The 55,913-nt window shown below is 70.7% G+C and carries 50 protein-coding genes and 2 pseudogenes; 19 read left to right on the forward strand and 33 right to left on the reverse strand.

All coding sequences use genetic code 11. The annotated features are described in order from the left end of the window. The 3 genes and pseudogenes from RNB18_RS23220 to RNB18_RS23230 form a co-directional block, all read left to right on the forward strand. Positions 1-211 (forward strand): annotated as a pseudogene (locus RNB18_RS23220) (hypothetical protein); the annotation flags it as partial. 21 nt (positions 212-232) lie between these two features. Next, positions 233-997, forward strand: coding sequence for a bestrophin-like domain (locus RNB18_RS23225; RefSeq protein WP_311716034.1), 765 nt, complete (start codon positions 233-235; stop codon positions 995-997). 206 nt (positions 998-1,203) lie between these two features. Then, positions 1,204-1,737 (forward strand): hypothetical protein, encoded by a 534-nt coding sequence (locus RNB18_RS23230; RefSeq protein WP_311716035.1) that lies wholly within the window; start codon positions 1,204-1,206, stop codon positions 1,735-1,737. Positions 1,738-1,840: 103 nt separating this feature from the next. On the opposite strand, the gene RNB18_RS23235 is transcribed toward RNB18_RS23230, so the two are convergent. After that, positions 1,841-2,332 (reverse strand): hypothetical protein, encoded by a 492-nt coding sequence (locus RNB18_RS23235; RefSeq protein ID WP_311716036.1) that lies wholly within the window; start codon positions 2,330-2,332, stop codon positions 1,841-1,843. 333 nt (positions 2,333-2,665) lie between these two features. Here RNB18_RS23235 and RNB18_RS23240 point away from each other — a divergent pair, with 333 nt between their 5' ends. Next, the gene (locus RNB18_RS23240; protein WP_311716037.1) at positions 2,666-3,337 is read left to right on the forward strand and encodes a class F sortase; all 672 of its coding nucleotides are present in this window, start codon (positions 2,666-2,668) and stop codon (positions 3,335-3,337) included. A 30-nt stretch (positions 3,338-3,367) separates the two neighbouring features. On the opposite strand, the gene RNB18_RS23245 is transcribed toward RNB18_RS23240, so the two are convergent. Next, positions 3,368-4,237, reverse strand: a complete 870-nt coding sequence (locus RNB18_RS23245) for a polysaccharide deacetylase family protein (RefSeq protein WP_311716038.1) — start codon at positions 4,235-4,237, stop codon at positions 3,368-3,370. A gap of 317 nt (positions 4,238-4,554) precedes the next feature. Here RNB18_RS23245 and RNB18_RS23250 point away from each other — a divergent pair, with 317 nt between their 5' ends. Next, positions 4,555-5,016, forward strand: coding sequence for a universal stress protein (locus RNB18_RS23250; RefSeq protein ID WP_057617986.1), 462 nt, complete (start codon positions 4,555-4,557; stop codon positions 5,014-5,016). Between the two features lie 12 nt (positions 5,017-5,028). Here the strand turns inward: RNB18_RS23250 and RNB18_RS23255 are convergent, their stop codons facing one another. Further along, entirely contained in the window at positions 5,029-6,084 is a 1,056-nt protein-coding gene (locus RNB18_RS23255) for a 2-oxoglutarate and iron-dependent oxygenase domain-containing protein (protein ID WP_311716039.1), read from the reverse strand. 106 nt (positions 6,085-6,190) lie between these two features. Here RNB18_RS23255 and RNB18_RS23260 point away from each other — a divergent pair. Beyond that, a pseudogene (locus RNB18_RS23260) lies at positions 6,191-6,406 on the forward strand (amino acid permease); the annotation flags it as partial. 45 nt (positions 6,407-6,451) lie between these two features. Here the strand turns inward: RNB18_RS23260 and RNB18_RS23265 are convergent. After that, positions 6,452-7,267, reverse strand: coding sequence for an alpha/beta fold hydrolase (locus RNB18_RS23265; RefSeq protein WP_311716040.1), 816 nt, complete (start codon positions 7,265-7,267; stop codon positions 6,452-6,454). A 72-nt stretch (positions 7,268-7,339) separates the two neighbouring features. On the opposite strand from RNB18_RS23265, the gene RNB18_RS23270 reads away from it, so the two are divergent. Continuing rightward, complete coding sequence (locus RNB18_RS23270) at positions 7,340-7,816, forward strand: MarR family winged helix-turn-helix transcriptional regulator (protein WP_311716041.1); 477 nt, start codon at positions 7,340-7,342, stop codon at positions 7,814-7,816. Between the two features lies 1 nt (position 7,817). Here the strand turns inward: RNB18_RS23270 and RNB18_RS23275 are convergent, their stop codons facing one another. Then, positions 7,818-8,966: a CapA family protein gene (locus RNB18_RS23275; protein WP_311716042.1), complete on the reverse strand. Its 1,149-nt coding sequence runs from the start codon at positions 8,964-8,966 to the stop codon at positions 7,818-7,820. 222 nt (positions 8,967-9,188) lie between these two features. Here RNB18_RS23275 and RNB18_RS23280 point away from each other — a divergent pair, with 222 nt between their 5' ends. The 3 genes from RNB18_RS23280 to RNB18_RS23290 all read left to right on the forward strand — a co-directional run bounded on the left by RNB18_RS23280 (position 9,189) and on the right by RNB18_RS23290 (position 11,191). Beyond that, positions 9,189-9,734 carry a sigma-70 family RNA polymerase sigma factor gene (locus RNB18_RS23280; protein WP_057617982.1) on the forward strand — a complete coding sequence of 182 codons (546 nt, stop codon included), beginning with the start codon at positions 9,189-9,191 and terminating at the stop codon, positions 9,732-9,734. A gap of 136 nt (positions 9,735-9,870) precedes the next feature. After that, positions 9,871-10,386, forward strand: coding sequence for a hypothetical protein (locus tag RNB18_RS23285; RefSeq protein ID WP_057617981.1), 516 nt, complete (start codon positions 9,871-9,873; stop codon positions 10,384-10,386). Between the two features lie 151 nt (positions 10,387-10,537). After that, positions 10,538-11,191: a zf-HC2 domain-containing protein gene (locus RNB18_RS23290; RefSeq protein WP_311716043.1), complete on the forward strand. Its 654-nt coding sequence runs from the start codon at positions 10,538-10,540 to the stop codon at positions 11,189-11,191. A gap of 10 nt (positions 11,192-11,201) precedes the next feature. Here the strand turns inward: RNB18_RS23290 and RNB18_RS23295 are convergent, their stop codons facing one another. From RNB18_RS23295 to RNB18_RS23305, 3 genes are all read right to left on the reverse strand, one after another. Then, complete coding sequence (locus tag RNB18_RS23295; protein ID WP_311716044.1) at positions 11,202-12,065, reverse strand: Fpg/Nei family DNA glycosylase; 864 nt, start codon at positions 12,063-12,065, stop codon at positions 11,202-11,204. 31 nt (positions 12,066-12,096) lie between these two features. After that, positions 12,097-14,184: a SpoIIE family protein phosphatase gene (locus tag RNB18_RS23300; RefSeq protein WP_311716045.1), complete on the reverse strand. Its 2,088-nt coding sequence runs from the start codon at positions 14,182-14,184 to the stop codon at positions 12,097-12,099. Between the two features lie 62 nt (positions 14,185-14,246). Next, on the reverse strand, positions 14,247-15,401 hold the full coding sequence (locus RNB18_RS23305; protein ID WP_311716046.1) for a DUF6777 domain-containing protein: 1,155 nt from the start codon (positions 15,399-15,401) through the stop codon (positions 14,247-14,249). 133 nt (positions 15,402-15,534) lie between these two features. On the opposite strand from RNB18_RS23305, the gene RNB18_RS23310 reads away from it, so the two are divergent. Beyond that, a complete protein-coding gene (locus tag RNB18_RS23310; RefSeq protein WP_311716047.1) occupies positions 15,535-16,953 on the forward strand; it encodes a lipase maturation factor family protein in 1,419 nt (472 codons plus the stop codon). Here RNB18_RS23310 and RNB18_RS23315 read toward each other — a convergent pair. From RNB18_RS23315 to RNB18_RS23350, 8 genes are read right to left on the reverse strand one after another with little or no spacing between them, the layout of a single operon-like run. After that, positions 16,950-17,789 carry an amidohydrolase family protein gene (locus RNB18_RS23315; RefSeq protein ID WP_311716048.1) on the reverse strand — a complete coding sequence of 280 codons (840 nt, stop codon included), beginning with the start codon at positions 17,787-17,789 and terminating at the stop codon, positions 16,950-16,952. The two genes, RNB18_RS23310 and RNB18_RS23315, sit on opposite strands and share 4 nt — an antisense overlap. Beyond that, entirely contained in the window at positions 17,786-18,100 is a 315-nt protein-coding gene (locus RNB18_RS23320) for an L-rhamnose mutarotase (RefSeq protein WP_311716049.1), read from the reverse strand. The genes RNB18_RS23315 and RNB18_RS23320 overlap by 4 nt, the downstream gene beginning before the upstream one ends. Then, positions 18,097-19,065: an aldo/keto reductase gene (locus RNB18_RS23325; protein WP_311716050.1), complete on the reverse strand. Its 969-nt coding sequence runs from the start codon at positions 19,063-19,065 to the stop codon at positions 18,097-18,099. The genes RNB18_RS23320 and RNB18_RS23325 overlap by 4 nt, the downstream gene beginning before the upstream one ends. Then, entirely contained in the window at positions 19,062-19,817 is a 756-nt protein-coding gene (locus RNB18_RS23330; protein ID WP_311716051.1) for an SDR family NAD(P)-dependent oxidoreductase, read from the reverse strand. The genes RNB18_RS23325 and RNB18_RS23330 overlap by 4 nt, the downstream gene beginning before the upstream one ends. After that, entirely contained in the window at positions 19,814-21,163 is a 1,350-nt protein-coding gene (locus RNB18_RS23335) for an L-fuconate dehydratase (protein WP_311716052.1), read from the reverse strand. The genes RNB18_RS23330 and RNB18_RS23335 overlap by 4 nt, the downstream gene beginning before the upstream one ends. A gap of 35 nt (positions 21,164-21,198) precedes the next feature. Continuing rightward, complete coding sequence (locus RNB18_RS23340) at positions 21,199-22,224, reverse strand: ABC transporter permease (RefSeq protein ID WP_057617970.1); 1,026 nt, start codon at positions 22,222-22,224, stop codon at positions 21,199-21,201. Further along, positions 22,217-23,710 (reverse strand): sugar ABC transporter ATP-binding protein, encoded by a 1,494-nt coding sequence (locus RNB18_RS23345; protein ID WP_311716053.1) that lies wholly within the window; start codon positions 23,708-23,710, stop codon positions 22,217-22,219. The genes RNB18_RS23340 and RNB18_RS23345 overlap by 8 nt, the downstream gene beginning before the upstream one ends. Then, a complete protein-coding gene (locus RNB18_RS23350) occupies positions 23,707-24,780 on the reverse strand; it encodes a sugar ABC transporter substrate-binding protein (RefSeq protein ID WP_311716054.1) in 1,074 nt (357 codons plus the stop codon). Before RNB18_RS23350 ends, RNB18_RS23345 begins: the two co-directional genes overlap by 4 nt. 190 nt (positions 24,781-24,970) lie before the next feature. On the opposite strand from RNB18_RS23350, the gene RNB18_RS23355 reads away from it, so the two are divergent. After that, on the forward strand, positions 24,971-25,672 hold the full coding sequence (locus RNB18_RS23355; RefSeq protein ID WP_057617967.1) for a FadR/GntR family transcriptional regulator: 702 nt from the start codon (positions 24,971-24,973) through the stop codon (positions 25,670-25,672). Between the two features lie 59 nt (positions 25,673-25,731). On the opposite strand, the gene RNB18_RS23360 is transcribed toward RNB18_RS23355, so the two are convergent. The 6 genes from RNB18_RS23360 to RNB18_RS23385 all read right to left on the reverse strand — a co-directional run bounded on the left by RNB18_RS23360 (position 25,732) and on the right by RNB18_RS23385 (position 35,420). Beyond that, complete coding sequence (locus RNB18_RS23360; RefSeq protein ID WP_311716055.1) at positions 25,732-28,746, reverse strand: alpha-mannosidase; 3,015 nt, start codon at positions 28,744-28,746, stop codon at positions 25,732-25,734. Positions 28,747-28,773: 27 nt separating this feature from the next. Further along, on the reverse strand, positions 28,774-30,765 hold the full coding sequence (locus RNB18_RS23365) for an endo-beta-N-acetylglucosaminidase (RefSeq protein ID WP_311716056.1): 1,992 nt from the start codon (positions 30,763-30,765) through the stop codon (positions 28,774-28,776). 361 nt (positions 30,766-31,126) lie between these two features. Next, on the reverse strand, positions 31,127-32,383 hold the full coding sequence (locus RNB18_RS23370; protein WP_311716057.1) for a glycoside hydrolase 5 family protein: 1,257 nt from the start codon (positions 32,381-32,383) through the stop codon (positions 31,127-31,129). Between the two features lie 27 nt (positions 32,384-32,410). Next, positions 32,411-33,241, reverse strand: coding sequence for a carbohydrate ABC transporter permease (locus RNB18_RS23375; protein WP_311716058.1), 831 nt, complete (start codon positions 33,239-33,241; stop codon positions 32,411-32,413). Next, on the reverse strand, positions 33,238-34,131 hold the full coding sequence (locus tag RNB18_RS23380) for a carbohydrate ABC transporter permease (protein ID WP_311716059.1): 894 nt from the start codon (positions 34,129-34,131) through the stop codon (positions 33,238-33,240). Before RNB18_RS23380 ends, RNB18_RS23375 begins: the two co-directional genes overlap by 4 nt. Before the next feature lie 2 nt (positions 34,132-34,133). Next, on the reverse strand, positions 34,134-35,420 hold the full coding sequence (locus RNB18_RS23385; RefSeq protein ID WP_311716060.1) for an ABC transporter substrate-binding protein: 1,287 nt from the start codon (positions 35,418-35,420) through the stop codon (positions 34,134-34,136). 220 nt (positions 35,421-35,640) lie between these two features. On the opposite strand from RNB18_RS23385, the gene RNB18_RS23390 reads away from it, so the two are divergent. From RNB18_RS23390 to RNB18_RS23400, 3 genes are read left to right on the forward strand one after another with little or no spacing between them, the layout of a single operon-like run. Continuing rightward, the gene (locus RNB18_RS23390) at positions 35,641-36,651 is read left to right on the forward strand and encodes a LacI family DNA-binding transcriptional regulator (RefSeq protein WP_311716389.1); all 1,011 of its coding nucleotides are present in this window, start codon (positions 35,641-35,643) and stop codon (positions 36,649-36,651) included. A 41-nt stretch (positions 36,652-36,692) separates the two neighbouring features. Continuing rightward, positions 36,693-37,718: an alpha/beta hydrolase family protein gene (locus RNB18_RS23395; protein ID WP_311716061.1), complete on the forward strand. Its 1,026-nt coding sequence runs from the start codon at positions 36,693-36,695 to the stop codon at positions 37,716-37,718. 22 nt (positions 37,719-37,740) lie between these two features. Further along, on the forward strand, positions 37,741-38,535 hold the full coding sequence (locus tag RNB18_RS23400; protein WP_311716062.1) for a hypothetical protein: 795 nt from the start codon (positions 37,741-37,743) through the stop codon (positions 38,533-38,535). A gap of 45 nt (positions 38,536-38,580) precedes the next feature. Here RNB18_RS23400 and RNB18_RS23405 read toward each other — a convergent pair whose 3' ends face one another. Together RNB18_RS23405 and RNB18_RS23410 are read right to left on the reverse strand one after the other, a co-directional pair. Further along, positions 38,581-40,113 carry an alpha-L-fucosidase gene (locus RNB18_RS23405; RefSeq protein WP_311716063.1) on the reverse strand — a complete coding sequence of 511 codons (1,533 nt, stop codon included), beginning with the start codon at positions 40,111-40,113 and terminating at the stop codon, positions 38,581-38,583. A 9-nt stretch (positions 40,114-40,122) separates the two neighbouring features. Next, entirely contained in the window at positions 40,123-41,943 is a 1,821-nt protein-coding gene (locus RNB18_RS23410; RefSeq protein ID WP_311716064.1) for a family 20 glycosylhydrolase, read from the reverse strand. A 249-nt stretch (positions 41,944-42,192) separates the two neighbouring features. Here RNB18_RS23410 and RNB18_RS23415 point away from each other — a divergent pair, with 249 nt between their 5' ends. Next, positions 42,193-43,536, forward strand: coding sequence for an amidase (locus tag RNB18_RS23415; RefSeq protein ID WP_311716065.1), 1,344 nt, complete (start codon positions 42,193-42,195; stop codon positions 43,534-43,536). A gap of 10 nt (positions 43,537-43,546) precedes the next feature. On the opposite strand, the gene RNB18_RS23420 is transcribed toward RNB18_RS23415, so the two are convergent. After that, positions 43,547-44,029, reverse strand: a complete 483-nt coding sequence (locus RNB18_RS23420) for a GNAT family N-acetyltransferase (protein WP_311716066.1) — start codon at positions 44,027-44,029, stop codon at positions 43,547-43,549. A 51-nt stretch (positions 44,030-44,080) separates the two neighbouring features. Beyond that, positions 44,081-44,254 (reverse strand): hypothetical protein, encoded by a 174-nt coding sequence (locus RNB18_RS23425; protein ID WP_107105044.1) that lies wholly within the window; start codon positions 44,252-44,254, stop codon positions 44,081-44,083. Between the two features lie 479 nt (positions 44,255-44,733). Here RNB18_RS23425 and RNB18_RS23430 point away from each other — a divergent pair, with 479 nt between their 5' ends. Both RNB18_RS23430 and RNB18_RS23435 read left to right on the forward strand, forming a co-directional pair. After that, positions 44,734-45,129 carry a hypothetical protein gene (locus RNB18_RS23430; RefSeq protein ID WP_311716067.1) on the forward strand — a complete coding sequence of 132 codons (396 nt, stop codon included), beginning with the start codon at positions 44,734-44,736 and terminating at the stop codon, positions 45,127-45,129. Positions 45,130-45,154: 25 nt separating this feature from the next. After that, the gene (locus RNB18_RS23435) at positions 45,155-45,943 is read left to right on the forward strand and encodes an SDR family oxidoreductase (protein WP_311716068.1); all 789 of its coding nucleotides are present in this window, start codon (positions 45,155-45,157) and stop codon (positions 45,941-45,943) included. A gap of 5 nt (positions 45,944-45,948) precedes the next feature. Here RNB18_RS23435 and RNB18_RS23440 read toward each other — a convergent pair whose 3' ends face one another. The 4 genes from RNB18_RS23440 to RNB18_RS23455 all read right to left on the reverse strand — a co-directional run bounded on the left by RNB18_RS23440 (position 45,949) and on the right by RNB18_RS23455 (position 51,988). Continuing rightward, positions 45,949-46,179: a hypothetical protein gene (locus tag RNB18_RS23440; RefSeq protein ID WP_311716069.1), complete on the reverse strand. Its 231-nt coding sequence runs from the start codon at positions 46,177-46,179 to the stop codon at positions 45,949-45,951. Between the two features lie 94 nt (positions 46,180-46,273). Beyond that, positions 46,274-47,791, reverse strand: coding sequence for an SDR family NAD(P)-dependent oxidoreductase (locus tag RNB18_RS23445; RefSeq protein WP_311716070.1), 1,518 nt, complete (start codon positions 47,789-47,791; stop codon positions 46,274-46,276). A 103-nt stretch (positions 47,792-47,894) separates the two neighbouring features. Further along, on the reverse strand, positions 47,895-49,223 hold the full coding sequence (locus RNB18_RS23450) for a wax ester/triacylglycerol synthase family O-acyltransferase (protein WP_311716071.1): 1,329 nt from the start codon (positions 49,221-49,223) through the stop codon (positions 47,895-47,897). Positions 49,224-49,369: 146 nt separating this feature from the next. Next, positions 49,370-51,988: a PA14 domain-containing protein gene (locus RNB18_RS23455; protein ID WP_311716072.1), complete on the reverse strand. Its 2,619-nt coding sequence runs from the start codon at positions 51,986-51,988 to the stop codon at positions 49,370-49,372. A gap of 74 nt (positions 51,989-52,062) precedes the next feature. Here RNB18_RS23455 and RNB18_RS23460 point away from each other — a divergent pair, with 74 nt between their 5' ends. Beyond that, complete coding sequence (locus RNB18_RS23460) at positions 52,063-52,533, forward strand: cupin domain-containing protein (RefSeq protein WP_311716073.1); 471 nt, start codon at positions 52,063-52,065, stop codon at positions 52,531-52,533. Positions 52,534-52,545: 12 nt separating this feature from the next. On the opposite strand, the gene glgC is transcribed toward RNB18_RS23460, so the two are convergent. The 3 genes from glgC to RNB18_RS23475 are packed head-to-tail and all read right to left on the reverse strand — an operon-like array spanning position 52,546 to position 55,753. Next, entirely contained in the window at positions 52,546-53,766 is a 1,221-nt protein-coding gene (gene glgC / locus RNB18_RS23465; protein WP_311716074.1) for a glucose-1-phosphate adenylyltransferase, read from the reverse strand. Positions 53,767-53,815: 49 nt separating this feature from the next. Further along, positions 53,816-54,982 (reverse strand): glycogen synthase, encoded by a 1,167-nt coding sequence (gene glgA, locus RNB18_RS23470; protein WP_311716075.1) that lies wholly within the window; start codon positions 54,980-54,982, stop codon positions 53,816-53,818. 39 nt (positions 54,983-55,021) lie between these two features. After that, the gene (locus tag RNB18_RS23475) at positions 55,022-55,753 is read right to left on the reverse strand and encodes an IucA/IucC family C-terminal-domain containing protein (protein ID WP_311716076.1); all 732 of its coding nucleotides are present in this window, start codon (positions 55,751-55,753) and stop codon (positions 55,022-55,024) included. Positions 55,754-55,913 lie beyond the last annotated feature (160 nt).

Here is a 55,913-nt window from a genome sequence, read left to right on the forward strand (position 1 = left end):
CACCCCGACACCGGCTCCCACCCCGGCCCCGACGCGGAAGCCACCGCCCAGGCCGGCCCCGGGCCCCACCGCCGCCCCGGTGACCTACCCGGCCTACCACCACGCGAAGGCGCCCGAACGGCCCACGCACAGCACGACCTCGCCCGTGATCTACGTCCTGCTCATCACCGCGCCCGCGGTGGTCGCCGTGGCCGCCCTGCGGCCCCGCTAGTGCCGATCCTGGAGGCATCCCTTGCCGGAATGGCTTGTTCTCATCCTCGCGATGCTGGCCGCATGCGCCGTGGTGGTCGCCATCACGCTCATCCGCCACAAGGCGGCACCCGTGGACGAGGATCCCAGCGAGACCCCGGACGTCATCGAGTACATGACGATGTGGATCGGGGTGGTGTACGCCATTGTCCTGGGTCTGGCCATCGCGGGCGTCTGGGAGGCCCGCAGCTCCGCACAGGACCACGTCCAGGCGGAGGCCCAGGCGCTGCACGAGATCTCGGAGCGGGTCCAGGTCTATCCGGCCGACGCCCGTGACCGCATTCGGGACGATGTCAACGCCTATGTCGGACACGTCGTCACGACCGAGTGGAAGGAGATGGCCGACCACCGCCGCATGACCGGGCGCGGCACCGAACTCCTCGACCGGCTCCGCACGGACGTCACCTCCTACCAGCCGAAGAGCGACTTCGAGGCCCAGGCCTACCAGCCGCTCGTCGACCAGGTGGCGGCCGTGGACCAGGCCCGCAACGCCCGCGCGGACTCGGTCGAGCCCACCATGCCGGGGGTGGTCTGGTTCGGTCTGCTGGGCGGCGGCGTCGTCACCATCGGCATGGTCTTCGCGCTGCAGATCCGGCGTACGCCACGCGAGCTGATCCTGGCCGGCCTGTTCTCCGCGCTGATCGCCTTCCTGCTCTTCCTGATCTGGGACTTCGACGCCCCCTACAGCCGGGGCATCACGGCGTCGGCGGAGCCGTTCTTCGCCCTCTTCCCGGACATCAAGCACTGACGGCGTCCCACCGCGGGCACATCCGGGGGACGTCCGGCGTCCGACACACCGCCGGCGTCCCCCGAGCGGCCCACACGCGTGCCCCATTCGGAGCGACAGCGATCGCGCAGACGTACACCTGTTCCTAGCGTTTCGGTCATCGAGGTGCATTTCCGACGAAGGCGGAAAAGGTCCGCAGCTGCTCCTCGGGGACCGGAGGAACCACCATGCGCGCGATACGCGTCGCCTCGGCCGCACTGCTGGGCGTGACCGCCCTGACCTTCACCGCACCGGCCGCCGTGGCGAAGGAAACCGACATCACGCCCTTCGGTTTCAGCGTCCTGCCCTCGACCATCGCCGCGGGCGGACAGGTGGCACTCCTGCTGGAACGGAACCACGGCGGCTGCAGGGGCTCGGCGACCGTGACGTCGGCGGTCCTCGACACCGTCATCATCCCGCCGCACAAGAGTTATGCGACGGCCGTCGTCGACTGGGACGCCAGACCCGGTGCGGTGTACCGGGTGACGTTCACCTGCGACGGCGTGAGCGGGTCCACGAGTGTGACCATCGCCGGCGGCCGCCCGGACGGTCCCACACCGGTGCCGCTCCACCCCGACCGGGGTGTGCACGCCGGTGAGGGCGGCACCAGCATCGCCGGGTTCGACCTCAAGGAGCTCGGCATGGGCGCCGCGCTGATCACGGGGTCGATCGGGGCGGCGTACTACTTCTCCCGTCGTCGCCCGGGCGAGGACGACGCGTGACGGCTCTGCCCGGCGCGCAGACCTCCGCCCCGGTGGTTCCTCTCGGAATCCGGGGCGAAGGCCTGTGCCACGTGCGGTCGGAAGTCTCCGAAGGGGGTGGAGATCAGATGTGCTTCTCGGTCCGCCGGCGCATCCAGAACACCCCGCCGCCGATGACGGCCAGGGCCACGAGACCGCCACCGATGGCCACGTCGGTCGGGGTGGCCCCGGCGGAGCTGCTGCCACCGAGGCCGCCGCGGACTCCGCCGATGACGGTGAAGGCCGTGGGGTTGATCACGGTGCCGTTGCCGCAGACGACGCTGATGCTGTGCGATCCCGTGGCCGCGTTCCGGTTGACCGTGGCGCGTCCCGTCGCCAGGTTGTTGGCGCCGGTCCTCAGCCTGATCGTCCGGAACGCGTCCGAGCTCGCGGTGGCGTTGCCGGTGCAGTTGTTGACGGTGATGGTCAGTTGTCCGCCACGGGCGATGACGTTGGGCAGGGCGACGACATTGCTGGGGCTCAGGTTCATGCCGTCCCGCGCGACGGCCGCCGGGGCGGCGAGTCCGAGCACGGCGACCGCGGCTCCGGCGGCCGCCAGGGCACGATGAGTACGCATGTGAATCCTCCGCAGGAGACGCCCCGGGAACGGTCCCCGGTGTATCGGCGAGAAAACGCCTCCCAGATAGACCCTCAGATGCCGTGTGCAAGCCCGCATTTCGGCACTGGTCCGTACTGGTGAAAGGACACGCCGAACGAAAAGCGCACAATCGGATATCTCCGCAGGTCACGGACCGTCAGAAAATTCCTGCTCACGGCAACTCGGATGGCGCACCACCCGCGTCCGGGTGCCACCCGTTCGCCGCCGCCCCGTCGCCGGTTTCGCGCGCGGGACTTAGCGTTCTCGTATGCGCGAATGACGTGGCGACGGCCGCGTCGAGAGGGGAAGTCAATGTCTGCGTCCGAGCTGGCCGGGCTGGCCGAAGAGGAGGAGCAGCGGAAGAAGCGCGCTCCCTGGGGCGTGATAGCGCTTGTTCTGCTGACCGGTCTCGCCCTCATTCGGAACGGTTCGGGGGAGTTCGACGTCGGCCCCCCGCAGCCCGCGTCGGCGGCCGCGGCGGACAGCCGGGTGCACGGCTCCGCCTTCGGCAACGCCCCCGCTCCCCTGCCGTACGCCGCGCCCGACCGGGTCTCCATCCCGGCGATCCGGGTCGACGCGCCGATGCTGCCGGTCGGCCTGGACTCGGACGGCTGGGTCGGCGCGCCGCCGCCGGAGGACCCGAATCTGGCCGGCTGGTTCACCGGCGCGGTCTCCCCCGGCGAGAAGGGCACCGCGGTCGTCGTCGGCCATGTCGACAACAAGCAGGGTCCCGCCGTGTTCTACGCACTCGGGGCCCTGAAGAAGGGAAATCGCGTCGAGATCAGGCGCAAGGACGGAAAGACGGCCGTCTTCGAGATCTACGGCATCGAGGTCTTCGAGAAGAACAATTTCCCCGGAGACCGTGTCTACGGCTCCAAGGGGACCCCCGAATTGCGGGTCATCACCTGCGGGGGCGGATTTTCCAAGAACAACGGCTACGACGGAAACGTCGTCGCCTTCGCCCGCCTGGTCGAGGTTCGCTGAGCGTTCCCCGACCCGGCGGGCGCGTTCCGGCTATACGTACTGCCGTCGCGGGACGGTGATGTGATAGCCGGAATCGATGAGCTGCGGCAGATAGTCGCGCAGCGCCCGGACACTCTGGGAGCGGTCGCCCCCGGCGTCGTGCGAGAGCACCACGACGCCGGGGGCGGCGCCGTGCTCCACCGTGCCGACGATGCGGCGGGTGCCCGGGGTGGTCCAGTCGAGGGTGTCGACGGTCCAGGCAAGGGGTTCCATGCCGAGCTCGGCGCCGAGCTGGAAAGCGGCGCGGTTCCAGGCGCCGTAGGGAGCACGGAACCATTCGGGCCGCTCGCCGTAGGCGTCCTCGATCACATCGCAGGTGCGTTCCATCTCGGAGCGGATGCGGGAGCGGGTGAGCCGGGTGAGCAGGGGGTGGGACCAGGTGTGGTTGCCGACGACATGTCCCTCGTCGGACATCCGGGCCAGCAGATCCTGGTTGTCGACCGCCATCTCCCCGCACACGAAGAACATCGCCCGTACGTCGTACTCGGCCAGTGTGTCCAGGATGTGCGGGGTGTAGCGGGGGTCGGGTCCGTCGTCGAAGGTCAGCACCATGGTCCTGCCGCGTCCGGAAACCTTCAGCAACGGCTCGTGGCGCACCAGCGTCTTGCGGCGGGTGGCGTGCGGCGGGCCGTATCCGGTCAAGGGCTGGAGGCGGTAGGCCGAGGACTTGAGCGCGCGGTGGGCCGGTGCGCCCGCGGCGGGGAGCGCCGGCCCGACCGGCTTCTCGCCGGTGACCGCCGCGAGCACTCCGGCCGTGCCGGCCGCCCCGACCGCGGCGGCGCCGGCCAGCAGGGCCCGACGCCGGGTGAGCACCGCCGCGGCCGTCGACGACAGCCGTGTGAGCAACTGATCCTTCGTCATGACTCATCAGTCGCCCGGCGGAGCTCCGACGCACCTCAGCAACACCGGTGTGGCGGCACGAATACACCCGCCCGGCCCAGTGCAGACGTGCCCGAGCGGCATGACGAGGCGTCAGGCCGATGTCGTGCGAGGGCAATCGGCTTCGGCCCCGGCCTCGTCCCCTCCGTCGAGGCCGGGAGCCGAGGGCGGCGGCGGGCTTCGGTGCCGGCCCGCTCGCGGGCCCCCCTCCGGGTGCCCTTTTTCCGCGAAACTTGCGCACCGATGTCGACGGGCCCCGTATGCCGCCCGGACCTGCGGCTTCCGATAGCCTCACAGCCGTGACGGAACAGCATGCGCACCAGTTCGAGCGGGGCACGGACGGGCCCAAGGTCATCGTCGTCGGCGTGGACGGCTCCGACTCCTCGCTCCGCGCCGCGGCATACGCCGGCGGTCTGGCCCGGCGGCAGCACGCGCTGCTCGCCGTCGTGTACGTCCAGCCGGTGATCGCCTCGGGCGCCGCGCTCGGCGCGCCGGTGGCCGAGACGACCGACGAGATCGCCGAGGACCTGGTCGCCCAGATCCGGCACGCGACCGAGCAGAACAAGGGGATATTCGATGTGCGCTGGGAGTTCCACACCTTCCGCGGCGACCCCTACAGCGGGCTGACGAAGGCGGCGGACGAGCTGAAGGCCGACGCGGTCGTCGTCGGAGCCTCGGAGCAGGCCGGCCACCGGATTGTCGGTTCCGTCGCGGTGCGGCTGGTCAAGGCGGGGCGGTGGCCGGTGACCGTGGTGCCGTAAGGCCGTTCGAGGTCAGGCGAGCGCCTCCTCGCGCAGCCGGTCCAGTACCTTCAGCCGGCCCTCCGCCTCGATACGGGCCGTGGTCACGCGCTCGGGATAGCAGCGCATGAACATCCGGGTGAAGTGGGTGCCGTAGTGGATGTACTCGGCGGAGTCCGGAGCGTCGAGCGGGCGGGCCACCGCGTCGAAGGCCGGTTCGTGGAAATAGGCGAGGGTGTGGCGCTCGCGGGCGGCGAGGCGGACCTTGTGCGGGGTCGACAGAAGGGCACCGCCGGTCATGAACTGCATGATGTCGCCGGGGAAGACGGTGAACACGGCCGCGACCGGGGTGACGTAGGTCCAGGGCTCCTCGTGTTCGTAGCGGCCGGCCATGGACTCGCCGGGCAGCCAGTTGCGGCCGCGTGCCTCTCCCGGGACGGGCGGCCGGACGTGGAGGCCGCCGACGTCGTCCTGGGCGGCGATGACGAGCAGGCCGTAGTCGGTGTGGGCGCCGATGCCGCGTTCCGAGGCGGCGTCGGCGGGCGGGAAGCGCAGGACGCGCATGTGGTGCCAGCCGTCCGTGGTGAGCCGGGTGAGGCGGTCGGGGTCGTCGAGGCCGAGCCCCAGTGCCGTCAGCCGGAGCAGGCGCCCGCCGATCCCGCCGACGACCCTCATGTAGTCCTTCATGGCGCGGGCGTAGTTGGGTGAGGGCCAGGGCACGGGTCCGTGGCAGGGCCACCGGTCGATGACGCGGGGGTCGTCCGCCGGGATGTCGGGGCACACCGTGAAGATCTCCGAGCCGTCCCTCTCCCCGGCCGTCTCCTCCTCGCCGGAGGCCACGTAACCGCTGTAGCTCAGGTCCGAGACATGGAGGGCCTTCTCGTTCAGCGGTCTGCGGCAGAACGCCCTGGACGCGGCCAACGCCCTTTCCATCGCCTCCTGTTGGGTGCGGGTGGCGCGGATCTGGAAGATGCCGTCGGACTGCCAGGCGGCGACCAGTGCCCGGCCGAGTGCGCGGTCGCTGTGCGTGCCGCGCACGGCGGCGGGCAACCGGAAGGTCTGAAGGGGGCTGTGTGGCTCACTGGTCATTTCGGATACTCCGAGACCGCTGCGCTGTGGTTGCGCGGCAAACTACTCCGGCCCCCTCCTCCTGAACAGCCGTTCAGTCCACGTGCCCCCAGCACGTATCGCCGCCATGATCAGCCGTCAGCCGTTTGCCGTACGCGAAGAGGTGAGGCGCACGGCCCGGCTCCGTATGGGCGAGGGGATTCTCCGCCGCAAACCGTTCGAGTGCATCGAGGAGACGGAGGCCGACGCGGGCCCGGACCTGGAGCGGTCGCCCGGACTGTGGCAGCCGACCGCAATCGGCGTAGGCGGCATCATCGGCGCGGGCACCGCGGGCCTGGGGGGTGTCCCCCAGGAGGCGCAGCACGCTGCGGTCGGCGCCGGCGGGGCGTCAGAGCGAGCGCAGGAAGTCCAGCACGATGGCGTTGAACTCCTCGGGCTTCTCCAGGTTCGGGAAGTGCGAGGTGCCCTCCACCAGCACCGAGCGGCCGTTCCGAGCGGTGTCGGCGAAGCGTTCCGCGTCGGCGAGCAGGTCCGGTGAGTCGAGCGTGCCGTTGACGGTGAGGACCGGGACGTCGATCTTCGGGACTCGGGCCCAGGTGTCGGTCATGGGGACGTGCCAGTTCCGTTCGCCCGGCGTGTGCTTGGAGATGGTGTGCAGGGCCATCTCGCGCAGGTGGTCCAGGATGCGCGGGTCGGTCTCGTCGGCCTCGCGGAAGGGGCCCGCGACGGACTTGAGGAACACCTTCAGCCAGCCGTCGATGTCGCCCGAGTGCAGGGTCCGCTGGGACTCGGCCACGATCTGCCGGGTCGTCTCGTGGGTGTACTGGAAGTCGCTGACCGAGGCCCCGCTCATCACGATCCCCCGGACCAGTTCCGGATACTCGATCGCCGTGTCCCCGGCGACGGCCCCGCCCATCGAGACGCCGACCAGGACCGCGGGGCCCGCGTCGAGGTGGCGCAGCAGGTCGGCGAGGTCGTCGGCCCAACGGAAGGCCTTGGTGGCGTTGGCGGTCCAGCCGTGGCCGCGGATGTCGACGGCGATGACGCGGTGGCCGGCGGCGAGGACCGGCACCTGGGCCTCGAAGAGGCGGTGGTCGATGTAGCCGGCGTGCAGCAGGACCACGGGGTCCCCGGTTCCGGTGTCGAGGTAGGCGATGTCCCCGTCGGTGGACGCGAAGAAGCTCAGCTCCGAAGCAACTGTCATGACAACCAAGGTGTCATCCTCCCGCGACTTTGACAACCCGGTTGTCATGATGAACCGGTGCATGATGAGCGGGTGAACGACATCGACGAACCACTGCCCCCCGACGATCTCGGCCACCGGGTCAGCGAGGTGTTCGACCTCGTCGGCGCGCTCTACCGACGCGGCCTGCGCAAACTGGAGCAGGACGAGGCGGCCGGGGGGGTGTCCGTGGGTGTGCGTTCCGTCCTCGTACTGCTGCACAGGTACGGGCCCATGACGGTTCCCCAGATGGGTCGGCTCATGGCGCTGACCCGGCAGTTCGTGCAGCGCATGGCCAATGACGCGATGGACCGGGGCTGGGCGGAGGCCACGCCCAACCCCGCCCACCAGCGGTCCTCGCTGATCCGGATCACTGACGAGGGCGTGGCCGTCATCACCGCGATCCTCGCCCGCGAGCACGCCCTGAACCAGCAGGTCGGCGACGGCGAGCTGACCGATGCCGAACTCCGGGCGTGCGTACGTGTGTTGAAGGAGATGCTGCGGACCTTCGACCACGTGGACGTGGAGTGAGCTACTGCCCCATCGCCAGCCCGTCCTTGGCCGCGCCCCGGCTCAGCACCACCTCCCGGATCCGGTCGCGTACGCCCTCGAGATCGGCGCCCCGCGCGATCGCCTGGTTGAGGTTCACCGCCCGGCCGGCGTCCACGTCGAACATCTGCGGCACGAACTCCGCCTTCGTGACCCGCCAGCGCTCACCCGGCCGGGCGGGCGGGGCGAACGTGAAGCGGCCGAGGGTGGACTGGTTGCCGCGCGGGTCCTGGGCGCCCTCGTGGTTGAACATCTCGCCGGCGATCTGGTCGCCCATGCCGTAGACGACCCAGGTGCCGTTGACCTTCTCGTACGCCTGCGGGACGTGGGCGTGGGTGCCGAGGATCAGGTCGACGTCGGGCCGCCCCCCGGTGCGGGCGGCGGTGAGATCGCGCGCGAGGGCCATCTGCTGCTCATCGGGCGCGTCCTGCCACTCGGTGCCCCAGTGCAGCGATACGACGACCACGTCGGCGCCCGCCTTCCGGGCGGCCCGGGCGTCCGCCAGGATCTTGTTCTCGTCCATCAGGTCGACCGCCCAGGGCTGTCCCTGGGGCAGCGGGAAGCCGTTGGTGTCATAGGTGTAGGCGAGATGGGCGACCTTCGCCGACCCGGCACGCAGGAGGGTGACCGTGCGCGCCTCGGCCTCCGTGCGGGCCGACCCGGCGTGCCGTACGCCCGCGCGGTCCAGGGCATCGAGGGTGCGGCGGATGCCGCCGGAGCCGTCGTCGAGGCTGTGGTTGGAGGCGGTGGAGCAGCCGTCGTAGCCGGTGACGGCAAGGCCCTGGGCCACCTCGGGCGGTGACTTGAAGGTCGGGTAGCCGGTGTAGTCGCCGTTCGCGCCGTAGACGGTCTCCATGTGACACAGCGCCAGATCGGCACGGGAGACGACGGATCGGATTCCGGCCAGCATCGGACGGAAGTCGTAGCTGCCCCCGCCCCCGTCGAAGCGCGCCCGGTCGATGATCGAACTGTGCGGCAGGACGTCACCGGAGGCGACGAGTGTGAAGCCGCGCGGTGCGGCGGCGACCGGGGCCGGGCGCCCCGGTGTCTCGTGGTCGTGCGCCTGGCAGGCGGCGCCCCCGGCGAGAAGTGCCGTGAGGGCCAGGGCAACCTGCCGTCTGCGTGCAATCATCAGCTCACCCCACTGTGGTCATATTTGCTGACGAATAGGTATGAGCTTGTCCGTGTCCGCAAACGGTCTGGGCGCCTTCTTGACCCGTCCGGGGTGGACGGGGCGTGGAAGGGGACGCGGAACGGACCGTTCACCGAACCGTTCGTCGACGCGATCGACCGTCCGCCGCAGATCCTTGTGCGTGCCCTGTCCCCCGGCCCCGCGCTGAGGTGCCATACGGCCATGACGGCCGGAACCACCCTCACGAACGGGACGACCGCCGAGCACGAGCTCGCCGCACTGCAGCGGGAGCACGGCCGGCCCCTCTTCGCGCTCCTGCTCCGGCTCAGTGACGGCGACCGGCAACGCGCCGAGGACCTGGTGCAGGAGACCCTCGTGCGCGCCTGGCAGCATCCCGAGGCGCTGCGCGCCGATGCCTTCGAGTCCGTACGGCCCTGGCTGCTGACCGTGGGACGCCGGCTCGCGATCGACGCACGGCGGGCCCGGCAGGCACGCCCCGCCGAGGTCGGCGACGCGGTTCTGGAGAACGCCCGGGTGTGCGCCGATCACGCCGAACGGGCGGCCGCCGCCCTCGACGTACGCGAGGCTGTGAAGACACTCACTCCGGAGCACCGTGAAGTCCTGGTGCTGGTGTATTTCCAGGGGACGAGTGTGGCGGAGGCCGCCGAAATCCTCGGAATTCCGCCCGGTACGGTGAAGTCCCGCGCGTACTACGCGCTGCGGGCCCTGCGCCGGGTGCTTCCGGGATACGCGGCCGACCTGCGGTGAAACCAATGGGAAAGTCAAACCTCCGTAAAGCGCCTTGCTGAGGACCCCGGTTGAGTAATCGGCTGTCCTCATCCGTGTTCCGGACTGGGGTCCCGGCGACGGGCGACGCGCACGCACCGGAGGAAGGCAGGAAGGGATGCTGCACAGAGGTCAAGAGAGCACGGACGGCACCGGCGGGGGCGAACTCTTCGTCCCCATGGCCTGGTTGTACGCCGAGTACATCGCCGACGAGCTGCTGCGTTCCGGCGATCTGATGCCGCCGACGTCCTTCGAGTTCCGGGCCGGGCGGGACGCGCTGGCGCTGACCGTCTTTCTCGCCGACACCGAGGGAGAGCTTTCCGGCATCCAGGTCGTCTCCCAGTTGGAGAACTGGCTGTCACTGACGGCGTACGACCAGCCGTGGCAGGACTGGGTGTGCGAGCGGATGGCCGCGCTGACCGCCGAGGCGGTGGCCACCGGCGAGCCCTCGCCGGACCTCGAACTCGCGGCGGCGGCCTGGCGCTGGCTGGAGGAGACGGAGCTGCTCGCGCCCGATCTGAACGCCGTGCCGGGCGGCGGGGCGGGCGTCGGTGAGGACGAGGGTCCGAAGGTGTGGACACCGGCCTGGCAGCTCGGTCTGCCCCTCGGCCACCTCGCCATCCACCTGTTCTAGATTCCTTTCGATTCGGACCAATCCGCGGGTCCGACCGCTCCGAATCCCTTGGTCACGATTCTGTGTATGCCTTGAGTGATTCCGCGGGCTGGTGCGTACCGGTGGGAGCAACCAGTAACCCCACCCACACTCAACGGCACGAGGTTTCCGCATGAGGTCCTTGGAGAGGCATCGCGACGTCGGCGCGTACGCGCTCGGCGTGCTGGATGAGGCGGAGGCCTTCCGCTTCGAGGACCACCTCATGGAGTGCCCCAAGTGTGCGGCACACGTGACCGAGTTCGGTCCTGTGACCCGCCAGATGATGCTCTACCGCCGGGCGACTCCGCGCGTCGTGCACCCGATGGCCCAGCCCGGCCCCCAGCTCCTCAACCGCCTCCTCGGCGAGGTCGCGACGCGTCACCGGGCGCGCCGCAGGCGGCTGTTGTACGCCGTCGCCGCCTCGGTGGTCCTGGCGGTGGGCGGTTCCACCCTCGCGCTGACGGCGGGCGGCGACCCGGGCGGGACCACCAGTGTCGAGGCAACCGACGTCCGGTCCGGCGTGTGGGCCCAGGTCACCACCGAGGACGAGGACTGGGGCACCCAGGTGGAGCTGAAGGTCAAGGACGAGTCCGGCCCCCGCGCCTGTCACCTCGTCGCGGTCAGCCGCGACGGCAAGGAAGAGACCGTCACCGGCTGGAACGCCACCGGGCACGCCACCGACGACAACACCATGATGGGCAGTTCCACCTTCCACGCCGACCAGATCGACCGCTACGAGGTCAGGACGTCGGGCGGGGAGCATCTGGTGACGCTGGATCCCGGCTGAGCACGTCGGATCACTTGAGCAGTCGCGACAACCTCCGGTCCGCCAATGGTTTGCCGCCCGTCTGGCAGGTGGGGCAGTACTGGAGGGAGGAGTCGCTGAAGGAGACCTCCCGGATGGTGTCGCCGCAGACCGGGCAGGGCTGACCGGTGCGGCCGTGGACGCGGAGGCCGGACTTCTTCTCCGACTTAAGGCGGCCCGCCGCCACCCCTCTTGAGCGTTCCACCGCTTCGGTGAGGGTCGTGCGCAGGGCCCGGTAGAGGGCCTCCGTCTCCTCGGGGGTCAGGGAGGCGGCCAGTTTGAAGGGGGACATTCTCGCCGCGTGCAGGATCTCGTCGCTGTAGGCGTTGCCCACGCCGGCGATGAGCGTCTGGTCGCGCAGGGCGCCCTTCAGCTGCCGGCGTTCGCCGTTCAGCAGGGCCGCGAAGCTCGCCCCGTCGAAGTCCTCTGCCAGCGGGTCCGGGCCCAGGCGGGCGATGCCGGGGACCTCGTGCGGGTCGGCAACCACGTACACCGCCAGGCGCTTCTGGGTGCCCGCCTCCGTGAGGTCGAAGCCCGCGCCGGTCTCCAGGGCCACGCGCAGCGCGAGGGGTCCCTTGCCGGGTCGGGGCGGGCCGTCGGGGAGGCGGTCCTTCCAGTGCAGCCAGCCCGCGCGGGCCAGGTGGGTGACGAAGTGCGGGCCGCCGTCCGTCTCCAGGTCGAGGAACTTGCCGTGGCGGTGCACGGCGATCACCTCGCGGCCCTCGACGGCGGTGAGCGGCGGGTCGTAGGTCTTCAGGACGCTGATGGCCACCGGCAGTGCGCGCACGATCTCGTGGCCGACCAGGTTCTCGGTCAGGAAGTCCTTGAGCGCTTCCACCTCGGGGAGTTCCGGCATACGTCCAGAGTGCCACCGGGGGCCGCTGTGGTCAGGTCCGCTCCCGTACGACGAACTCGCACCACACGCACTTCCCGCCGCCCCGCGCCTCCACGCCCCAGACATCGCTCAGCAGGTCGACCAGGAGCAGACCCCGGCCCGAGACCCCCGACTCGCCCGCCTCCCGGCGGCGCGGCAGGGCGCTGGAGGAGTCCTCGACCTCGACGCGCATCCGCCGGTCGGAACGGGTCAGGACCCGCAGGGTGACGATCGCGGCCCCCTCCGTGTGCATCAGGGCGTTGGTGATCAGCTCGTCGGCAACCAGTTCGATCTCGTCGGAGCGCTCCCGCGCGCCCCAGGCGCCGACCGCGGCCCGGATCATGTGCCGGGCCTGGGTGAGGGCCTCGGGGTCCCCGGGCGCCACGTGCTGCTGGAGGCGGCCGCCGGGCTGCTGGGCGTCCAGGCCGCGGCGGAGCAGCAGGAGCAGCGCCACGTCGTCGTCGCCGGCGCGTTCCTCGGCCACGTCGATGAGCCGGTCGGCCAGCTCCCACACGTCGGTGGGGCCGTCCGTGATGAGGGTCGTGAGGGTCTGCATGCCGTCGTCGAGGTCGGTGCCGGGCTCTTCGACCAGTCCGTCGGTGCACAGCAGCAGGGTGTCCCCGGGGTCGAGTTCGAGGGTGGCCACGGGATAGTCGAGCTGCCCGAACTCGGCGGACAGCCCGAGCGGCAGCCCCCCGTCCACGGTCACCCGGCGGCAGCTGCCCCCGGCCTGCCGGACCAGCGGGTCGATGTGGCCCGCCCGGACCACCTGGACGACTCCGGTGGACAGGTCGGCCTCGGCGTACAGGCAGGTCGCGAAGCGGTCGGTGTCGAGCTCGTGGAGGAACACGGAGGCGCGGGCCATGACGGTGGCCGGCGTGTGTCCCTCGGCCGCGTAGGCCCTGAGGACGATCCGCAGCTGGCCCATGACGGCGGCGGCGTGCGTGTCATGGCCCTGGACGTCTCCGATGACCGCGCCGACGCGGCCGCCGGGCAGCGGGATCAGGTCGTACCAGTCGCCGCCGATGTCCCGGCCCAGCGAGCCTTCGGCGCTGGCGGCCCGGTAGCGGACGGCTACGTCGGCGCCGGGGACGCTCGGGATGGTGCGCGGCAGCATCGCCTGCTGGAGCCCGGTGGCGAGGTCCTTCTCCTGTTCGTACAGCATGGCCCGCTGGAGGCTCTGGGCGATGCTGCTGCCGAGGGCGATCAGGACGTTGCGGTCCTCGGGGGTGAAGCCGTACCGGTCGCTGTACAGCAGACCCATCGCACCGATCGGACGGGCCTCGGCGATCAGCGGGAGGTAGGCGGCGGAGGTGATGTTCAGGTCGGTGATGTGCGGCCACAGGATCGGGTAGCGATCGGCGAATTCCTGCGGCGACTCGATGAAGCGCGGGGTGAGCGTGCGCACGGCCTCGCTCATCGGGTACGGCTCGTCGATCCGGGTGATGTCGGTGCCGGGCACGAAGCTGCCCGCGGGGCCCTCGGCGATCAGCCGGATCCGGCCGGCCTCGACCAGGCCCATGACCAGGCTGGTGGCGCCGAGGTGGGTGAGGCCGTGGGTGTCCTTGAGGACGTCGATGACGTCCTGGACGGTCCGGGCGTGGGCGAGGGCGGCCGTGGTGAGCTGGACGACGTTGGTCTGCCGGCGCCTGGCCTCGTCCTGTGCGGCCTGCTCCCGGCGGGCCTCCAGCTCGCCCATCTCCTGGGTGGCGTCGCGGACGATGCCGATGATCCGCCGCGGGCGGCCCGTCTCGTCGCGGCGGATGTAGCCCTGGGTGTGGGTCCAGCGCAGGCTGCCGTCGCGGCAACGCAGGCGGAAGTAGGTGCCGTAGTTCTCGCTGCCGTCCTTGATCGCCTGGGCGACGAGGGCGTCCAGGCGGTGGGCCTCGACCGTCGGCACCCGGCCGGCGAGGCTCACGGGGTTGTCGTCGAATTCGTCGGGGCGCAGGTCGAAGACCTCGTGGGCCTGGGCGTCCATGTGGAACAGACCGCTGTCCAGGTCCCAGTCGAAGCTGCCCATACGGTTGAGCGCCAGGATCGGATCCGGGTGGGCGGGCCAGTCGTCCGGGAGTGACAGGGCGCTCGCTCCCCGATCAACCATGGGGCCACCTTGCCAGGATTTGTCCGATTCTTCGACCCGGAGGCATGGGCGCTCCGAAGCCGTCAGACATCGAAGGCGTCGGCGGGACCGGCGAGGACGGCGCCCGTGCCGGCCGGCTCCGACGGATCGTCGGGGATCAGCCCGCCGCCGTCGGGGAGATCGGGGGCGTCCGGGACGGTCTCGGGGCCGATCCCGGTATCGGGCTCCACGGGGACGGTCGTACGGGTGCCGTCCGGCGGTACAGCGGGGGTGCCGGGCCCGGTCGTGGGCGGCGGGGTGGCCGCGGGGCAGTTCTCGTCGTACGGCTCCTCGGTCGCGAGGACGCCGGGTGTGCCGGTGGGGGTGGCAGTGGGGGTGGCGCAGTCGCTCGCGGCGCTGGGTGAGGCCTGCGGGGGCGCCGTCTCGTCCGGGTGCGGGCCGAGGGGCGTCGTGGGAGCCGGCGTGGGAGCCGGCGGTTCCGGCTGCGGCGGGGGTACGACATGGTCGTGTCGGCAGTCGTAGTCGATCAGACGTTCGATCCAGGTGTTGTCGACGAGGTCGATGATCGTGATGGTGGTGAGGAACCGCTCACTGGGGGCCACCACGACCACCCGAGCGGGCCGGTATCCGGGCCAGGGCTGCCCGCCCACGACCGCGCCGCCCCGCATCGCCACCGGTGGCGTCAAAGGGTTGCCGCAGGCGCAGCGGACGCGCGGGACGCCCCGGTCGTCGACGAGGACGGCGGTGCCCGCCTGGAGGACGGCCTGGAAGCCGCTCGCCCGGCCGGCGCGATAGCCGTGGTCGGTGACCAGGGTGTCGGCCCGCAGCACGACCGGGGCGAGCCCGCGCAGGAAGTCGGGCACCGCGGCCGGAGAGACGCCCACCACTCGGGCGAACGCGCGCTCCCTGGACCGGTCGGCGGCCAGGTCGCCGATCTGCCGCACCACGTCACAGCCGGCCACCCGCTCGGTGCCGCCATAGAGGCCGGGCAACGCGCCGGAGACGGTCCGCGGTGCGGTCGAGGCCCGCTGGGGCGTTCGGGTGACGGGCGGGGGTACGGTCACCGAGGTCACCGAGGAGCGGGTGAAGGGGCTCGGGCCCTGAGCCGCCGCCGGCTGAAGGAAGAGTTCGCCGTTCGCCTCGGCGTTGTTCTCGTCGCCGCTTCCGCCGCATCCGGCTACGAGGAGTGCCGCCGCGAGCGTGCAGGCCGTGACGAGGGTCCGGTTGGGTGTCCGCACCACGTTCTCCCGTCCATACCGGGCAGTTCGCCACTATTGTCTGCTTCGCTCACTTGGGTTACGCAAGCGGAGAGAAGGTACACGGAGAGTCACGCAGGGTTCGGCGGGACAATGGAGGCAGGAGAACACGGCCGTGGACTGGTTCACCGCACCCGACTACTGGCTGAGCCGGCTGGTCTTCCAGCGGGCTCTGGCCGGGCTGTATTTCGTCGCGTTCCTGGCGGCGGGCCTGCAGTTCCGGGCGCTGCTCGGGGAGCGCGGGATGCTGCCGATCCCGCGTTTCGTCGCCCGCGTGCCCTTCCGGAGGGCGCCGAGTCTCTTCCAACTCCACTACTCGGACCGGTTCTTCGCTCTCTGCGCGGGGACGGGCTGCGCGGTGGCGGTCGCGCTGGCGGCGGGCCTCGACTCCCGGCTGCCGCTGTGGGGCGGGATGCTGCTGTGGCTGGTGCCGTGGCTGCTGTATCTGTCGATCGTCAACGTGGGCCAGACCTGGTACGGCTTCGGCTGGGAGTCCCTGCTGCTGGAGGTCGGCTTCCTCGCGGTGTTCCTCGGCAACGACGAAGTGGCCCCGCCGGTCCTGGTGCTGTTCCTCCTGCGCTGGATCCTGTTCCGGGTCGAGTTCGGCGCGGGGCTCATCAAGATGCGCGGCGACGCCTGCTGGCGCAAACTCACCTGTCTCGACCACCACCACGAGACCCAGCCGATGCCGGGGCCGCTGAGCTGGTTCTTCCACCATCTGCCCCGGCCGCTGCACCGGGTGGAGGTGGCCGCGAACCACGTCACGCAACTCGTGGTTCCCTTCCTGCTGTTCACTCCGCAGCCGATCGCCATGGCGGCCGCGTCCCTGATGATCGCGACCCAGCTGTGGCTGGTGCTCTCGGGCAACTTCGCCTGGCTGAACTGGATCACGATCGTGCTGGCGGTGCCGGCGCTGGACCTCGCGGGCAAGGCACCCGACCTGCCCGCCACTCCGCTCTGGTACGAGGTGGTGGTCCTCGCCGTCGCCGCGCTGCTCCTGGGCCTGAGCTACCACCCGGTCCGCAACATGATCTCCCGGAGCCAGATCATGAACCGCTCCTTCGACCCGCTCCATCTGGTCAACACCTACGGCGCGTTCGGCAGCGTCAGCCGGGTCCGCTACGAGGTGGTGGTCGAGGGTACGGCGGACGACGTACCGCGCCGGGACTCCGAGTGGAAGGAGTACGAGTTCAAGGGCAAGCCGGGCGATCCACGGCGCTGGCCGCGCCAGTTCGCGCCCTACCATCTGCGCCTGGACTGGATGATGTGGTTCGCCGCGCTGTCCCCGGCGTACGCCCAGGCGTGGTTCGGCACCATGGTCGAACGGCTCCTGGAGAACGACCCCGCCACGCTGAGGCTGTTGCGCCGCTCACCGTTCCCCCCGGACGAACCGCCCCGCCATGTCCGCGCCCGCCTCTTCCGGTACCGGTACACGACGTGGCGGGAGCTGCGGGAGACGGGGGCGTGCTGGGAGCGGACGTATGTGCGGGAGTTCCTGCCGCCCACACGGCTGGCGGAGGTCGTGAGTCCCTAGAAGGGGTCGCCGAGTCCGTAGACGCGCGTGGCCGTGGCGCCGAAGATCCGGGGGTGGGCGGACACGGGCGTCAGCCGGCGTGCGGTGTCGAGCACTTCGCCGTAGGTCGCTCCCAGGGTGCACACCGGCCAGTCCGAGCCGAACATGAGACGGTCCGGGCCGAAGGCGTCCAGGACCGTGTCGGCGTACGGGCGCAGGTCGTCGATCGTCCAGGAGTCGAGGTCCGCCTCGGTGACCATGCCGGAGAGTTTGCAGACGGTGTTGGGCAGGGCGGCGAGGGCACGGACGTCGGCCGCCCAGGGTTCCAGGGCGCCGGAGGCGATGGGCGGCTTGCCCAAGTGGTCGAGGACGAAGGTGAGTTGTGGCAGCGACTCGGCCGCCTTGGCGCAGGCGGGCAGCTGGTGGGGCAGGACGACCAGGTCGTACACCAGACCCGCTGCGGCCACCGCGGTCAGGCCTCGGCGTACGTCCGGCCGCAGCAGCCACTCGGGATCCGGCTCGCCCTGGACCTGGTGGCGGATGCCCTTGAGGCAGGTCCCGCCGGGGAGTTCGCGCAGACGTGCCAACTCGTCGGCGGCGTCGGGACGGGTCAGGTCGGTCCAGCCGACGACCCCCGCGATCACGTCGTGCCCGGCCGCGAGGGCCAGGAACTCCGGGGTCTCCTCGGGCACGGTGATCGTCTGGACGAGGACCGTGCGTTCGACGCCTGCAGCGCGAGCCTCGGGGGCGAGGTCCTCGATGGTGAAGTTCCGTCGCAGGGGGCTGTCCGAGGCGATCCAGTCCTGGTCCCGCACCGACAGGTCCCACACGTGGTGGTGCGCGTCCACCACCGTCACGGCAGCTCCCACACGACGGGCAGGCCGGCGTCGGCGCCCTCGTCGGAGTAGTCGTGTGCCACGTCGAGGAGTTCGGCCATGCGGGCCTGCCAGGTGACGTTCACCGGGAGCTTCTCCAGCTCGGCGAGGAGGCGGCCGTAGTCCTCGCACTCCAGGACGTGGAAGAGGTCGGTGCCGCTGCGCCAGATCGTCCAGGAGCGGGCCCCGGCGGCGCGGATCGCGTCGGTGAGTTCGACGGGGACCTCGCGGTGCGCGGCCTCGTACTCGTCGATGCGGTCCGAGCGGACCTTGGTGTGCAGGGCGACTCTCATGACGGCTCCTCGGGGGTCAGGAGACCGGTGTCGCGCAGCTCCCGCCAGAAGGCAGGGGGCACCGGGGTCGCGAACTGGTCGGCGGCATCCTGGACTTCGGCCGCCGAGCGGGCACCCACCAGGACGCTCGCGACGGCCGGGTGGGCGACGCAGAAGGCGAGGGCGGCGGCACGCAGGCTGATGCCGTGCCGCTCGGCGGCCTCCCGCATACGCAGGGCCCGGTCCAGCACGTCCCCGGAGGCCTGCGCGTAGTTGTACGTCGCTCCCGGTCTCGGATCGGCCAGCAGCCCGGAGTTGAAGGCGCCGCCGATCACCACGGAGACGCCCCGTGCCACGGCGGCGGGGAGCAGCTCGGTGAGCGCGCTCTGGTCGAGCAGGGTGTAGCGGCCGGCGCACAGGACCACGTCGACGTCGGTCTCGCGGACGAAGCGGGTCAGCATCTCGGCCTGGTTCATGCCGGCGCCGATCGCCCCGACGACACCCTCGGAGCGGAGCTTCTCCAGGGCCGGGTAGCCCTCACGGAAGGCCTCTTCGGCGTGGTCGTCGGGGTCGTGGAGGTAGACGACGTCCACGTGGTCGAGGCCGAGCCGTTCGAGGCTCGACTCAAGGGTGCGTCGTACGCCGTCGGCGCTGAAGTCCCACACGCGGCGGTGGGTGGCGGGGACCGCGAAGCCGTCGGCGAGGTCGTCCCCGCCGTCCGCGGACGGCTCCAGGCGGCGGCCCACCTTCGTGGAGAGTGTGTACTCCGCGCGCGGATGCTCGCGCAGCGCCTCCCCCAGCCGGCGTTCCGACAGTCCGAGACCGTAGTGCGGGGCGGTGTCGAAGTAGCGGATGCCGCGCTGCCAGGCAGTGGTGACCGCCTCGTGCGCCTGTTCGTCGCCGACCTCGGTGAACAGGTTGCCGATGACGGCGCCGCCGAAGCCCAGTGCGCTGACCCGCACGCCGCTCGTGCCGAGGGTGTTCACTGGCCCACCGGCCGCAGGCGCAGGCCCTGCATGCCGCCGTCGACGGCGAGAGAGGTGCCGGTGGTGGCGCCGGAGAGCGGGCTCGCCAAGTAGGCGATGGCGCCCGCGACCTCGTCCGCCGAGACGAGCCGGCCGGTGGGCTGGCGGGCCTCCAGGGCGGCACGTTCGGCGGCCGGGTCGGGGGACTTGGCGAGGAGCCGCCCGATCCACGGGGTGTCCGCCGTGCCGGGGTTGACGCAGTTCACGCGGATGCCCTCGCGGACGTGGTCGGCGGCCATGGCGAGGGTCAGGGAGTACACGGCACCCTTGGTCGCGCTGTACAGCGCCCGCTGCGGGAGGCCAGCGGTGGCCGCGATGGAGGAGGTGTTCACGATCGCCGCGTGCGCGGACGCGCGCAGGTGGGGCAGAGCGGCGCGGGCGACCCGGACCATGCCGACGACGTTGACGTCGAGGACGCGGTGCCATTCGTCGTCGTCGTTGTCCGCCACGGTGCCCTGGGCGCCGATGCCCGCGTTGTTGACCACGACGTCGAGTCCGCCGAGCTCGGCCACGGCGGCGGCCACGGCCTCGCGGACGGAGGCGTCGTCGGTGACGTCGGCGCGGTAGGCGAGCAGCGGCTTCTCGACCGAGGACGGGTCCAGGTCGAGGACGGCGACCTGGGCGCCGCGTGCGACGAGGAGTTCCGCGGTGGCCCGGCCGATGCCGGAGGCGCCGCCGGTCACCAGGGCCTTGAGGCCCTCGAAGTCACTCATGCCGCCTGCCCCTTCTTCTGCGTGTCATTGGCGAGGTCTTCTGCCCAGAAGGCGCCGCCGGGGAACGTGTACCGCGCGATGGACTCCGGGCGCATGGCCGCCGAGAAGCCCGGCGCGACGGGTGCCGTGTAGTGGCCTTCCCGGATCACCACGGGATCGAGGAAGTGGTCGTGCAGATGGTCGACGTACTCGATGACCCGGTCCTCGGTGGTGCCGGTGACGGCCACGTAGTCGAACATCGACAGGTGCTGGACGAGTTCGCACAGGCCGACCCCGCCCGCGTGCGGGCAGACCGGCACACCGAACTTGGCGGCGAGCAGCAGGATGGCGAGGTTCTCGTTGACGCCGCCGACCCGGGCCGCGTCGATCTGGACGACGTCGAGGGCGCCGGCCTGGAGCAGCTGCTTGAAGACGACCCGGTTCTGGACGTGCTCGCCGGTGGCGACCTTGACCGGGGCGACGGCCTTGCGGATCGCCGCGTGGCCGAGGATGTCGTCGGGGCTGGTGGGCTCCTCGATCCAGTACGGGTCGAACTCGGCGAGGGCCCTGGTCCAGCGGATCGCCTCGTCGACGTCCCAGCGCTGGTTGGCGTCGATCGCCATGCGGATGCCGGGGCCGACGACCTGTCGGGCGACACGGCAGCGCCGTACGTCGTCCTCCAGGTCCGCGCCGACCTTGAGCTTGATCTGCCGGAAGCCGTCGGCGACGGCCTCGGCCGCGAGCCGGGTGAGCTTCTCGTCGTCGTAGCCGAGCCAGCCGGCGGAGGTGGTGTACGCGGGGTAGCCGGTGGCGAGGAGCTCGGTGATCCGTTCCCCGGCTCCCTCCCGCCCCCGCCGCAGGATCTCCAGGGCCTCCTCCGGGGTGAGCGCGTCGGTGAGGTAGCGGAAGTCGATCTGCCCGACCAGCCACTCGGGGTCGCCCTCGGCCAGCAGCCGCCACAGCGGCTTGTCCGCGCGTTTGGCGGCCAGGTCCCACACGGCGTTGACGACCGCGCCGATCGCCATGTGCATCACGCCCTTCTCGGGTCCGAGCCAGCGCAACTGGCTGTCGCCGATCAGGTCGCGGTTCAGCGTCCCCGGGTCCGCGCACAGCTCGTCGACGGACCGCCCGACCACATGCCCGCGCAGCGCCTCGATCGCGGCGACCTGGACCTCGTTGCCCCGCCCGATGGTGAAGGTGAATCCGTGCCCCTCGTGCCCGTCGGCCGCGTCCGTGCGCAGCACGACGTAGGCCGCCGAGTAGTCGGGGTCCGGGTTCATCGCGTCGGAGCCGTCCAGCTCGCGCGAGGTGGGGAAGCGGATGTCGTAGGTGTCTACCGCGGTGACACGGGCGGGGGTCGAGGACACGGAAGGCCTTTCGGTAGGGGACGGGGCGGGCGGGCTCAGTCCTGGGCGCGCCCCGTCGTCACACGGGCGATCATGAGGGCGACCAGGATGATTCCGCCGTAGATGGCCTGGATCCAGAACGACGGCACCTGGGCGAGTGTCAGCAGGTTCTGTACGACACCCAGCAGGAGTACGCCGGTCAGGGCGCCGAACATGGTGCCCTTGCCGCCGTCGAGGCTGATGCCGCCGATCACCGCGGCCGCGAACACCGTGAAGATCATGTTCTGGCCCTGGTTGGCGCTGATCGCGCCGACGTAGCCGGTCTGCATGATGCCGCCGACGGAGGCGAGGACGCCGGCCACGACGAACACACCGAGCATCACCCGTTCGACGCGGATGCCGGCGGCGCGGGCCGCGTCGGCGTTGCCGCCGATGGCGTACAGGGAGCGGCCGATGCGGTGGTACTTCAGGACGAAGCCGGTGACGGCGAAGGCGACCGCGGCGAGCCACACGGACATGGGGACGTTCAGAAAGGTCGTGGTGGCCAGGGAGTAGAAGCTGTCCGGCATGCCGAAGAGGGTCTTGCCCTTGGTGGCGCCGACGAGCAGTCCGCGCAGCACGATCAGCATCGCGAGCGTCACGATGAACGCGTTGAGCTTGAACTTCACGACCAGGATGCCGTTGAAGGCGCCGACCGCCGCGCCGACGACGAGGACCGCGAGCAGGGCGAGGACGGCCGGGAACTCGGTGCCCCAGCCGGACTGGGCCGCGGGCAGGACGAGGAGCGCTCCCACGGCGGGCGCGATGCCGACGACCGACTCCAGGGAGAGGTCGAACTTGCCGGTGATCAGGACGAGGGACTCGGCGAGCACCACCATGGCGAGAGCGGCCGAGGCGCCGAGGATGGAGATCAGGTTGCGCTCGGTGAGGAACGAGTCGTTGACGAACGCGCCGAGGACCATGAGCAGCAACAGGGCGGGGACAAGGGCGAGTTCGCGGGCGCGGCGCAGCAGGACCGTCCGGGCCGCCCGCGCCTCGGGCACCCGCACGTGCTTCACCGGCGGAGCCTGGGTGTCAGCCATGGTGGTCCACTCCTTCGATGGAGGCGATCAGCTCGTGGTCGCGCCAGCCGGCCGGGTGCTCGGCGACCACGCGGCCGTGGAAGAGGACGAGGACGCGGTCGCAGCGGCGCAGGTCGTCGAGTTCGTCGGAGACGACGAGGACCGCGGTGCCGTCCTCGCGGGCGGTGTCCACGCGGGAGAGCAGGGACTCCTTGGACTTCACGTCGACGCCCGCGGTGGGGTTGATGAGGACGAGCAGGCGGGGGTCGGAGGCGAGGGCGCGGGCCATCACGACCTTCTGCGCGTTGCCGCCGGAGAGGTCGGAGACGGGCTGGTCGGGGCCCTCGGTGTGGATGTCGAGCCGGTTGATCAGTTCGGTGGCGAAGCCGCGCTTGCGGTCGGTGCCGACGAAGCCGTAGCGGCCGAGCCGGTCCAGGACACTGAGAGTGGCGTTGTCACCGATGGTCATGCCGAAGACCAGGCCCTGCGCGTGCCGGTCACGCGGGACGAAGCCGACTCCCGCCTTGAGGCTGGCCTGTACGTCGCCGAACGGCAGCGGCCTGCCGTCGAGCCGGGCCGTTCCGCTGGTCGGGGTGTGCAGTCCCGTGAACGACTCGGCCAGCTCGATCTTGCCGCTGCCGCTGATGCCGGCGAGTCCGACGACCTCACCGCGGCGCACGGTGAGGTCGACGTTCTCGTAGGCGTCGGAGGTGAGGTCGCGGACGTCGAGGAGGACCGGGGCGGTGTCCTCGACGTGCCTGAGCTGTACGGCCTGTTCGGCGATGGTCTCGCCGGCCATGGCCTCGATCAGGGCGGCCCGGGGCATGTCGGCGACCGGGGCCGTGGTGATCCAGCGGGCGTCCCTGAGGACCGTCACCGTCTGGCACACCTCGTACACCTCCTGGAGGTGGTGCGAGATGAACAGGAAGGTGACGCCGGAGTCCTGGAGTGCGCGCATCCGGCCGAAGAGCCGCTCGATCTCCCGCTTGTCGAGCTGTGCGGTCGGCTCGTCGAGGACGATGAAGCGGGCGCCGAAGCTCAACGCCCTTGCGATCTCCACCATTTGGCGGTCCTCGACCTTGAGGTCGGCGGTGCGCGCCTCCGGGTCGACGCGCACGTCCCAGGTGTCGAGGAGCTCGGTGGCCCGGGTCCTCAGCCCACGCCAGCTGATGAACCCGCGGTGCAGGGGCTGCCGGTTGATGAAGAGGTTCTCGGCGACCGTCAACTCGGGTACGACGGTGGGCTTCTGGTAGACGCAGGCGACCTTGCTCCGCCAGGCGTCCCGGTCGGCGAGGGGTGGCGCGGGCTCGCCGTCGAAGCGGACGGTGCCTTCGTCGGGGGCCTGGAGGCCGGTGAGGATCGTGACGAGGGTGGACTTGCCCGCGCCGTTGCGGCCGACGAGGGCATGGGACTCGCCGGGCAGGACGGTGAGGCGGCCGTCCGCGAGGGCGGTCGTGGGGCCGTACCGTTTGACGACCCCCTGGGCTTCAACGAGTGGGGTGCTCATTTGACCGTGTTGCCCCACAGCTTGGGGTCGTCGACGTTGTCCTTCGTGACCAGGGGCGCGGGCAGCTGGTCCTCCAGGATGCCGCTGGGCAGCTTGACGATCGTGGAGTCGTGGTCGGTCGGGCCGGGCTTGAAGGTCTTCCCCTGCATCGCCGCCTTGATGTAGTACATGCCGTACTTGGCGTACAGGTCGGCGGGCTGGGAGACGGTGGCGTCGATCTCGCCCTTGCGGATCGCGTCGAACTCCTGCGGGATGCCGTCGTTGGAGACGATGGTGATGTGGCCCGCCTGCCCGGCCTTCTTCAGCATCCCCTTGGATTTGAGGGTCTGCAGGGTCGGCGCGAGGTAGACGCCGCCGGCCTGCATGTAGATGCCCTTGATGTCGGGGTTGGCGTTCAGGAGGGTGCCCAGCTGCGAGGCGGCCGCGTCGGACTCCCACTTGGCGGGGATCTCCAGCACCTTCAGCTTGGGGAAGTTCTTCTTCACGCAGGCCCGGAAGGCCTCGGAGCGGTCACGGCCGTTGACGGAGGCGAGGTCGCCCATGATCTGCACGACCTTGCCGGAGGGGATCTGCTCTCCGAGGTACTGGCAGGCCTTCTCGCCGTACGAGACGTTGTTCGCCCGTACGACCATGGCGACCTTGCCCTTGTCGGGGGCCACGTCCACCGCGACGACCGGGACGCCCTTGCGTTCGGCCTGGTCGAGGCCTGCCTCGATGGCGGCGCTGTCGAGCGGGGCGACGACCAGGCCCTTCACACCCTGGTTGAGCTCGTTGTTGATGTCGGTGATCTGCTGGGAGGGGTCGCTGTTGGAGTTGACCGTCTTCAGCGTGTCCACCCCCTCGGACTTGGCCATCTTGGGCACGTAGTCGTTGTACGACTGCCAGAACGGCGAGGTCAGCAGCGGCAGGATCACGCCTACCTTGCCGGTCCCGTCGCCTCCCTCGGCGCCGGCGCTGCCGGTGTCCTTGGTGCTGCCGCACGCGGCGAGCACGAGCGAGGCGCTCGCGGCCGCGGCCACCGCGCCGATCATGCGAAACCTGTTCCGCTTCCCCACTGTTCTGCCGGGCATCTGGTGGCTCCTCGTTGAGCGTGTCGAGCGTGATCGAGCATGAGGGTGTTCGAGCAGATGACCGCATACTTATCAGACCACTCGCCCCTGGCAATACCCTCCGGCGGCAGATTTTCCCGTCTTTCGGCCATAGTGGTCCGACCACCTTGCCGGTTAGACTGCGGCGCACCCGGTGATGTGGAGGAGTGGCGTGGACGAGACAGCCCCGCAGAAGGGAACCGTGACGCAGCGCGCCATCGAGCAGATCAAGGCGATGATCGGCGAGGGCCGGCTGGAGCCCGGCCAGCGGCTGCCGACCGAGCGCGATCTGGCCGTCCAGCTGGGCATCTCCCGCAGTTCGATGCGAGAGGGGATCCGGGCGCTGACGGTGATGGGCGTGCTGGAGGCCCGGCACGGCTCGGGCATCTACGTCACCCAGCTGGAGGCGGGTGACCTGCTGGAGACCTTCGGCGTGGTCGCCGACCTGTCCCGGGGCCCGCGTCTGGTGGAGCTGCTCGAGGTGCGCCGCGTCCTGGAGTCGACGGCGACCGCGCTGGCCGCCGCCCGCATCACGCCCGACCAGCTGGCCGAGGTCGAGAAACACCTCGCGGCGATGAACGCCACCGACGACCCCGAGGAGATCCTCGCCCACGACCTGGCCTTCCACCGCGAGATCGCGGTGGCGGCCGGCAACGACACGATGGCGGCGATCCTGGAGGGCCTGTCGTCGCGCACCTTCCGGGCGCGGGTGTGGCGTGGCTACCAGGAGGAGGGCGCGTTCGAACGGACGCGGCGCGAGCATGCCGCCATCCACCGCGCGCTGATCGCCCACGACCCGGAGGCGGCCCGGGCGGCGGCGGCCGCGCATGTGGGCGAGGTGGAGGAGTGGCTGCGGGCGCAGCTCGGGGGGTGATGAGCTGCGGCGAGGATCAGCTCACGAGGTGAAGGGGGCGGGTCTCCCCGCCCCCTGTCTCAGGCCCTGGTGAACCGCAGTGTGACCAGCTCGAACGGCCGCAGCCGCAAGGACACCTCGTTCCCCTCCCGCTGCAGCGAGGGGGCATCCGCCGACGGGCGCTCCAGCAGATCCGTCGCCGTGACCCCGGCGACCTCGAACCCCGCCGTGAGGGTGGCCCGTGCCCGTCCGCCGTGCGCCTCGTGGAACCGGACCACCACGTCCCCGCTGCCGTCGTCCGCCAGTTTGACCGCGGTGATCACCACCGCCTCCTGGTCGACGGTCGCCAGCGGAGCAACCTCCTCGGCACCCTGCACGACCCGTTCCGGCAGGTTGATCCGCCACCCCTCCCGTACCGCGTCCCCGATCCCCGCCCCCGGCACCAGCGCGTGCCGGAAGCGGTGGACGCCCTGGTCGGTCTCGGGGTCGGGGAAACGCGGGGCCCGCAGCAGCGACACCCGGACCGTGGTGGTCGTGCCACGGTCGCTGTCGGTGCGGACGGTACGGGTCACGTCGTGCCCGTACGTCGAGTCGTTGACGATCGCCACGCCCCAGCCCGGTTCCTCCAGGTGCACGAAGCGGTGGTTGCAGGCCTCGAACTTCGCCGCCTCCCATGAGGTGTTGGTGTGCGTGGGCCGGTGGAAGTGCCCGAACTGCGTCTCCGACGCGTACCGTTCGGCGTGCACGTCGAGCGGGAAGGCGAGCTTCAGGAACTTCTCCGTCTCGTGCCAGTCGACCTCCGTGTCCACGAGAAGCCGCCGCTCAGCGGGCCCGAGGGACAGCACCTGGGTGACGCGGGAGCCGCCGAAGGTCCGCACGATCCGCACACCGTGCCCCTCGGGGGCGAGCTCGTCCACATCGGTGAGATCCGTGACCGTGTTGCGGTAGAACTCGTCCACGTCCCACGCGTCCCACATGTTCGGGAAGTCCGGGTGGAGTTGGAGGAGGTTGCCGGCGCGGCCCGGTGCGATCGTCTCGCGGTCGGCCTCGATGTCGTACACGGAGACGGCCAGGCCGCGCGCGTCGACCTCGACCCGCAGGATGCCGTTGTCCAGGACGTGCCCGCCGCCGGGCCGCTCGGTCACCGTCGTCCGCCCCTCGACGACCGCGGTTCCGGCGCCGCCCGCGGCGACTCCGTCACGGCGATGGGGTGCGGGGTTGAAGAGCAGTTCCCGTGTCCCCTCCCCCGCCAAGGCGCGCTGGGCCGCGTCGATGATGCCGTTCAGCTCGTCCGCGAGCCGCTCGTAGGTGCGCCGCGCCTCCCGGTGCACCCAGGCGATCGACGACCCCGGCAGGATGTCGTGGAACTGGTGGAGCAGCACCGTCTTCCAGATGCGGTCCAACTCCTCGTAGGGGTAGGGCGATCCGGTCCGTACGGCCGCCGTCGCCGCCCACAGCTCCGCCTCGCGCAGGAGGTGTTCGCTGCGGCGGTTGCCCTGCTTGGTCTTCGCCTGGCTGGTGAGGGTAGCGCGGTGGAGTTCGAGGTAGAGCTCGCCCACCCAGACGGGCGGTTCGGGGTATTCGGCCTCGGCCTTGGTGAAGAACTCCTTCGGCGTCTCCCAGGCCACGGTCGCCGAGCCTTCGAGGTCGCGGAGGCGGGCCGCCTTGGCGACCATCTCCCTCGTGGTGCCGCCGCCTCCGTCGCCCCAGCCGGTGGGGGCGAGGGAGTGCCGGGCGACCCCCTTGTCCTTGAAGTTCCGTGCCGCGTGGGCGATTTCGCTGCCCTTCATGGAGCAGTTGTAGGTGTCGACCGGCGGGAAATGGGTGAAGATCCGGGTGCCGTCGATGCCCTCCCAGCGGAAGGTGTGGTGCGGGAACTTGTTCGTCTGCGACCAGGAGATCTTCTGGGTCAGCAGCCACTTGGAGCCCGCCGCCTTGATGATCTGCGGCAGTCCGGCCGCGAAGCCGAAGGTGTCGGGCAGCCACGCCTCCTCGTTCTCGACTCCGAACTCGTCGAGGAAGAACCGCTTGCCGTGCACGAACTGACGGGCCATCGCCTCCGAGCCCGGCATGTTGGTGTCCGACTCGACCCACATCCCGCCGGCCGGCACGAACCGCCCGTCCGCCACCGCCTTCTTCACCCGCGCCCACACCTCGGGCCGGTGGTCGCGGACCCAGGCCCACTGCTGGGCCTGGGACATGGCGAACACGAACTCCGGCTCGTCGTCGAGCAGGGCGGTCATGTTGGAGGTCGTCCGGGCGACCTTGCGCACGGTTTCCCGCAGCGGCCACAGCCACGCCGAGTCGATGTGGGCGTGTCCCACGGCGCTGATGCGGTGCGCGGAGGGGACGGCGGGCGCCTCGAAGGCACTGTCCAGCCGCGAACGGGCCTGCGCCGCCGTGCCGCCCACGTCCTGGAGGTCCAGCGCGTCCAGTGCCTTCTCCACCGCGCGCAGGATCTCCCAGCGCCGCGCCGACTCCACCGGCAGCTCGGCCATCAGCTCGCCGAGCACCTCCAGGTCGATCACGAGCTGCCAGACGGTCTCGTCGAGGACGGCGAGGTCCATGCGCGCCAACCGGTACTGCGGCTCGGCCCCGGCGGTCTCCTTGTCGCCCAACCGCGTGGGCAGGAAGGGGTGGTAGTCGAGGATGACGGGATTGGAGGCGGCCTCGATGTGCAGGCGCACCTCCTCGCCGCCCTCGACGGGCGCGCCGATCCGCACCCACTGGTTGCGCGGGTTGAGGCCCTTCACCGGGGTGCCGTCGGGCCGGTAGACCAGGCCCTCGCACTGGAAGCCGGGCATGTTCTCGTCGAAGCCGAGGTCGAGGAGGGCCTCGACGGTCTTCCCGGCCCACGCCTCGGGGACGGTTCCGTTGACGCGGAACCAGCTGGTGCCCCAGGGAACACCCCAGCGGGCGCCCACGGCGATGGGCTCCGGCTCGGCCGCCAGGCCCTCGGCGACGGGCACCGGCTCGTCGGGCGCGTGCCACACCGCCACCTCCAGCGGCACGGACTCGGGGTACACGGCGGGGCGGAGTCGCTCGTCGAGGACGCGCCTGAGGCGGGCTTCGACCAGGCTGCGGTCGTCATGCATGCGGGGTGCTCTCCAAGGGTCCGGGGGTTACCAGGGGTGGGTCACGGTCAGGGGGTCCGACGACGTGTACAGCTCCCCCACGGCACGCAGCTCCAACCGCGCCTGCCGCTCGCCCTGTTCGGGCTTGAGGCCGCCGACGAAGTAGGCCCGCTGACAGGTGCCGCCGAGAAAGCGCCGGCTGCCGTCGGGCAGGAGCCGGTGCAGGGTGTAGTGGCGTACGGCGCCGGGAGCGGGGTTCCACGCGAGGCGCAGGTCGCCGCCGGAGGCCGCGGTGATCCGCAGGCCGGAAGGTGCGGCGGGGGTGCCGGGGGTGTCGTACACCGCGAGACCGCCGAGCCGCCAGGTCAGCGAGCCGCTGCCGGTGAGCCGCACGCCGAGCGCGTGGACGGTCCCGGAGAGCCCGGTGAGCCGTACGGTCGAGGTGTGCCAGCCGTCGCCGGTGGTCACGGGAAGATGGACGTACGGCGGTGTCGCCCCCGGCGCGCCCGGTTCGGCGGTGGCCACGGCGAGCTCGACGCCCACCGCACCCGCGTCCATCCGGTGGGTCAGCTCGACCACCGTGCCCTCGCCGATCGGCAGCCGCGTGGCATACAGATCCACGGTGACCGGCTCATCCACCGAGCCATTCACCACCACACTGCTTCCGCCCCGCCAGGCGTCCGCGAAGTCGAAGGAGACGGCCGGCCGGGAGCCCTCCGTCCGCACCACCCACTGCCGCGACGGCAGCCGGTCCTGCAACCCGAGGTGGTTCCAGGCCGCGTCCGACGTGACGGCACCCTCCTCGTACCATCGCAGCCCGTGCCCGGTGTTGAACACGCTCGCGAACGGCACCGAGGTGACCGTCGACCGGTCGGCGACCGACACCGCCGGCGCGCGCCAGGTGTCCGTCGGGTCGGGGCGGGACGGATCGAGTGACCGGCCCGTCCAGAAGCGGTCGTCGGCGGCGTGGAAGTCCTCCGGTGACCGCTGGTCCGCGGGCAGGTGATTGCGGGTCCACTCCGGCCGGTACAGCCCGATCGACGTGATGTGCGGCTTGCCGGCCGGCACGATCGCGTCCCAGTTCACGGACGTGTTCCAGCCGCCCGCCTCCACGTCCACCCCGGCCCACAACTCGTAGCGGCTGCGGCCAAGTCGCTGCGCCAGGGTGCCCGAGGACGCCAGCCCGGCCGCCGTCCACCGGAAGTCGACGAACATGTCGTCGGCGGCCTCGAAGAACGGCTGGTTGCGGCTGTTCAGCGCACCCTGCCAGCTCACCGTCCCGTTCACGGTCATCGAGTCGTACCACGTCACCCGCTGCCCCCGGGCGGAGGCGAGCGACTTCAGCTCCCGGACGAATCCCAGCATGTCCGCCCCGAGAGCCGCGTCCCCTCCCCCGGTCTCGGCGTTGACGAACCACCCGTCGAAGCCGTGGGCCGCGGCGACCGCGACGAGTTGAGCCGCCAGTGGATACCGCCCGGCCGCGTCCTTCTGCACCAGGTCCCGGGTCCACTGCAACTGTCCGCCGTAGGCGACGGGCGGCAGGAAGATGTTGCCGAGCACGGGCACGCCGTGCCGGTGGGCGGCGTCCACGATCGGGGCGTTCGGCGCGAGGACCAGTCCCTCGCCGGACGAGCCGCCCCAGAAGACCAGTTCGTCGACGTAGGCCCAGTGCCCGAAGGCGTAGTAGTCGGACGTCGCCGAGCCCTGCGAAGGGTTGCCCGCCGTGGGCCCGAAGGAGACCAGCGACTGGATGCGGGCCTGGCCGGCGCGTGCCGTCGTGTTCGCGGGGGGCGGGGTGAAGCGGGCGGCGAGCGGTACGGAGGCCGCGTTGAAGGCGAGGTCGGCGTCGTCGGCCGCCCGCCAGGCCTTGAGGCTGCGCCAGGTGATGCCGGTGCCGGGGCTGCCGGAGGGCAGGGAGTCCGGGTACCAGTAGGTGGCGTACGGCTGGAGCGCGGTCGCCGCCGCTGCCTTCGCCGGCAGCGCTGGGAGCAGCGCCGCCGCGGTCGCGGCGAGCAGAACCGTGCGTCTGGTGGGATTCACGAGCGGGTGCCTCCTAGTGGTCCTTGGGGGGTGTTGCTGCTCGCCAGGGAGTGCGCACAAGGCCGCATTAGCTCGATCGTGTGATCGTCCGCTGACGGGCTTGCGGCGCCCTGGGCTGTTTGGGCTAGCGTGGTCGTGCGACCTGGGACACCGGGTACGGCGTCAGCGTGCGGGGCCCCTGCTCCACCAGAGGATGGGTCAGGGCCTCCCCGTCGCCTCTGGCCGTACCCACATGGCCAGGTCGTAAGGGAACTGGCCTCCCGGGCTCGGACCGCGCACAGGATGCGTGTCGCCGCCCCGGGGTCGAGTACGCCGGGGACCAGCTCGCCCAAGACCGTTCGGGGCGCGCGGCTGAACGGACTCACTCCCGCTCAGTCCACAGGAACGGTGGGAGTACCTGATCGGAGGTGACGACCTCGGTGATACCGCGCGCGGACAGGTGGTCCTGGTCGGCGGCACGGGTGTCGAGGACGGTGGTGGGGCGGACGCCGTCGGCGACCAGTCGGAAGTAGGCGTCGAAGACCGGGCCACCGGGCGCGCAGAGCGAGCGGGAGGCGGGATTGGAGGGAACGACCAGCGCGGTCGTACGACGTTCAGGCGCTTGCGAGCGTGTCCGCGCCGCCCGCTCCAGCACCCGGGCCGCCTCCTTCGGCTTCCGGTCGTTGGTCAACAGGCCGAGCCCGTACTCCAGTTCCGGGAAGTCGGCGAGCTCCCGGGACACGTCGTGGGAGCACCACCAGGTGATGCCCCACAGGTCGGGGCAGTCCAGGGCGTTCGCCACGGTCGCCTCGGTGAAGGCGGCGGCGTGCTCGGGCGGCACCAGCGGGGCGGGGGCGCCGACCTCCTGGAGCCAGACGGGCCGGTGCGGGTCCTCGGCCCAGGCCTTGCTGAGCTCGACGAGGTAGGCGGCGTGGTGCTCGGCCGGGACGGAGGTGCGGCCGTGGCGCTGGGCGGTGCCGTTGAAGACCCAGGAGTGCACGGCGGTGACGGCGCCGTGGCGGGCGGCCTGGGCGGGGGTGAAGGGCTGGTCGTCCTGGTACCAGGTGGCGTCGTACTCGGCGTGCAGGTGCAGCCTGCCGGGAGCCCCTTGCTCGCAGGCGGCGAGCATGCGGGTGAGCCAGGCGTCGATCTGTTCGGACGTGGCCCGGTCGGGGTCGGGATGAGGGCCCGCGGAGAACTGGTTGACCTCGTTGCCGAGGGTCATGCCGATGAAGTTGGGGCGGTCCGCCAGGGCCGCCGCCAGCGTGCGCAGATAGGTGGCCTGGCCCTCGACGACCTCCGGGTCGGTGAAGAGATTGCGCCGGTGCCAGGTCCGGGTCCAGGCCGGCAGGAAGTCGAAGCTGCTCAAGTGACCTTGCAGACCGTCGACGTTGACGTCGAGACCGCGTTCCGCGGCGGCGTCGACGAGCCGCACGAGATCCGTGACGGCCCGCTCCCGGATCAGGGTGCGGTTCGGCTGGAAGTAGGGCCACAGCGGGAAGACCCGGATGTGGTCGAGGCCCAGGGCGGCGATCGAGTCGAGGTCGGCGCGGACCGGGTCGAGGTCGAAGTCGAGCCAGTGGTGGAACCATCCGACGCTCGGGGTGTAGTTGACGCCGAAGCGCACGGCAGAAGGCATACGGGATCCTTGACTCTGGGGGTTCGTTCAGCCCTTCACCGCTCCCTCGCCCACCCCGCGGAAGAAGTACCGCTGGAGGCCGGCGAAGAGGGCGATCAGCGGGGCCACGGCGATGACCGTGCCCGCGGCGACGAGCCGTTCGTCGTTGGCGAAGGTGCCGTGCAGGTAGTTGAGGCCGATGGTGAGCGTGAACTTCGACGGGTCGCTCAGCACGATCAGGGGCCACAGGAAGTCGTCCCAGGCGCCCATGAAGGCGAAGATCGCGACGACGGCCACGGTCCCTTTCACCGACGGCAGCGCGATCCGCAGGAACCGCTGCCAGACGTTGGCGCCGTCGACATAGGCCGCCTCCTCGATCTCGTACGGCAGGTTCAGGAAGGCGTTGCGCATCAGCAGGACGTTCATCGCGCCGATGCAGCCCGGCAGGACCACGCCGATCAGGGTGTTGTTGAGGCCGAGCTCCCGCATGGTGGTGAACTGGGCGATGATGATGCCCTCCACGGGCACGAGCATCGCGAGGACGAACGCGAGGGTGGCCGCGCGGCGGCCGCGGTAGCGCAGTCGGGCCAGGGCGTACCCGGCGAGAGCCGAACCGACGCAGTTGGTCACGACGTTGGCGGTGGCGACCTTCAGCGAGTTGAAGGCGTAGTCCCAGACGGGGATGGTGTCGGCGACCCGCTCGTAGTTGTGGAGGGTCGGATGCTGCGGCAGGAAGGACGGCGGCGAGCTGTAGATGTCCTCCGTGGGGCCCTTGAGCGAGGTCGACAGCTGCCAGAGGAAGGGGCCGACGGTCAGCGCGAGGACGGCGAGCAACAGGGCGTACCGCAGCGCCAGTTCGCCCTTGCGTACCCGGGTCACGTGTCCCCCCTCCGGTCGGCCCGCAGCACGAGCAGCATCAGCGCGACGGTGACGACGAAGACGACGACCGAGATCGCGGACGCGTAGCCGACGCGGCCCGTGAGTCCGGTGCCGGTGCGCTGGACGAGCATCACGAGCGTGGTGTCCTCACCGGCCGGTCCCCCGCTCGGGCCGGCCATCAGGTAGACCTCGGAGAACACCTTGAAGGCGGCGACCGAGGACAGTGCCCCGACGAGTGCCATGGTCGAGCGGACGGCGGGCACCGTCACCGTGACGAACCGCCGGATCGCCCCGGCCCCGTCCACCGCCGCGGCCTCGTGCAGCTCACGCGGCACATTGGCCAGCGCGGCCAGGTAAATGATCATGTAATAGCCGAGGCCCTTCCACACCGTGACGGCCATGGCGCTCAGCAGGAGCAGCCACTGGTCGCTCAGGAAGCCGATCCGGCCGACCCCGACGGCCTCCAACAGCGAGTTGATCAGGCCGCGTTCGTCGAGGAGCCACACCCAGATGAGTCCGACCACGACGATCGACGCGACGACCGGGGTGTAGAAGGCGGACCGGAAGAAGGTGATGCCGGGGATGTTCTTCTGCACCAGCAGCGCGAGCAGCAGCGGCAGGATCACCAGCGCGGGCACGACTCCGAGGACGTACAGCGAGCTGTTGCGCAGGCCGATCCAGAACATGTCGTCGTGCAGCAGCTCACGGAAGTTCGCGAGGCCCACGAACTCGCCCGGGATCAGGGTGCGCCGGTCGGTGAAGGCGTTGACCAGGGTGGAGACGAACGGGTACAGGATGAACGCGCCGATGATCAGCAGGCCGGGTGCGGCGAACAGCCAGGGGCTCGTCGGCAGTTGGCGCCGCACGCGGGAGACGGTGGACGACGCCATGGCTATCCCTGCTGCTCGAGCAGCGTGTCACAGGCCTTGACAGCGTTGTCGAGAGCTTCCTCGGGGCTCTCCTTGCCCTGCAACGCCTTCGCGACCTCGTTGCGCAGGGCCGTCTTCATCTGCTCGCTGAACAGCACGGGCGTGTAATTCACCGCGTTCTTCAGGGACTTGGCGGCGGCGACCCGCACCCGCGTCTCGTCGGTCCCGTCCTCCTTGGTGAAGTACGGGTCGTCCAGCGATCCCGCGGTGCTCGGGAAGATGGCGACCTTCTTCGCGAAGGACATCTGGTGCTCGGCGTCGGTGACGTAGTGCGCGAAGGCGACGGAGGCGGCCTTCCTCTTGGTCTGCGCGTTCACCATCACGCCCATCACGTACATGTTGACGTGCCCGGTGCTGGTGATCTGGTCGGTGATGCCGATGTTCTTGTACAGGTTCGGCGCCTGCTTCTTGAAGTTGCCGAGGTCCAGTGCGCTGCCGGGGTTCATGGCGACGGCCCCGGTGAGGAACTTCTTGCCGGAGGACTCGGGCGTGGCGGTGAGCGCCTGCGGGTCGAGCGCCTTGGCGTCGTACAACTCCTTGTACTTGGTGAGCAGTTCGACCCCCTTGGCGTCGTTGAAGGCGAAGGCGGTGCCCTCGGAGTTCATGAGCGGGACGCCGTAGCGGCCGAAGTCCTCGATGGTGGGCACGTTGGCGAGGGTGGCGACCTTGCCGTCGCTCTTCTCCGCCAGCTCCAGGGCGTCCGCGAAGAGTTCGTCGTACGTCTTCGGCGGCTGGTCGGGGTCGATCCCGGCCTCCTCGAAGAGGGACTTGTTGTAGAAGAGCGGTCCGGTGTTGAGGTACCAGGGGAAGGCGTAGGTGCCGGTCATGCCAGGTATCCGGTGGCTGGCCCAGGCGCCGTCCAGGTACTCCTTCCTGTACTGCCCGGCCGCCTTGTCGAGGTCGAGCGCGAGGCCGGCCTTGGCGAGGGGCGCGACCAGGTCCGGGGACACGTTGACGACGTCGGGTAGGGTGCCGCCCGCGGCATCGGCGCTGATCTTGTCGGCGTAGCCCTCGGCGGGCTGGTCGATCCACTTCACGTCGGTGCCGGGGTACTTCTTCTCGAAGTCGGCGATCAGGCCGTCGAAATAGTCCTTGAAGTTCGCCCTGAGGTTCCAGGTCTGGAAGGTGATGTCGCCCTCGATCCTGCCGGAGGCGTCACTCGAACCGCCGTCGTCGCCGGACCCGCAGCCGCTCAGCGGCAGAAGGACACAGACAGCGGCGGCAGCGAAGGTTCTGCGGGAAATGGGCACGGCGAACCGGTCTCCTTTGGGGCGGAGTTGGCCAACGACGGAGACCCTGCACGCCGTTCCACGGGCCCGTCAATGCATCTCGCGCAGCTAATTTCTTTAGTGACTAATGCGTATTAGGTTGACGAAGCTGAACCGCATTAGTGCATACTGTCCCGACGAACCGCCGGGGGAATGGGGAAAGAGCGTGTCAGGCAAGCGGTCACCGGTCCGCAGGCCCACGATGAAGGACATCGCCCGGCAGGCCGGCGTCTCCCAGAGCGCGGTCTCCTTCGCGCTGAACGGCCGCCCCGGGGTCTCCGAGGACACCCGCGACCGCGTACGCCGGGTCGCCGAGGAACTCGGCTGGCGTCCGAGCACCGCGGCCCGCGCGCTGTCCGGCGAGGGCGCCGCCACGGTCGGCTTCGTCCTGGCCCGCCCGGCGGAGACGCTCGGCGTCGACTCCTTCTTCCTCCAGCTCGTCTCCGGGATACAGGAAGTGCTGGCGGAGCGTCATCTCGGGCTGCTGTTCCAGGTGGTGGAGGACGTCGAGGACGAGTGCGCGGTGTACCGGCGCTGGTGGGCCGAACACCGGGTGGACGGTGTCCTGGTGGTCGACCCGCGCACCGACGACCCGCGCACCGGAGTCCTCGACGAACTGGGTCTGCCCGGTGTGGTGATCGGCGGAGCCCCCGACGAGCGCCATCCGGGACTGTCGACCGTCTGGGCCGACGACGCGGGCGCGATGGCCGCGGTCGTGGACGAGCTGTACGCGCTGGGCCACCGGCGGATCGTGCACATCGCGGGCCTGCCGGGACTCGCGCACACCGAGCGCCGTATCCGCACCCTGCGGGCGGAGGCCGAGCGGCGCGGACTGACCGGGGTGAAGTCGGTGACCACCGACTACTCGGACGCCGCCGGCGCCGCCGTGACCCGCAGGGTCCTGGAGGCGCCCGCTCCCCCGACCGCGCTGATCTACGACAACGACGTGATGGCCCTCGCCGGAGTCGCCGCCGCGACCGAACTGGGTCACTCGGTGCCCCGGGACGTGTCGGTGGTGGCCTGGGAGGACTCGGCGCTGTGCCGCATGGTCAAGCCGTGGCTGTCGGCGCTGTCCCGGGACAGCGTGGAGTTCGGCCGTACGGCGGCCACGGAACTGACCGCGCTGCTGGACGGCGGTCCGGCGCGGACCGTACGGGTACCGGTGCCCCGGCTGATCGTGCGGGACAGCACGGGGGTGGCCCGGGGCACCTGAACCGGGGGGACAGCGAGCGCCCCGGCGGGGACAATGGCCGTATGCGGACAAGGGGAACGTTCTGTGTCGCCACCGCACTCGCGCTGTCGGCCGCGGTGGGCTGTACGACCGGCGACACCGAGGAGACGGGCCGCCCGAGCAGCCCGACCGCTTCGACGCCCCGCACCGCGAGCCCCTCGGCGACGACGCCCGCGCCGGTGAACCCCGTCTCGATCCCGGCCATGATCCAGCGCGACCACAAGGGTTCCGGTCTCGAACTGGGCAGGGTGCTGACCCGTACCTCCGCCTACACGAGCTACGAGGTGACGTACGAGTCGGACGGCCTGACGATCTCGGGCCTGATGAACATCCCCTCGGGCCAGGGACCCTTCCCGGCCCTGGTGCTGGCGCACGGCTACATCGACCCGGAGATCTACACCACCGGCCGTGGCCTCACCCGCGAGCAGGACCTCCTCGCCCGCAACGGCTACGTCGTCCTGCACACCGACTACCGCAACCACGCCCGCTCGGACAAGGACCCGGACAACGACGTGGGCCTCCGCCTCGGTTACACCGAGGACGTGATCGGCGCGGCGATGGCGCTACGGTCCTCCGGGCGCCCGGAGATCGACACCGACCGCCTCGGCCTGCTCGGCCGTTCGATGGGCGGCGGTGTCGTCTACAACACGCTGGTGGTGGCCCCGGGCCTGTTCGACGCCGCGGTCGCCTACGCGCCGGTCAGCGGGCGCCCCGAGGAGAACATCGACCAGTTCCAACGCCCTGAGGGCGACCCGCTGGTGGCCGAGATCGAGTCCGAGCACGGCACCCCCGAGACCAACCCCCGCTTCTGGCGCGAGATCTCCCCCCTCACCTACGTCGACCGCGTCACCGAACCCCTCCTGATCCACCACGGCACCACCGACACGACCTGCCCCATCCGCTGGTCCCACCAGACGGTGACCGCGTTCGAGAAGGCGGGCAAGGACGTCGAGCTGCGCACGTACCGGGGCGAGGGGCACACCTTCTACTCCCAGTGGGCGCGCTCGATGGACACCACCATGGCGTTCTTCGACAAGCACCTGCGCTGACGTCCCCGCCTAGGCTGCCCGCATGGACGTCGGTGTGGGTGCGCGCGAGCTGTACGAGAGCCTGGCCGAGGGGAACGGGACCAACGCGTCATGGCTCGGTCGGGACCACGGCGGTTACCGGGACCGGCTCGCCACGGCCGCCGAGCACAGGCCCTGGTGGACGGCTCCCGAAGGCCAGGCCGTCCTCTGGGAGTTGTACGCCCTGAGCCGGGTCGGCGACCTGTTGCTTCACGAGGAGCGCGCTTACCTCGGCCTCTTCACCCCGCTCGGGATGACGCCGTTCAAGGGCGGCACCTTCGACCCGTTCCTCCACGAGATCGTCGAGGTCGATCAGGCCGACGATCCTGGGGCGCCGATCGAGATCACCGAGGTCGTATGGCCCGGTCTGATGCTCGGCCAACTCCTCTTCACCCGGGCCGGAGTCAGGGTGCGTGCCGGAGCCGATCACGCCCAGCGTGGCGTCGCCGACGGCTCGCCGCTCTCCTGGGCGTTCCGACGCCGCCACCGTCCGACCGTCGACCTGTCCCACGGCTGGGGCCACAACTCCCAGTGGCGCACGGACTTCCGGCTCGACTACCGGACGCCGGACGGTGACCGGCTCAACGTCGCGGGGCACGACCGGATCGACGGCCGTCCGGACCTCGACCCGGACCACCCCGCGAACCTCGGCCCGGAGGAGCGGTTGCTGACCCCGGGCGAGCGCCGCGAACTGCTGCGCCACCGGTGTCTGCTGCGAGTTCCCCGAGCCGCCGACGCACTGGCCCGGACGGCCGGCTGGGAACGCGACCTGATGCCCTTCGACTGGCGGCTGCCGTGAAGGGTGGCCACCAGGGCGCCGACACCCCGGTGGCCACTCGCTCCCTCAGACCTCGGACCGATACAGCCCGAACTCCGCGATGTGTACGGCACTTCGAGCTTGTGTCACCCGCACCCGCCACCTCCGGGCCCGTACCGGGGCCGGCAGCAGCAGGATGCGGCTCGCGCCGATGGTTCCGGCGCCCGTGACCTCCGTCCAGGTGCCGTCGCGGAGCGCCTCGACGACGAAGCTCTCCACCTGCTGGCCGTGCCGGATGTCCTCGGCGAGGCGGATGCGGTCGACCTCGTGCTCCGTGCCGAGGTCGACGGTGACGCGGCCCGGTGCCGACGTGGTGCGACCACGGGCGGCCAGGTCCTGTGGCAGCTCCCGATCGATCCGTTCCCTGAACTCCCGCAGCCGCACGACGTCCGTGCCGTGCAGCAGGCCCTCGGTGTCCGGTGGGACATTGAGCAGCAGCACCGCGTTGCGCCCCACCGACCCGAAGTAGATCTCCGTCAGATAGTCCACGGACTTGGGCTGTTGGTCGGCGTGGTAGAACCAGCCGTCGCGGATCGAGACGTCACACTCGGCGGGCCACCACTGGAGGTAGTCCGTCGCGGGCTGCGCCTTCACCAGGGCGGCGCGGCTGCCCTCGTCGGGGGTGTCGTAGGACATGGCCCAGTCGGTGCGGCCGTACTGGTTCTCCTTGACCGGGATGACGCTCCACTCGTCCTCGCGCGCGATGCCGCTCTCGTTGCCGACCCAGCGCAGGTCGGGGCCGGTGACGGCGATCGCCGCGTCCGGGGCGAGGGTCCGCACCAGGGTGTACCAGCTGTCCCAGTCGTAGCTCTCCACCTTTTCGGGCGGGATGTGCCCCTGCGCGCCGTCGAACCACACCTCGTCGACGGGCCCGTACTCGGTGAGCACCTCGTACAGCGTGTTGAGCATGTGGGCGCCGTAGTCGGTGGCGTCCAGGGTGTGGAAGCGGTCCGGCGTACGGTCGTCGTCCGCCACGAGGGTCGGGATCGTGCGCGGGGAGCGGGCGCTGCCGTTGGCGTACACGCCGTGCAGGTACTGGTTCTCGTCGGCGGGTGAGATGTAGACGCCGACCTTGAGGCCGTGGCGGCGCATGGAGTCGGCGAAGGAACGCAGCACATCGCCCCGACCGTCGCGCCAACTGCTCGATGCCACCGAGTGCTCGGTGTAGCGGGAGGGATGGAGGACGAAGCCGTCGTGGTGCTTGACGGTGAGGATGGCGAGCCTGAAGCCGCCGTCCTTCAGGGCCGCCGCCCACTGGTCGGTGTCGAGGCCGGTCGGCTGGAAGACGTTCGGGTCCTCGTCGCCGGTGCCCCACTCCAGGCCGGTGAAGGTGTTCACGCCGAAGTGCAGGAACGCGGTCCGCTCAAGGCTCTGCCAGGCGACCTGCCGGGCGGCGGGCCTGACCTGGGACGCCTTGCGGACGAGGTCGGCCTCGGTGTCGTCCGGGGAGACGGGGATGCGGTAGGAGCGGTCGTCGGAGGCCGCGACGGCCATCGTGGGGATGCCGGTCACGGCGAGTGCGGTGGCGGCGGTGACGAAGAGGCGTCTGGAGACGGTCATGGGGGCTCCTCAGCTCAAGTGCCAGACGGCGGGGGTGCGTTGGTCGGCCGGGTACTGCACGATCCGGCCGTCGTCCGTGACGGTGAGCGCCATCTGTGTGATCGCGTTGACGAGCCGGTAGCCGCCCGCCACGGGCTCCAACTCCCAGCGCTGCAAGGTGCCGGACGGGTCGCAGGTGTCCCAGGTCGCCTCGACGCCGGGCTGCAGCGGCACGTTGAGCGTGAGCTTGCCGCCGCTGATCGCGAGGCAGCCGGCCGCCGACCGGAGGGTCGCATAGCCGTCCGCCGTGCGCTGCACGGAAGCCGTGAACGACCGCCCGAAGGTGTAGGTGCCGTCCGCCACCGGCACCCGGGTCAGGTCCCGCCAACCCGGCGCGTGCCCCACCGCCGCACCGCGCGCCACGAACTCCGCGTACGTGGCGTCGGGATGCGGATCCCCCCAGGTGGCCTGGGCGACATGACGCAGCGCGGGCCAGAGCCGGACGGCGACCTCGTTCTCGGTCTCGCCGCGTCCGTTGTCCGGCCACAGGCTGATCTTCGCGCCGGTGACGCCCCGGGAGGAGGTGAGCTGCTCGCCCTCGAAGCTGCGGGGGTCCCAACTCTGGTCGTAGAGCGACTCGGTGTCGCTGTGGAAGCCGCCGCGGATGAGGTAGAGCGAATAGGAGGCGTTCATCACCGAGTAGCCCTGCGCGATGAGTTGACTGGGCTTGACCGCCACGTTCAGCCAGTGCTCGACCGTGGTGCCGGCCTTCACCGGCACGGTGTTGGCTCCGGTCAGTCCGTCGTTCCAGATCCGCAGCTTCACGCCCTTGCTCGCCGCGTAGTCGTGGACGCGGTTGACGAAGTCGACGAAGGCGTCCTGCGGGGTGGCGCCGGGACCGTAGTTCTCCTGGGCGTACCTGAGCATCTGCGGGTACTTCGCGAAGTCGGAGCCGAGCATGTACTCGTCGGCTCCCATGTGCCAGGACTTCGCCGTGAAGACCTGGGCGTACTCGTCCATCAGGCTCGTGTAGTAGTCGAAGGCCGCCTGCTGGGTGATGTCGAGCCGGGAGGGCTGCTTGTTGCCGTCGGAGTCGGTCAGCTGGAGGTCCGGGCGGTTCTCGATCCACGGGTCGATGTGCCCCGGGGAGTTGATCTCGGGGATGATCTCGACGTGGTACTTGTCGCCGAGCGCGACGAGCTGCCGTATCTCGTCCTTGGTGTAGTAGCCCCAGGTGTTGGCCTCGGGGTGGGCGTCGCTCTTGACCTTCAGCTCCACGAGCAGCTGGTTGAGCTTGTTGTAGGCCATCTCGCGGACGAGGTTCTCCAGCCAGGGCAGCGAGACGTGGATGTAGCAGGCGCACACGCCGACGCCCCGCTCCTTGTAGCGCGGCACGTCGACCGTGCGCCCCGCGGGGATCCGGTCGCCCTGCGCGAGGAGCTGGAGGAGGGTCCGGGTGCCGTAGAAGGCGCCGGTCTCGGTCGCTCCGGTGACCGACAGGCTTGTGCCGGCGTGGAGTTCGTAGCCCTCGGCGCCGAGGGAGCTCCGGAACGGCTTGACGTCGACAACGATGTCACCAGGCCGGGCTGCGCCGCGTACGACGGGCACCGAGCCGTGGCCCGCCGCCCGCAGATCACCGGCGAGCGTGTCGGCCACCCGGCGTTCGGCCGGGTCGCCGGCGACGAGCCGGGCCCCGGGCCGGTAGACGTAGGCGCCCGGCTCCGGAGTCCATTGGGTCAGCGCAGGCACCGTGGCCGGCGGGCCCTGGTCCGAGCGCGCGAGCGCCGGAGCGGGCGCCAGGAGCAGCGTCAGCAGCGCCACGACGGCGGCGAATCCCAGCCGTTTCCTCATGAGCGACTCCCTATTCATCGGATGGCTGATAATTGAGGTCCTCAGAAGGGCTGTCAACGGGGCTGAATCAGCTGAGAGTTGAGCCAGAGATCGGATGACCTGCTGGTCAGCTCCTGTCTCCGGCGTCCTCCGTCGCGAAAAGTCCAAGAAGACCGGTCCGAATGTCCAAGCGCGAGTGCTCTCGACGCGACGTCCGCCGCCGGGCAGAGTTCTCCCTACGTACTCGCGAGTAGCCCCCGAGGAGCGCACGTGACCAGCTGGGTCGGCCGTACCGCCGCCGAGATCGCCGCCGCCGTCCGCGAGAAGCGGGCCACACCCCGGGAGGTGATGGCCGAGCACCTCGCCCGGATCGAGAAGCTCGACGGACGGATCGGGGCGTTCCGGGTGGTGCGCGCCGAAGCGGCACTGGCGGAGGCCGACGAGGTGGGCTCCCGGGGCGACCTCGGCGAACTGCCGCTGGCCGGGGTGCCGGTGGCGGTCAAGGACAACCTCTCCGTGCGCGGCGAGACCAACCGCGTCGGCTCCGCCGCGACTCCCGACATCCCCGCCGAGGCCGACCATGAAGTCGTGGCCCGGTTGCGGGCCGCGGGCGCGGTGGTCGTGGGGCTGACGAACGTGCCGGAGCTGTGCGTCTTCGGCACCACGGAGGGCGTCCACGGCACCTCCCGCAACCCCTGGGACACCACGCGTACGGCGGGCGGCTCGTCCGGCGGCAGCGCGGCCGCGGTCGCCGCGGGCCTGGTCCCGATCGCCCTCGGCAACGACGGCATGGGTTCCCTGCGCATCCCGGCGGCCAACTGCGGGCTCGTCACGCTGAAGCCGGGGTCGGGGGTGGTCCCGGCCGGCATCAGCGACGGCGACTGGTTCGGCATGTCCGAAAACGGTCCGCTGGCGACCACGGTCGAGGACGCCCGTCTGCTGCTTTCGGTCATCGCCGGCACCGAGTTCGTACGACGGGACGCGCCCGCCACGCTCGACGTCGCCGTGTCCCTGCGCAGCCCGCTCGCCGGGGTCACGGTCAGCGCGCCGTATACGAACGCGGTCCGGGAAGCGGCCGGACTGCTGATCAAAGCGGGACATCAGGTGCGGCGCGCCGACCCGCCGTACCCGCTCTCGCTGAGTTTCACCTCGCTGGCCACGTGGACGGCGGGCACCTCGGTGGACGCGGCGGGGCTGGATCCGCGGCTGCTGGCCCGGCGCACCCGGGTGCACGCGGCGATCGGCCGGCGCTTCGTCAAGGCCGTGCGGAAGGGCAAGGCCCGGCAGGAGCTGCGCGAGCGCCTGGAGCCGTTCTTCGCCGAGCACGATGTCCTGCTGCTTCCGGCGCTGGCCCGCCGCTCTCCCAAGGCCGAGGCCTGGCACGAGCGGGGCTGGCTGCGCAACGTCCTGGTCAACACCAACTACTCGCCGCTCACCCCGCCGTGGAACCTCACCGGCTGGCCGGCGATGTCGGTCCCGCTCGGCACTCTGCCCTCGGGCGCCCCGACAGCCGTACAACTGGTGGCACGGCCCGGGTCGGAGACGGTGCTGCTGGAGGTCGCGGAGGAGCTGGAGCGGCGGCAGCCGTGGCGGCGGACGGCGCCGCTCGACTGAACACCGCGCCCTAGAGGGCCTTGTACATGATGTGCAGTCCGACCCGCCCGTCCCGGGGGTGTTCGAAGGCGTCGGGCACGGTGCCGAGGATCGTGAAGCCGAGCGAAGTCCACAGCCGCACGGCCGGGTTGGTCTCGACGACGGCGTTGAAGACCATCCCCCGGTAGCCGTCTGCCGTGGCGGCGGCCAGGATGTGCTCGGCGAGCGCGCGCCCGAAACCGCGTCCGCCCTGGTCGGGGTCGACCATGAAGCCGGCGTTGGCGATCTGGGCGGCGGGACCGCCGTAGTTGGGGGTGACGTAGGCCGAGGCGACGAGGGCGCCGCTCTCGTCCTCGACGACGTAGACGCGCTTGGCCGGGTTCATCCACAGGGCGCGCGCTGCTTGTTCGGGGGTGGCGGGGTCCCAGGCGTAGGTCTCGCCCGCGGCCACGATCCGGTGCCAGAAAGGCCAGATCCGCGGCCAGTCGTCGGCCGCGGCTTCTCTGATCAGCATGGGCGTGAGTCTCGCACGCCCATGCCGTCGGCGATCGCGAAGGTCCTGCGGTCAGTCCACGCTGGGCAGGATGTGGGGCTCGGCGAGGTCGTCCTCGTAGCCCGCGAGACGGATGGGGGCGGAGCGCGCCCACACGTCGAGACTGCCGATGTCTGCGGGCCGTCGGCCCGCGCGCTCCGGGCGTTCCTTGGGGCGCTGTTCGCGATCTGTCTTCTCCGGTGTCACCGCGCACTCCTTATGTGTCGGGCTCACCCTCGGGACGTACCTGTGCAACCTACGGTCGGTGCCTGGACGTCCGCTCGGGTCTGGGTCGAGATCGGGTTCGGACGCGGTGGCGCCGGTAACTCAGGTGAGAGCAGGCCGTGGTGACCGGCTTGTCCCGGGACGGACTGTGGGTGTGGGTGGGACCCCGTACTGCCATCCGTCGGCTACAGATTAACCAGATGAGCAGGGGTCCGCTCGATAGGGGCTGAAAACAAGGCGTAACCATTACGAGTCACCTAAGGTCTTTCGGCCATGTTCTGCGCATGTTTGTCACTCCATGCACGGTTTGAGAGTCACCCGACCGGCCTACACGGCCGCGCACGCCTTCGATGGTCCGGAGCCACGCAGTTCAGGTCCTGTTGGCCGAATCGCAAGCCACCCATGATCTGCTGACGTGCGACAACGGCTTGTCCCGCGGGTGGGCTCGGGAGGACTGACGCATGGAGCTGCGCAGTGTCGAGGAGCTGATGGATCTGCTGTACGCCTGTCGGCACCAGCAGGCGTTGCGGACCGCCGCCCTGCTGCGCCGCAGCCGCCCCGCCGACAAGGAACTCCAGGTGGCGGGGCTGGTGCGGGACATCGGGCAGCTGCTGTCACCTGCCGACAGCAGCGCCCGGGCCGAACGCGCGGCAGCGGCGGTACGCCCCCTGCTCGGCGAGCGCGTCGCCCATCTGGTCCGCCATCAAGGCCCGACCTCCGACGACGACCTGTCGCGCCTGCGTGAGGCGGACGAGGAGAGCCGGGTCATCGTCTTCGACGCCGGTGTCCTGGAGGACTGGCGCACCCTGCTGGAGCTGGTCGCGGCCCGCAACTCCCGTCTCGGGGCTGTCGACTGACGGTCCGTCATGAGACGGTACGGCGATGACGCCTGGACTGCACGGCAGGGCCGCCCTGGTCACCGGGGCCACGCGCGGCATCGGAGCGGCCGTCGCCCGACAGCTGGCCGACGCCGGGGCACGGGTGTGTGTGACGGCCAGGGACGCGGCAGAGGTCCGGCGGACCGCCGAGCAGCTCGGCGGCATCGGGCTTGCGGGGAGCGTCGCGGACCCGGAGCACGCACGGGCGGCCGTGGATCTCGCTCTCGGCGAGTTCGGCCGCCTCGACATCCTCGTCAACAACGCGGCGACGAATCAGCCGTTCGGCCCCCTCATGGAAGTGGATCCCCAGGAGTGGCGCGAGGCCTTCACCGTCAATGTCGAGGCCTCGCTGCGGCTGGTGCAGGCGGCGTGGCGGGGGTGGATGCGGGAGCACGGCGGGTCGGTGGTCAACGTCTGCACGGAGGGCGCCGGACATGTGGGGCCGAACGTCGGCGCGTACGGCACCAGCAAGGCGGCACTGCTCCATCTCACCCGGCAGCTGGCGGGCGAGCTGGCTCCCCGGGTGCGGGTCAACTCCGTCTCTCCCGGTCTCGTCCGGACGGAGATGGCGCGGTTCGTGTGGGAGAAGGGCCCCGTCGACCTGCCGTTGGGGCGCATCGGCGAGCCCGAGGACATCGCGCGGGCCGTGGTGTGGCTCGCGTCCGACGCAGCCGAGTGGATCACCGGGGCGGATCTGCTGGTGGACGGGGGCACACGGGTGCAGGCGGCGCACCCGGGCGGGTACGCCGTCCATGACCGGCTGCGGTCGTATGCCCCGCCGCCGCACTCATAACGACGTCACGGGAACAGCGCGATGCCCATGAGGACGATCAGACACGCGAAGACGACGAACGCGATCATGCCCCAGCTCCAGGGGTGCCTGATCGGATCGGAGGCACCCCCACGGGGCCGGTCCTCCGGGAGCTCGTGCTGGACCGGACGGTCGCTCGCGTAGAACTCCTCGTCCGTCGGGTAGTGGTTGCGCGGATCGTTGAAGGCGCGCGGATCGATGCTGTGTGGACGTGCCATGACAACTCCTCGCAGGGAACCTTCCGGCTTCCGGGTTCCCCGTCGGCGACGGCCCACACGTCAGGGCCGCCGGCCGACCGTCACGGCCGCGGGCTCACCACTTGCCGGGCGCGTAGTCCTTCAGGAAGACCCCGTACACGTCCTCGCCGTCCTCGCCGCGCACGATCGGGTCGTAGACGCGGGCCGCGCCGTCGACCAGGTCGAGGGGGGCGTGGAAGCCCTCCTCGGCGAGACGGAGCTTGTCGTAGTGGGGGCGCTCATCGGTGATCCAGCCGGTGTCGACCGAGGTCATGAGGATGCCGTCGGTCTGGAACATCTCCTGGGCGCTGGTTCGCGTGACCATGTTCATCGCGGCCTTGGCGGCGTTGGTGTTGGGGTGGCCCGCGCCCTTGTAACCGCGGCCGAAGACACCCTCCATCGCCGAGACGTTCACCACGTAGGCGCGTCCGCTCCCGGCCTTCTTCGCGGCGTCGGCCATGGCCGGGCGCAGCGCGCTGATCAGGATGAACGGTGCCGTGTAGTTGCACAGCTGGGTTTCGAGCAGCTCCACCGGGGAGATCTGCTCGATCGTCTGGACCCAGGTGTTGCTGTCGACGACGTCGGGGACGAGGCCCCCCGCGTCGATGGCGGTGCCGTCCAGGTGCCGGGCCACGCTGGCATTGCCCGCGACCAGGGCGAGGTCGGCGATCTGCTGCGCGTCGAGGCCGGAGATCCCGGCGGGCAGGGAGGCGAGTCCGTCGACCGCGCCGGAGCCGAAGGCACCGATGACGTGGTGGGCGGGGAGCTCACCGGCGGGCAGCGGGGCGCTCTCGCCGTCGACCAGGGCGGCGTAGGCGGAGGGCAGCCGTCGTACGGTCTGCGTCGCGTTGTTGACGAGGATGTCGAGCGGGCCCGCCTCGGTGACCTGCTCGGCGAGGGCCACGGCCTGCGCCGGGTCCCGCAGGTCGATGCCGACGACCTCCAAGCGGTGGATCCAGTCCGCCGAGTCGTCCATGGCCTTGAAACGGCGGATGGCGTCCTTCGGGAAGCGCGTGGTGATGGTGGTGTGCGCGCCGTCGCGCAGCAGCCTCAGCGCGATGTACATGCCGATCTTGGCGCGGCCGCCGGTGAGCAGGGCGCGCTTGCCGGTGAGGTCGGCGCGGACGTCGCGCTTGGCGCGGTTCAGGGCGGCGCAGTCCGGACAGAGCTGGTGGTAGAAGTAGTCGACCTCGACGTACCGGCTCTTGCAGGTGTAGCAGGAGCGCGGGCGCTGGAGTATCCCCGCGATCCGGCCCTCCTCGGTGACCGACGACGGCAGGATGCCCTCGGTCTCGTCGTCGATGCGCTGGGCGGAGCCGGTCGCCGTGGCCTCTGTGACCGCCTTGTCGTGGGCGGTCTTGGCGGCCCGGCGCTCCTGCCGGCGGCGCTGCTTCACGGTGCGGTAGACCCCGGCGGTGGCCCGGCGCACGGCGATCGCGTCGGGGTGGTCGACCTCCAGCTTGTCGAGCTCGTCGAGCACGCTGAGGCAGACGGCCAGCCGCTCCGGGTCGATGCCGGGGCCGTGCACGACCTCGTCACCGGGCCCGCGCACGACCTCGTCCATGGTCGCCGACCCGTCCTCTGTCACCGTCATCGCGCTGCCGTTTCCCTGGTCACCCGAGCGGCGCGTGGGCGCGTCCGCTTGTCGAACGCGGAATTTTACTTCAGCGCCGGGCCCGACCCGCAATCCGGAACGATCAAGAACCGCAGGCAGCCAGCAGTTCCTTCACCTCCTCGGACAGCGCCCGGGCGAGGACGTCCAGGTCAGGCACGGCTTCGGCGTCCGCCACGAGGCCGTAGTGGACCTGTCCCCGGTACGTCGAGATCGCGACCGCGAGGGACTGGCCGCGGGCGAGCGGGGCGAAGGGATAGACCTCGGTGACCAGGTTGCCGCCGAGCTTCAGGCCGATGCCGGGCAACGGGACGCTGGTGACGAGGATGTCGAACCAGAGCCGGGCGCCCTGACCGGCCAGCGGCCCGCCGAGGCGGTGGCCGAGGGCCGGGACGTGGTCGGCGAGCAGGGCGACAGCGCCCGCGCCGCGGTTGGAGCCGGCGTCCTTGTTGCGGTCCATGGCCGTGCGGACCGTGTCCAGGCGGCCCAGCGGGTCGGGGTCGCCGACCGGAAGCCGCATCAGGTACCCGGAGAGCCGGTTGCCCTGCGGGTGCGCGGTGCGCGGACGGCGCTTGGAGACGGGGATCAGGGCGCGGGGCGCCACGCCCGCACTGCCGTCCCCCCGCTCGTCCAGCCAGCGGCGCAGCGCGCCCGCGACGACGGCGATCAGGACGTCGTTGACGGTGCCGCCCCGGGTCTTGCGGACCCGGTGCACGTCGTCGAGGTCGACGACGACTCCGGCGGTGCGGCGGGTGCCGCTCGGCTCGGAGACGAGGGCGGCCGAGGAGCTCACGCCCACGCAGGACAGGGCGACGGATGCGCCGATGTCCAGGGCGCGGCCCAGGTCGGAGACGGCGGACCGGACGAGCCCGGGCAGCTTGCGCACGTCCGGGAGCAAGGGCTTTGCGGGCTCCGCCGGGCGCGGTTTGCGCACGGGCAGGTCCATCGGGTCCAGGACGGCGGCGGCGAGCGTCAGGGCCCGCAGTCCGTCGGCCAGGGCGTGGTGGAACTTGAAGAGCACGGCGAAGGAGACACCGTCGTCCCCCGGCAGCACATGCGCTTCCCATGGCGGCCGTTCGCGGTCGAGCGGCCGCTGCATGAGCCGGCCGGCCTCGGTGTGGAAGTCCGCGGTCGGCGCGTGCAGCAGGACGTGGCGGAGCGGGTCGAAGTCCGGGTCGGGCACGCGGGCGGCTCCCCCGAAGGCGTACGGGAAACCGAGCGGCCACACGTCCCGGATCCGCATCCTGAGGCCGGGCACGGCGGCGGCCCGGCCCGCGAGCAGATCGGCCGCGTGCGCGCCGGCGGTGGGCGAGTGTGCCGCGAAGACGCCGAGCGCTCCCAGGTGCATCGGATGCTCGGCGGATTCCATGTTCCAGAACGCCAGGTCGAGAGGGGCGAGCAGGTCAGAAGTCAATGGCTTGCCTCGCGTCGACAACGGGTGGGCCAGCAGTCAATCGCCCTACGGCGATTACGGTCAAGTACGATCAAGCTACGCACAGTTAACAACAGATTAAGTCCCGCCCCCAGTTGAAAGGGGCGGGACACATGGGGCGAATGTAATCATCCGTCGGTTGCCGCACACCCTGCCGGAATCGCCCGGGACGCGTCCCGGATCAGGGCACGGTGCGCGGCCCTGACCCGCTCGACGTCCGGTTTGAGGACCTTGCGGTCGTAGGTGAGCAGCCCGTTCAGCTCACCCTCGACGTCCGAGATCTGGGTGTAGACAGCCCCGTTGCCGCCCCGGCAGGCCAGGGCCCGCACCTCGTCGAGCTTGGCCAGATAGTCGTCGGTGTAGGTCGCCGGATCGACGTCGACGTACGACTGCTGGACGGACCATGCGTGCCCGGGAACAGCGAGGCCCAGGCCGCCGTACTCACCGCTGACCAGGGCGCGTCCGCCGTCCGGGTGAGGTGGCAGGGCGGGACTGGGATAGCCGTGCTCGTCCATGATGTCGCCGGCGTTGCCGTCGGCGCCGAGGTTGAGACCCGACTGGTTGTTGACCAGCCGGGTCGGGTCCCAGGCCTTGGCCTGCTCGGCGATCCGGCCGATGTCGTACTGCCCCCAGCCCTCGTTGAAGGTCACCCACATGACGACCGACGGACTGCTGATGTGCTCGTCGATCATCTGCTTCATCTCGCGCTCGTACTCGGCGCGGGCGGCGGGACCCGGATTCACCCCCGCGGTCATCGCGGGCATGTCCTGCCACACCATCAGGCCCAGCCGGTCGGCCCAGTAGAACCAGCGGTCGGGCTCGACCTTGATGTGCTTGCGGACGGCGTTGAAGCCGAGCTTCTTGTGCACCTTCAGGTCGTAGGCCAGGGCTTCGTCGGTGGGCGCGGTGTGCAGGCCGTCGGGCCAGAAACCCTGGTCGAGGGTGGCCATCATGAAGACGGGCTCGCCGTTGAGGACCGTGCGCGGGGTGCCGTTGACGTTCTCGACGGCGATGGAGCGCATCCCGAAGTAGCTGCCGACGCGGTCGGCGCCGACGGTCACCTTCAGGCCGTAGAGGAACGGATCGTCGGGCGACCACAGGCGCGGGTTCGCGATGGTCAGGGTGAGCAGTCCGCCGGTGCGCCCGCGGGCCGTCGCGACCTTCCGCTTTCCTTCGTACGCCGTCGCCGTGATCGGTACGCCGTCCCGGACACCCTGTGCCTCGACCGTCAGCCGGTCGGCGGAGACGTCGGGGGTCAGTTTGAGGGAGCCGACGTGGTCGCGGGCGACCGGTTCCATCCAGACGGTCTGCCAGATCCCGGAGGACGGGGTGTACCAGATGCCGCTCGGGTCGAGACGCTGCTTGCCGAGGGGCGGGTTCTCGCCGTCGGCCGCATCGGTGGGGTCGTACACGCCGACGATCAGTTCCTGGGTGCGGCCGGGCTTCAGCGCGTCGGTGATGTCGGCGCTGAACTTGTCGTAGCCGCCGGCGTGTTCGGCGACCCTGGTCCCGTTGACGTACACCTCGGACCGCCAGTCGACCGCCCCGAAGTTGAGCTGGAGGCGCTTGCCGGAGCCGATGCGCCAGTCGGCCGGGACGGTGAAGGTGCGGCGGTACCACATGCGGTCCTCGTGCCGTTCCAGGCCGGAGAGCTGTGACTCCACGGGGTACGGGACGAGGATGCGCTCGGCCAGGTTCCTGCCCACCGGCGGCTGTTCACCTGCCTCCGCGGCGGCGAACTGCCAGCGGCCGTTGAGGCTCCGCCACGCGTCGCGGGTCAACTGCGGCCGCGGGTACTCGGGATGGGCGTTGTCCGGCTCCACCTCGTCGGCCCACTTCGTGCGCAGTTCGTACGTCGAGCGATTGGGCCCGCTGCTCCAGAACGCGCCGACAACGTTGCCATCAGCACTGGTGAGCCCGCCTTCGCCGTCGTAGCGGAGGTCGGCGGTGCCGCGCGCGGTGCCGGTCCTGTTGCCCACGACGGGTTCGGCGAGGGTGACGAGCAGGACACGGGGGTCTGCTGGGTCCCGTTTCGCCGTGCCCAGGGGCCACTTGGCGCCGCCGATCACGGCCTGGAGGTGGTCGGTGAGTGCGGCCGGAGGTGCGGCGAGGGGCTGGGCGAAGTCGAGCTTCAGGGTGCGGCCGGTGCCGAGCACGGTCGTCGCGACCGGGCCGTCGTAGTCGTAGCCCTCGGGCAGCCGGAACGCCGACTGCGGAACGGCCTGCTTGGTCCCGCCGGGCTGGACCCAGCGCAGGTGGAGGTTGGAGCCGCCGTAGTGCTCGAAGTACTCGACCTTGATGTCGTAGGACTCTCCGGCGGTCAACTCGACGGGCTGCGCGGTCTGTTCGCGGTCCCAGTCGTCGACCCAGTGGTCGATGAGGAGCTGTCCGCCGATCCAGAGGCGGAAGCCGTTGTCGCCGATGACCGAGAAGGTGTGCGGTCCGGAGGCCGTCGGCACCAGCCTGCCGGTCCAGCGGACGCTGACGTCGTCCGAACGGCCGGTCGCGGCGGCCAGCCGGGGCTCCAGGTTGTCGAAGTCGAGGTTCGGGTCGAAGGTGGTCGCCTTGAGCTCGTGGAAGTCGAAGGCGCCGGGGGCTGACTGCGTGTAGTACTCGCCCTTGAGGCCGCGGGCCTCGACGGGATCGTCGGCCAGGGCGGGGGCCGCGGTCAGACCGGCGAGGCCGAGGAGGGCGGCGAACAGTAACGCCAGCCGGGCTCTGAGACGGGTGATGTGCCTGCTGTGCACGGAAGCCTCCATAACAACGTTGTCATGGGCAGGAATTGGCATGACAACATGGATTCCGGCTTCCGTCCAGGGACATGACAAGTCTGCCCGCGCATGCCGTCGACGCCCCGCACGCGGACAATGGCAGAAGGACCCTCCCCTGCCGGAAGAAGGCGATGGAGATGCCGAAGGTCTCCCGCGACACGGCCACCCAGGGCGGCGACTACGGGTCGGTCGTCGACCGCTCCGAGGTGTTCGGCGAGTACACGGTCGACTTCCTGACGTTCCGCGAGGACGTCGACCACCGGCCGCTGCTCAAGGGGCTGCCCGACGACCGCTGCCAGTGCCCGCACTGGGGCTACGTTTTCCGGGGCGAACTCACCTTCCACTACGCGGACCACGACGAGGTGTACCACGAGGGCGACGCGTTCTACGCCCCCGCGGGACATGTGCCGGTCCACACCGAGCCGGGCAGCGAGTACCTGCAGATCAGCCCCTCGGACGAGCTGCGCCGGACCAGTGAAGTGATCATGAAGAACGTCACAGCCCAGCGGCCACAGGACTGAGCCGACCGCCGCTCAGGACACCAGCTGTCCCTTCCCGAGCGCGATCACCCCGCCCTTGGACACGGTGTACAGCTCCGCGTCCCGCTCCGGGTTCACGCCGATCGTCGCGCCCGGCGGGACCTCGACGTTCTTGTCGAGGACGGCGCCGCGGACCACCGCGCCACGCCCGATCTTGACGTTGTCGTGCAGCACCGAGCCCTGGACCACGGCCCCCGGGTCGACCAGCACACCGGGCGAGAGCACGGAGCGGGTGACCTGGCCGCGGATCAGGCAGCCCGCGCTGATGATGGACTCGCTGGCGATGCCACCCGAGTTGAAGCGGGCCGGGGAGAGCTGGCCGGAGTGGGTGTAGATGGGCCACTGCCGGTTGTAGAGGTTGAAGGCGGGGCGCTCGGCGATCAGGTCCATGTGGGCGTCGTAGTAGGCGTCCAGGGTTCCCACGTCACGCCAGTAGCCGCGGTCGCGGGTGGTCTCGCCGGGGACGTGGTTGGCACTGAAGTCGTAGAGCTGGGCCTCGCCGCGCTCGGTGAGCTGCGGCAGGATCGAGCCGCCCATGTCATGGACGGAGTGCTCGTCCTCGGAGTCCCGCTGGAGCGCCTCGATCAGTGCCTTGGTGGTGAAGATGTAGTTGCCCATCGAGGCGAACACGCTCTCCGGGTCGTCCGCCAGCCCCGGCGGGTCGGCGGGCTTCTCCAGGAAGCCTTCCACGGTGAGGCCGTCCGAGCCCGGGGAGATCACCCCGAACGACGGGGACTCGGAGCGTGGGACACGGATCCCGGCCACCGTCACGCCCGCGCCGGACTCGATGTGCTGCGCGAGCATCTGGCGCGGGTCCATGCGGTACACGTGGTCGGCGCCGAAGACCGCGACGTACTCGGGGCGCTCGTCGTAGAGCAGGTTCAGGGACTGCAGGATCGCGTCCGCGCTGCCCAGATACCAGCGCGGTCCGAGGCGCTGCTGGGCCGGCACCGGCGTGATGTAGTTGCCGAGCAGGCTCGACATCCGCCAGGTGGTCGTGATGTGCCGGTCGAGCGAGTGCGACTTGTACTGCGTGAGCACGCAGATGCGCAGGATGTCGCCGTTGACGAGGTTGGACAGGACGAAGTCGACCAGCCGATACGTCCCTCCGAAGGTGACCGCCGGTTTGGCGCGGTCCGTGGTCAAGGGCATCAGGCGTTTGCCTTCTCCGCCCGCGAGTACGATGCCGAGCACCGAAGGTCCGCCACGACGCATGGCCGCTCTCCTCACCCTGGTTTGACCCATCACTGCCCTTGCGAGGGGCCTAGTACGCCTGTTTGAGGATCTCCTCGTACAGCCGGACCGTGCGCCGAGCGACCGCGTCCCAGCCGAACTCGCCCACCGCGCGCTCCCGGCCCGCCTCGCCCATCCGCCGTGCCGTCGCCGGATCGCCGATCACGGAGTCGAGTGCCCGCGCGAGGGACGTCTCGAACGCGTCGTCCACGGTGACGAGCAGCCCGGTCCTGCCGTCGTCCACGACCTCGGGGATACCGCCGACCCGCGAGGCCACCACGGGAGTGCCGCAGGCCATCGCCTCCAGGTTGACGATGCCGAGGGGTTCGTACACCGAGGGGCAGACGAAGACGGCCGCGTGGGTCAGGAGCTGGATCACCTCGGGGCGCGGCAGCATCTGCGGGATCCAGTGGACGCCCTCGCGGACCCGGCTCAGCTCCTCGAAGAGCTCACGGAACTCACGGTCGATCTCGGGGGTGTCCGGCGCGCCCGCGCACAGCACGACCTGCGCGGCCGGATCGATGTCCCGGACCGCGCGCATCAGATGCGGCACGCCCTTCTGGCGGGTGATGCGTCCGACGAACAGCACGAACGGACGATCACGGTCCAGTCCGATCCGGTCCAGTACGTCGGTGCCGTGGTCGGGCCGGTACAGGGCGGTGTCGATGCCGTTGTGCACGATGTGGACCTTGGCCGGATCCAGCGCCGGGTAGCAGCCGAGGATGTCCTCACGCATGGCTCCCGACACGGCGATCACCGCGTCGGCGGTCTCGATCGCGGTGCGCTCGGCCCAGCTGGAGAGGGCGTATCCGCCGCCGAGCTGCTCGGCCTTCCAGGGGCGCAGGGGCTCCAGGGAGTGGGCGGTCATCACGTGCGGGATGCCGTGCAGCAGCTTGCCGAGGTGGCCGGCGAGGTTGGCGTACCAGGTGTGCGAGTGGACCAGTTCGCGGCCTTCGAGGCCCGCGGCCATGGAGAGGTCCACGGAGAAGGTGCGCAGCGCGTCGTTGGCGGCGTCGAGCGCGGACCAGGGCCGGTGCCGGATCACGCCCGCCGCTCTTTCCTTGGCGGACACCTCGCCCCAGCAGTGCACATCCAGGTCGACGAGGGACCTCAACTCCCGGGCGAGGAACTCGACATGGACACCGGCACCGCCGTACACGTCCGGCGGGTACTCCCGGGTCAGCAGGCCCACACGCACCCGGAACCCCCTGTCTCAGCGACGGCTTGGCTTTCATGGTCACCCAGATGCGCCGCGCGGGGAAGAGCGCGGGGCTCGTGTGAAGCAACAGTCACCACATACGCCACCTTCCGGCAACCGGTAGTACAGACAGCAGCTGCGGCGGCGGAAGGCGGTGCCGGTGAGCGTGCCGGTGCCGGTGAGGAGGGGGTGGGCGAGGAGTTCCGCGGCGAGGTCACGGGCGCGGGCGGAGAGGTCCGGACGGTGGCCCAGCTGACGGGCGGCGCCCGCGAGGGCCGAGGCGGCGTTGCCCCACAGCAGTCCGGTGGCGAGCCGGTACTCGGCGTGCAGCGCTGCCGTGAGCGGTTCCAGGTGGCCGTGCAGCACGATGTCGGCGATGGTCCCGGCATCGCCCGGCAACGGCTCCACGGCATCCAGCCACAGGTCGTCGGGGGCGCTCGCGTCGGGGTCCCAGTGCAGCCGCCGCGGCGACAGGTCGGGGATCCGGCCGTACAGGGCCGCGCAGCCCAGCGCCACCGACCACAGCCGGGCCGCGAGGCCCTGCTGGGCGATGGAGGCCGCGATCCGGGATTCGGGGGCGCGCAGGGCACCGGCGACCTTCCGGATACGAAAAGTCAGGGTATTTCCATAAACTTCCGACGCCTGGTGCTCGTAGACTTGTGCGAGGGTCGGCAGCGCCGGGCGCGCTGTTCCGGCAATGCCGCCGATCGTCCGTAGTGCGAAGAAGGCGCCGAGCGGTCGCAGCGCCGCGAGATCAGGGTCGAGGTCCACGACCAGCAGTAGTACCAAGGCCCGTAGGGGTACCCACCAGGGGGCCTCCACCCCGTGTCACCCGCCTTGGGGAGGACACGGACCCTTTTGTACTCCATCGGCAGTAGGACCCATTGCGTGCTCAGGTACGACGACGGGAAGAACTTTTCCCGGCATCGTG

Origin of the sequence: Streptomyces doebereineriae (genome assembly GCF_031845645.1) — a bacterium.
In the GTDB taxonomy this organism is placed as follows: domain Bacteria; phylum Actinomycetota; class Actinomycetes; order Streptomycetales; family Streptomycetaceae; genus Streptomyces; species Streptomyces canus.

Excerpts from the sequence above, each read along its gene's own strand:
- RNB18_RS23230 (WP_311716035.1), top strand. The coding sequence starts at position 1,204 with ATGCGCGCGATACGCGTCGCCTCGGCCGCACTGCTGGGCGTGACCGCC.
- RNB18_RS23235 (WP_311716036.1), bottom strand. The coding sequence starts at position 2,332 with ATGCGTACTCATCGTGCCCTGGCGGCCGCCGGAGCCGCGGTCGCCGTG.
- RNB18_RS23240 (WP_311716037.1), top strand. The coding sequence starts at position 2,666 with ATGTCTGCGTCCGAGCTGGCCGGGCTGGCCGAAGAGGAGGAGCAGCGG.
- RNB18_RS23245 (WP_311716038.1), bottom strand. The coding sequence starts at position 4,237 with ATGACGAAGGATCAGTTGCTCACACGGCTGTCGTCGACGGCCGCGGCG.
- RNB18_RS23255 (WP_311716039.1), bottom strand. The coding sequence starts at position 6,084 with ATGACCAGTGAGCCACACAGCCCCCTTCAGACCTTCCGGTTGCCCGCC.
- RNB18_RS23265 (WP_311716040.1), bottom strand. The coding sequence starts at position 7,267 with ATGACAGTTGCTTCGGAGCTGAGCTTCTTCGCGTCCACCGACGGGGAC.
- RNB18_RS23275 (WP_311716042.1), bottom strand. The coding sequence starts at position 8,966 with ATGATTGCACGCAGACGGCAGGTTGCCCTGGCCCTCACGGCACTTCTC.
- RNB18_RS23280 (WP_057617982.1), top strand. The coding sequence starts at position 9,189 with ATGACGGCCGGAACCACCCTCACGAACGGGACGACCGCCGAGCACGAG.
- RNB18_RS23285 (WP_057617981.1), top strand. The coding sequence starts at position 9,871 with ATGCTGCACAGAGGTCAAGAGAGCACGGACGGCACCGGCGGGGGCGAA.
- RNB18_RS23290 (WP_311716043.1), top strand. The coding sequence starts at position 10,538 with ATGAGGTCCTTGGAGAGGCATCGCGACGTCGGCGCGTACGCGCTCGGC.
- RNB18_RS23295 (WP_311716044.1), bottom strand. The coding sequence starts at position 12,065 with ATGCCGGAACTCCCCGAGGTGGAAGCGCTCAAGGACTTCCTGACCGAG.
- RNB18_RS23300 (WP_311716045.1), bottom strand. The coding sequence starts at position 14,184 with ATGGTTGATCGGGGAGCGAGCGCCCTGTCACTCCCGGACGACTGGCCC.
- RNB18_RS23320 (WP_311716049.1), bottom strand. The coding sequence starts at position 18,100 with ATGAGAGTCGCCCTGCACACCAAGGTCCGCTCGGACCGCATCGACGAG.
- RNB18_RS23330 (WP_311716051.1), bottom strand. The coding sequence starts at position 19,817 with ATGAGTGACTTCGAGGGCCTCAAGGCCCTGGTGACCGGCGGCGCCTCC.
- RNB18_RS23340 (WP_057617970.1), bottom strand. The coding sequence starts at position 22,224 with ATGGCTGACACCCAGGCTCCGCCGGTGAAGCACGTGCGGGTGCCCGAG.
- RNB18_RS23345 (WP_311716053.1), bottom strand. The coding sequence starts at position 23,710 with ATGAGCACCCCACTCGTTGAAGCCCAGGGGGTCGTCAAACGGTACGGC.
- RNB18_RS23350 (WP_311716054.1), bottom strand. The coding sequence starts at position 24,780 with ATGCCCGGCAGAACAGTGGGGAAGCGGAACAGGTTTCGCATGATCGGC.
- RNB18_RS23360 (WP_311716055.1), bottom strand. The coding sequence starts at position 28,746 with ATGCATGACGACCGCAGCCTGGTCGAAGCCCGCCTCAGGCGCGTCCTC.
- RNB18_RS23370 (WP_311716057.1), bottom strand. The coding sequence starts at position 32,383 with ATGCCTTCTGCCGTGCGCTTCGGCGTCAACTACACCCCGAGCGTCGGA.
- RNB18_RS23380 (WP_311716059.1), bottom strand. The coding sequence starts at position 34,131 with ATGGCGTCGTCCACCGTCTCCCGCGTGCGGCGCCAACTGCCGACGAGC.
- RNB18_RS23390 (WP_311716389.1), top strand. The coding sequence starts at position 35,641 with ATGAAGGACATCGCCCGGCAGGCCGGCGTCTCCCAGAGCGCGGTCTCC.
- RNB18_RS23395 (WP_311716061.1), top strand. The coding sequence starts at position 36,693 with ATGCGGACAAGGGGAACGTTCTGTGTCGCCACCGCACTCGCGCTGTCG.
- RNB18_RS23400 (WP_311716062.1), top strand. The coding sequence starts at position 37,741 with ATGGACGTCGGTGTGGGTGCGCGCGAGCTGTACGAGAGCCTGGCCGAG.
- RNB18_RS23405 (WP_311716063.1), bottom strand. The coding sequence starts at position 40,113 with ATGACCGTCTCCAGACGCCTCTTCGTCACCGCCGCCACCGCACTCGCC.
- RNB18_RS23410 (WP_311716064.1), bottom strand. The coding sequence starts at position 41,943 with ATGAGGAAACGGCTGGGATTCGCCGCCGTCGTGGCGCTGCTGACGCTG.
- RNB18_RS23420 (WP_311716066.1), bottom strand. The coding sequence starts at position 44,029 with ATGCTGATCAGAGAAGCCGCGGCCGACGACTGGCCGCGGATCTGGCCT.
- RNB18_RS23430 (WP_311716067.1), top strand. The coding sequence starts at position 44,734 with ATGGAGCTGCGCAGTGTCGAGGAGCTGATGGATCTGCTGTACGCCTGT.
- RNB18_RS23435 (WP_311716068.1), top strand. The coding sequence starts at position 45,155 with ATGACGCCTGGACTGCACGGCAGGGCCGCCCTGGTCACCGGGGCCACG.
- RNB18_RS23440 (WP_311716069.1), bottom strand. The coding sequence starts at position 46,179 with ATGGCACGTCCACACAGCATCGATCCGCGCGCCTTCAACGATCCGCGC.
- RNB18_RS23445 (WP_311716070.1), bottom strand. The coding sequence starts at position 47,791 with ATGACGGTGACAGAGGACGGGTCGGCGACCATGGACGAGGTCGTGCGC.
- RNB18_RS23460 (WP_311716073.1), top strand. The coding sequence starts at position 52,063 with ATGACAAGTCTGCCCGCGCATGCCGTCGACGCCCCGCACGCGGACAAT.
- glgC (WP_311716074.1), bottom strand. The coding sequence starts at position 53,766 with ATGCGTCGTGGCGGACCTTCGGTGCTCGGCATCGTACTCGCGGGCGGA.